This window comes from Sphingobium chungangianum, from assembly GCF_977014255.1.
The window spans coordinates 1-54,483 of the sequence record NZ_CDRNIV010000005.1 but is presented as its reverse complement, the minus strand read 5'-3'; the positions used below and the strand labels follow the sequence as shown (position 1 = coordinate 54,483).

Genomic DNA, 54,483 nt, shown 5'->3' with positions numbered 1-54,483 from the left:
AATACATTGGATTACCTCACCGCCGAAGTCCGATGGACGAACGGCAGCCAGTGCGGTTTGCTGATGGAGGAGCCGCTGCTTTGGCTTGGCGGGCATGAAACTCTGATCGATCAACTGGCGCCCGCCGATCAACCAAGAGAGTCTCGTGTCTCGGTGGACATGTCCGCTACGCTTGTTACGTCAGCGCCGGCGATGGTCGGGACGATCCGAAATCTGTCGATTGAAGGGATGATGATAGAGGCCGGTGGCCTCAGGGAAGGTATCAGGCTGCTGGTTAGAGCGGTTTTCGATCAGTTTGGATCATAGCCGCACGAGCTGAAGTAGTTGGCACATTCGGCGGGCTGGAAGATGTCCACGAGCCTGCCGATGAGGCCCCACAGGCCGCTGACGGTGCGCTCACCTGCTTTTCGGAGCATGGCCTTGAGGCGAGAGAAGGCCTTCTCGATCGGGTTGAAGTCGGGGCTGTAGGGCGGCAGGAAGCGCAGCGCTGCCCCTGCCGCCTCGATCCGGTCGCGGACAGCGGGGCGCTTATGGCTCGACAGATTGTCCATGATGACGACGTCGCCAGGCCGCAGCTCCGGTACGAGAACCTGCGCGACATAGGCTTCGAACCAGTCACCGTTGATCGGACCGTCCAGCACCATCGGCGCGACCATGCCACTCATGCGGAGGCCCGCGACGAGCGTGGTGGTCTTGCGATGGCCATGCGGGTATCCCATCCGCAACCGCTCGCCTCTGGCACAACGGCCGTGACTGCGGGCCATGTTGGTGGCGGTCCACGTCTCGTCGATAAACACCAAGCGTTCCGGCTCCAGATCGACCTGGTTCTCGAACCAGTCGTGGCGCTGCCTCAGGACGTCGGGGCGGTCTTGCTCGATGGCATGCCCAGTCTTTTTTTGCGCGTCATGCCTCGTCGGGCGAAGAAGCGGTGCAGCCCGGCAACCGACACCGTCAGGCCCGCTTCGGCCAAGGCAATGCGCAGTTCTTCGAGCGAGATGTCCTTGCGCGCCTCCCACAAGGCCAGGATATCGGCGGCTCGCTCCTCCACTCGGCGGGATCGCATGTCGCCGCCTTGCGGCTTGGGAGCGAAGGCGCCGGTTTCCAGACGCTGCGCCTGCCAGCGAATGGCTGTCGATGGCGCAACCCCAAAGCGCGCCGCCGCTCCTCGGCAACTCAGCCCGCCATCAATCGCCGCCAGAAGCCGCGTGCGCAAATCCATCGACAGAGGGTGACCCAGCCATGCCGGCCTCCTTCACCAGCACAGATTCTGAATCACAAATCAGACCGGAGGGAAATCCCTCATCGATTCAAAACGGTCGAAAACCGCTCTAAAAGCCGCGGTCGGGGCATTCGCATGGGCCGGGTGCAATGGTCGAGCGGCGGCATGGCGGGAATATTCTTTGAAAGCGGGATTTAGAGAATAGGGCTCAATTTTCCCGCAACCAAATCTGCAAAACGGCGTTTAGCGCAAAGGGGGGAGATCAGTCGTTCACAATGAGCGCAAAATGTTCTGTTTTCATCGTCGTGGGCGACGCTGGCATACGCCGTAATCTGGTCGCAATGCTTCGTGCCGAGCAGTATGACGCGACGCCATTTGCGGCCGGTAGCGACTTCCTCGAAGCTCTGACCCACCTTCCTCCTGGCGTCGCAATCGTGGAACTTTTTCTCCCGGACAAAACGGGCATCGAAATCCTCACGCAGCTGGTGTTTGAACGGAAAGATATCGCTGTGATAGCCACATCGGCCCATGCGAATATTCAAATAGCAGTGCAAGTCATCAAGCAGGGCGCGGATGATTTTCTTGAACAGCCTTTTTCTAAGACGCTTCTTCTGGAGACGGTCGAGCAAGCTTCGACCCTTTTGCTCTCTCGATCAGCACTACAGAAGGAGAAAGACCGTGCCGAAGCTTGCCTTCAAAAACTGACCAAGCGAGAACTCGACATTCTTCGCTCCCTTGAACTGAACAAGAGCAATGAAGCCGCAGCCGTTGAACTCAATCTTAGTATCAGAACAATAGAGACATACCGGACACGTATCATGAAAAAATGCGGCGTGACCAGATTTGCTGACGCAATTTCTCTTTTCTCCATGTCTCATCGAGGAAGATCTCTCTGAGCCTAAGCCGCGATCCGTTTTCGCCATTCACAATAGATTTCGTCTGGGTCGAAAGCGGACTGAATTTGATGGGCGGACACCCTTCATATTGCTCTTTGATATCCGGCCATTTTTTGTTCGCCCGAACCACAAGATCAGGCGATTGGGCTGTCTCGATAGCGATCGCCAGAGCTTCCCGCGCATGGCGCAGATCGGCTTCCGTCGGCTGCCGCGACACGCTCCGCGGGATCTGTCCCTTATCCGGACAAATAGTGGACGTGTGGCGACTTGGCCCTATGCTGCACCATGAAGTGCCGGGGCACGAGCTGCTCCTCCAACTAAAAGCCGTCCTGCACCCGTTATCTCACGATGCGGCGCGCTCATCACTTAATGCACCATCCAGGTTGCACAACACGATAGCAGGATGCTCGCAACCATGTTTCCGCTGATTATGATTGATGGCGTCGGCTTCCGCCTCGGCGAATGTAAGCCGATCGGGTCCGGCCCAGAAGAAATGACCCGCTTCACATGCCGCATACCAGGAAGAGGAGTTGATGTAAGCGCGATAGATTGCGGCCTTTTCCGGTGTCGCGAACGACCGATTTGAGATAGGCATCCATACCTCCACGCCCGGCAATTTGTATATTGCCATGGCGAAAGCATGACCGTCGCCACGCATCGAAGTATTGCCTTCGAATCAACTGCTCAGGTAGCCAAACTATACTCACCATCCTTTTCGGCGTGCAAGTCGTCAGTCGAAAATTGATTGAGGAAATTCGGGTGTGCTAACCGAGTCTGCGGTTTTACCCCTTCGGGATAATTGATCCGCTCGTGGTTGATGCACACTTCATATCCGGCGACCCAAACTTGCTTCGTCTCCAACCGGAGAGAGAGGCTTTTGGAGCCGTACTCGCGGTGCCCCAACTTTCCCCGCTGGAGCACCGCGAGATCCGGTGTTGTTATCCGGCCTTGCCTTAAGCGGCCTCCACCCTCATCCCATGCTGTGCTTCAGCGCGCTGGCGCGGTCATGTCCCGCTTTCACCGACTGGTAGGCCCGCTCCACCACTGAGCGGGATAATGGATCAAGATCAGTTTCCTTCAGCGCGGCTTCGAACTTGCCCTTGATGTAATCTTCGCCGCGTTGGACCTCCTGAATGATTGCCTTGTCGTCCTTACCAGTGAAGGCCTGCTTCAAGTCCATGAATGTCCGGTGGGCTGCAGCGAGGAAACTACTGTCGTCTTCCGGGTTGCCGCCGAGCCGCCTCACCTCCGCCTGGAGAGCGGTTGCCACTTCACTGCGCTCGCGCGCGAAGTCCGCAAACATGGCGGAGAATTGGGTGCTTTCAGCGTCCTGCGCCGCGTCCTTGAACCCTTTCATGCTATCCAGCGTCGTCTTGATGAGATTGTTCAACGTGCTGATCGTGCTTTCAGTGCTCATGGCAATCTCCTTGCGTTGGACCCTTCCAACGGCCGCCGCAACGGAAAGGTCCGAAACAGGTTCAGTGCCGGAGAAGTAAGAAGCCCTGATCGCTGAATTTCCCTGTGCGGCGGCAGTCCTGTCACCATCAACTTGGGATCAGATGGGTTATTTCCAGGTCAGCAACGATGGGACGCTGGTCGTGTTCGCTGACGGCCGACAGCTGGAACTTTTAGGAAAGCTATGTGGCGGTGGCCGAGGTGGTGAACACCGAACGGCAGGCCGGTCGCTGATCATAAAGGCGTTGTTTCACGGCCTCGCCACAGGTTGCGCGCGCTTTTCAATACGGCCGCCCAGGGTTGAGGCTGCTAATCGGTATTGGTGTTTAGGTAGTCAGAGACCTGATCAACGCCGTTGCCGACCTTCTTGACCGCCGCTTCCAGTGCGCGCGCGAGACGCTGAATCGGTTGGTCCAATATTGCACTTCGTAATCTTCGCTAAGCGAGATGCGGTTGGCATCCTGCGGACCTTTGCGTGTTTTGTCGTCAGCCATGGTACACCTCCGCTGGTACAACGCCCGATCGTTCGGCGGTTTCCCGCTAGAGCAATGGAAGGGCTGCCGTGTCGCTGCCTGGCCTCCGGAGCCACGGCGTGCTTCTATGCTCAATCGTGGGTCGATCGGCAGGATAAGGCCGGTCGAAGCGATACAGATCCTCTAATGGTGCTGCCACAATCCCGCCACCCATGCCGCAATGGGGGCGCTGCGATCCCGCAACATGCTCGGCTCCGCCAATAGGGTTAGCAGCTGTCGCGGCACTGGAGATGCGCGCCGACCCTATCAGAACGCCAGACTTGTTTGCACGGGTTTGGTGAATATCTCCTCGATCGTGAAGAAATGCGCAGGGGGCGTCAGCAGCATATCAGTTTCAGACACCCTGTCATCCAGCCACCGCATGACCTGCCGGCGCTGGATGATTGCGCCGTGCCGCTCCTGATAGCGCATGACCTCCGGATTCGCGTCCACCGTGATGATGCGGTAGCTGACCGGCCAGTCGCCCATCGCAGGTTCCCAAATGGCCGCGAGATAGAAGAAGTTGCCATCCTCCAGGCGCACGCGAAATTTCTTCTCGCCATTGCGAATATGAAATTCCGACGCCGGCACCAGGCAGCGGTTGGTGGGGAATGTGCGCCCTTCCGAGCGGATGAACTCATAGCGGATGCCATCGCTGAAGCGCGGGTTGGAACCCCAGGCCGCCTCGATCATCTCAATTTCTTGGACGTCATCTGGATTGCGCCGGATGATGGCGCGGCGGCTTCCGAGCGCGTCGGAGTCAAAAGGGGTGGCATTCGAGTCCATAATGAGAACATACAAGGAACATGAGAAAGGGGCAAGCGCTGGCGGGAAGGACGAGCGATGTGCAACGACTATAGACTGGAGGTCGATATCGCCTCGATCGCCGAGGACTTCGAGGATCTGAAGATCAAGATCACAATGCCCGAGGGCAAGCCCAACGTGCCCGCGCGGCAGGACATCAAGATTACCGATGTTGCGCCGATCGTCCGATCCATCGAGGGGGATCGCGGATCAGGCGAGCTGGTCAACCGGCGTTGGAGCTGGCCAGGTCCCAAGGGCAAGCCGGTCTATAATTTCCGCTCGGAAGGACGCGAGTTTACCTCCAACCGCTGCCTCATCCTCGCCGACGGCTTTTACGAGTTCACTGATCCCGTCGAGCCCAGGCAGAAGCGACTCGACAAATGGCTGTTCACCATGGCCAATCACCGCTGGTTCTGCATCGCGGGCATTTGGCGGGAGAGCCCCAAAGGCGAAGCCTTCACCATGCTCACCATGGAGGCAGGCCCTGATGTCGCGCCCTACCATCACCGGCAGATCATCCCCTTGACGCGCGATCGATGGGCCGACTGGCTCGATCCGGCAGTCCCTGCTGCTGACATGCTGCGCTGGCTGCCGCAAGGCAGCCTGCCGGTTACCCAGGTGTACGGCACTCCGCCAGCCCAGGGAGCACTGATCTGATGACCAACGATGCCACCCTCGCCCGCTTCGTCGAGGCCCAGGCGAACAGCTACGCAACCGCTCTGGCCGAGATCCGCGCTGGAGCGAAGCGCTCGCACTGGATGTGGTTTGTCTTCCCGCAGCTGCGTGGTTTAGGGCAAAGCCCGACCGCACATTATTACGGGATTGCTTCGCTTGACGAAGCGCGTGCCTATCTCGATCACGACCTGCTCGGCCCTCGCTATCGCGAATGTGTCGAAGCACTGCAGCAGCTGGCAGGCCAAGGATCCGGTTGCCGTGTTCGGCGGCATCGATGCGATGAAGCTGCGCTCATCCCTCACCCTGTTCGAAGGGGCGGCGCCCGATCCGCTGTTTGCTGACGCGCTTGATCGCTGGTTCAACGGAGAGCGGGATACTGCAACCCAGCACATGCTGGCGCGCTGAGCGGTGCAAGAACAAGGCCCGTAAAAACAGGATTCAACCCGCTTGACGAATCTTGTCGCGCTGGAACATAAAGGGAACATCTGAGTCGATATGATCCCATGGCCTGCCTTGCTTCCTCCTCTGAACCGCGCCGGACCGCGCCACTTGCTGCCCTGCTGGCTGAGCTGGCGCAGGCGCGCGGCGAACGCGGGCCTGCCCTGCCCTTCGGCATAGCCGCGCTTGATGAGCGGCTTGCCGAGGGCGGGCTGGATGGCGCGGCATTGCACGAGGTCGCGGCAGCTTGCCCGACGCTCAATGATGATGCGGCGTCCACGCTGTTCGTCGCTGGCATAGCGGCGCGCTTCGCGTCCAAACAGGGTTTCACCGTCTTCTGGGCCGTCACCAGGTTCGACCTCTATGCACCGGGGCTTCAACAGGTGGGACTTGGTCCAGACAAGCTCCTCTACGCCCAAGGCACAAGCGACAGCGCGGTGCTCGCCATGGCGGAGGATGCGCTGCGCGATGGGTCGCTCGCCTGCGTTGTCGCCGAGGTGAAGTCGGCTGACCAGACAGCGACCCGTCGGCTTCAGCTGGCCGCTTCCGACGGAAAGACGCCGATGCTGCTGTACCGCCGCCACCGCGCCCGCGACCACTGCCCGTTGAGCGGGCTGTCGGCCGCCATGACCCGCTGGCGGATTGGCTGTGTGCCTTCGCCCCCCCTTCCCCACCCCGGAGTCGGACGCGGGCGCTGGTCGGTCGAGCTGGTCCGCCAGCGGAACGGCAATCCCTTTTCCCTCGAACTGGATGCGTGCGATGCCCAGGGTCGCCTCGCTCTACCTGCCCCAGCTCGCGATCGAACGGCTCCGCCGGGTCGAGCGCCTGGCGCAGCTGGAGCGGCCAGTCAGGCGGCCTGAGGCCGCGACGTCGCTGGCTCCTCGCTTTGCCGCGCCCATCGACGACAGTCCTGGAGCCTGCTCGGTGCCCCGCGGCGGCGGGTGGCGGCCGGGTGCGCGCTGGGCACGGGAGGACGGGCAACGGCCAAGCCAAAGCGAGATAGACGCACTGCCTGCCCACCAGCGCCCGACCATGCGCGAGATGGGGCGCCGCAGCGAGGCGGCCGAACATCCATTCAGGGCCATGCCGGCCGATGAAGGCGGCGCCAGCGTTTGCTTGGCGCCAGCGCTCAGCTGGAAGAGCTTGTGGGGTAAGCCGACGATCTTGGCTTCCCGGACGGGACAGCGCGATGTGGTAACCGCCGCCTGCCCGGTGGCGCTAGGATTATGCCTGCGTCCCGGCATGGCGGCCGCTCATGCCCGGGCGCTGGTGACCGACCTCGATGTGCGAGACGCCGATCCCGACGCCGATCGCGCCTGGCTCGACCGGCTCGCGCTCCATGCGGTCAGCCATTGGACGCCAACCGCCTGCCTATCGGGGAGCGATGGCGTTTGGCTGGACCTTACCGGCACCACCCACTTGTTCGGCGGCGAGGCGCGTTTCTGCAAACGTCTGCTGCGCTTCCTTGAGCGGCTGGGCTTTACCGCCAGCATCGCTGTCGCGGGCACGCCGGGCGCTGCCCATGCACTGGCGCGCTATAGCGGCCAAGCCATCACGCGGCTGCCGCCCGGCGCTGAAGCCGAGGCGATTGCGGACCTGCCGCTCGCAGCGCTGCGGCTTGAGCCTGAGGCGTTGGCGTCCGCCGCCCGTTTTGGGCTGGAGCGGATCGCGGATCTCTACCCGATGCCGCGCGCGCCTCTGGCCAAGCGCCTCGGGCTGGCCACCGTCCGCCGCCTCGATCAGGCGCGCGGGTTGGTTGCTGAGCCGATCGTCCCGGTCGTGCCGTTCGAAGCACCGCGGGTGGAGCGGCAGCTGCTTGAACCGATCGGCACGGCTGAAGCCATCACCCAGGTCATCGGCGATCTGGTCGATGATCTTGTAGTCCAGCTTCAGGAGAGAGGTCTCGGGCTGCGAGCCGCCCATCTCACCTGCCAAATCGTTGATGGCAGCGAGCAGCATGTGGCGATCGGTACGTCGCGCGCGACGCGAGAGCCCAAGCATTTAAAGCGCATGCTTGGTATGCGGGTCGAGCGGATTGATCCACGGCTTGGCATAGAAGCGATGAGCCTGACCGCGCCGCGCGTCGAGGCACTTAAAGCGCAGACGCTGGAGGCTGGTCTTGGCACCAGCGACAGGCCGCCGGACATTGCACCTCTGATTGATCAGCTCGCCGGAAGGATTGAGCCCGACGCGCCGTTCCGCCTGTCGTCCCAAGAGAGCGATGTCCCCGAGCGCGCCGTTCAGCGGGTCGAGGCGCTGGCAAAACCTTCAGGCTGGCCGGCATGGAAGCGGCCGGTGCGCATGCTGAAACGGCCGGAACTGCTCTCCCATGTGGTGGCGCTGCTCCCCGATCATCCGCCGCGCCGCTTCACCTGGCGCGGCACCGCCTACCGCGTGGTCGCGGGCGATGGCCCGGAGCGGATCCACGGCGAGTGGTGGCGCAATGACAAGGAGCTCTGGGCCGTGCGGGACTATTTCCGGGTGGAGACGCAAGGTGGTGAGCGCTTCTGGCTGTTTCGCCGCGGCGATGGCGTAAATGAGCAGACCGGCGACTTGAGCTGGTACATGCACGGGATGTTCGGCTGATGGCCCGCTATGTCGAGCTGCAGGTGACCAGCCACTTCTCCTTCCTGCGCGGCGCTTCCTCGCCCGAGCAGCTGTTCTCGGCCGCTGCCTTGCTTGGCCACAAGGCACTTGGCCTTGCTGACTGCGGCAGCGTGGCGGGCGTAGTGCGCGGATGGGAGGCGCAGAAGGCGACCCAGGTCCGGATGATAGCGGGCACGCGCGTAGATCTCACCGACGGCCGCGCCTTGCTGCTCTATCCGACCGACCGGCCCGCCTGGTCGCGCCTGACCCGCCTGCTCTCGCTCGGCAAGGCACGCGGCGGCAAAGGCTGCTGCCTGCTCGACTGGGCTGATGTTGTGAACCATGCCGAGGGTCTGATCGCCATCCTGGTGCTGGACCTGCCTGACAGCCAGACGCTCGCCAACCTCTCCGATTTGGGAAATGTCTTTGGCCGCCGCGCCTATATGGCGCTGTCCTTCCGTCGCCGCCCGGACGATCTTGCCCGTCTCCACGGGCTTGATGCCATGGCGCGTCAGGCGGGCGTGCGCAGTGTCGCTACGGGGGAAATCCTCTATCACACGCCCGAAGCGCGGCCACTGCAGGACGTCATGACTGCGATCCGCGCGGGGACCACGATCGATGAGCTCGGCTTCAGGCGCGAGCGTTACATGGACCGCAACTTGAAATCGCCGGAGGAGATGGAACGGCGCTTCGCCGCCTTTCCTGACGCGATCCAGGCCAGCGCTGACATCGCCGCTGCGTGCCGGTTTGATCTGGGCGAAATCCGGTATCAATATCCCTATGAACAGGTGATGGAAGGCCGCACCGCGCAGGAGGCGCTGGCGGCGCTAACGAGCGAAGCTGCCGCCAAGATGTTTCCCGATGGTCTGCCCGAGGCCTATCGCAAGCAAATCGCGCACGAGCTGCGGCTGATCGATCAGCTGGGCTATGCGCCCTATTTCCTGACCGTCCATGCGATCGTCGCGGAGAGCCGACGGCGCGGCATTCTCTGCCAAGGGCGCGGCTCGGCGGCGAACAGCTGTGTCTGCTTCATGCTCGGCATCACCTCGATCGATCCCATCAAGCATGAGTTGCTGTTCGAGCGTTTCGTCTCAGGCGAACGCAAGGAGCCGCCGGACATCGATGTAGATTTCGAACATGAGCGGCGTGAGGAAATCATCCAGTGGATCTATGAGACCTATGGCCGCACCCGCTCGGCGCTGACCGCGGTGGTCACCCGCTACCGTACGCGGGGCGCGGTGGCCGAGGTCGGCAAGGCACTGGGCCTGCCGCGAGATCTCACCAAGATGCTGACCGGCCTTGTCTGGGGCTGGTCGATGGACGGAATATCCCGGGAGCAGATTGAGAGCCTCAATTTGAATGCCGATGATCATCGGCTGAAGCTCACGCTGGAGCTGTCGCGCCAGCTGATCGGCACGCCGCGCCATCTCTCGCAGCATCCCGGCGGGTTCGTGCTGACCCAGGACCGGCTGGATGACCTGGTGCCGATCGAGCCCGCGCGGATGGAAGACCGGCAGATCATCGAATGGGACAAGGATGATATCGATGCCCTCAAGTTCATGAAGGTCGATGTGCTGGGCCTCGGCATGCTCGGCTGCATGAACCGCGCCTTCAATCTGCTCGACGAGCATAAGGGCATCGGGATCGGCTTGGCCGATCTCCAGGAGGATGATCCCGCCGTCTATGCGATGATCCAGCGTGCTGACACGCTGGGCGTCTTCCAGATCGAGAGCCGCGCGCAGATGTCGATGCTGCCGCGGATCAAACCGAAAGAGTTTTACGATCTGGTCATCGAAGTGGCGATCGTTCGGCCGGGTCCAATTCAGGGTGACATGGTCCATCCCTATCTACGCCGCCGGGAAGGCAAGGAAGTACCGGAATATCCCAAGGAGGAACTGAAAGCCGTGCTCAAGAAGACGCTGGGCGTGCCGCTCTTCCAGGAGCAGGCGATGAAGGTGGCGATCGTCGGCGCGGGGTTCACGCCCGCCGAGGCCGACCAGCTGCGCCGCGCGATGGCGACGTTCAAGCTGACGGGCGGGGTCAGCCATTTTTACGACAAGCTGGTCAATGGCATGGTCTCGCGCGGCTACCCGAAGGACTTTGCCGAACGCACCTTCAAGCAGATTGAGGGTTTTGGCAGCTATGGTTTCCCCGAGAGCCATGCGGCGAGCTTTGCCAAGATCGCCTATGCCTCCTCCTGGATGAAGCATCATCATCCCGATGTCTTCTGCGCCGCGTTGTTGAACGCCCAGCCCATGGGTTTTTACGCCCCGGCGCAGATCGTGCGCGATGCCCGCCAACATAGCGTGGAGGTACGGCCGGTCTCGATCAACCACAGCCACTGGGACTGCACGCTGGAACCAGCGCGTGGCCGCTACAAGGCGGTGCGGCTTGGCTTCCGGCAGGTGCGCGGCCTTGCTAATCTTCATGGCGCGGCGATCGTCGCCGCGCGTGGTCCAGCGCCATTCCAAAGCGTTGAAGAGGTCTGGCGCCGCGCACGTGTGCCGCGCGTCGCGATCGAACGCCTTGCCGAAGCAGATGCCTTTGCCTGCATCGCGCAGGACCGGCGGCAAGGTCTGTGGAAGGTCAAGGGCCTTGGCGAAGCCCCCCTCCCCCTCTTTGCGGCGGCTGACGAGCGGGAGGGGAAATTCTCGGCCGAAGGTTTTGAGGCTCACGTAGCGCTGCGGCCGATGACCGAAGGGCGCGAGGTGGTGGAGGATTATCGCTCGCTCCAGCTATCGCTGCGCGCGCACCCACTGAGCTGTCTACGGTCGCAGCTTCACGCCATGAACATCGTGCGGTGCGCTGATCTTCGGTCGATCCGCGACGGGCGCAATGTCGAGGTTGCGGGTGTCATCCTGGTGCGGCAACGTCCAGGGTCGGCCAAGGGCGTGCTCTTTGTCACGATCGAAGATGAAAGCGGTGTGGCGCAGGGCATTCTCTGGCCGAGCAAGTTCGACATCTACCGGCGGCAGGTGATGTCAGCGTCGATGATCGCCATGCGGGGCAAGCTGCAAAAAGAGGGTGAGGTCGTCCACATCATCTGCGACCGGATCACCGATCATGACGCGATGCTCCGCTCGGTCGGGCGCACGGACTTCAGCGTAGTCCCAGGGCGCGGCGATGGCGCCAGCCATGGCGGCGGACCTGATCCTCGCGATCCTGAATTTCCCAGCGGTCGCACTTTGTCGTCACCGCCGTTCATGGCTGCTGTCGAGCCAGAGCAAATCCTCCCCATCCGCAGCCATGATTTTCACTGACTCTCGATGAAACAATTACCGTCAAGACACAGATGTTTATCGTGAGGAATAGATGTTTGATATTACAAATTCAGCCCACCAACCGCTGAATCTTTCAATCGTTTTCCGAAGGGCAGTCCGGATCAACCAATAGGAGAAACGGCTTTATGTTGAGCCCTTCTGCTATTCTCTCAAGGTTGTCGATCGAGACATTCCGCTCGCCGCGCTCAACCGCGCCGAAATAGGACCTGTCCATTTCGATGTCGTAGGCAAAATCCTGCTGGCTCGTACCGATATCCTTTCGGAACCGGCGAACATTGGCCGCGACAATGTCACGGAGCCGTCCAGGGTGGTTGCGTTTCACACTTCACAATTCACCTGATAGATGATTATAAGGCGACGGGTTTTAAGCATCAATTCACCCGGCCCGGCTATTAAGAGTCTACCAAGCGAAGTGAGATTTGCGCATGAACAGCCACCTGCCTGTCGGCCGACTGGCCGCATATCTCGAAGCCCTGTCACGAGAGCAGGTGTGGTTTGCGATTCTGGCTGCGACCTCACTTGTTGCATGGCTTGATTTCAGGTTGCCATCCGCTGGTTTCGCAACCGCCTACATCCCGGTGATCTGTGGCGCCTGCTGGGGTCTTGGCGTTCGAGAAGGCTATTTGGTTGCCGCGACCTCTGCGCTCCTCAGCGTCAGCTCATCGCTCATTCCTCCGACAGAATTAAGCGCTCTCGCCCTGGCGGTTGTTATCCGGGTTGCGGCATTCCTATTCCTTGCCGCCACCATCAATAGCTTCCGACGCTCCTACGACCGAGAACTGTTTCACGCCCATCATGATCCGATGACGCGAACACTCAATAAGGAGGTCTTCCACAGCCGCGCGCGCAAAGTAATCCGGGATGCGGCGCACACTCGCCAAATTCTGCTCCTCATCGTCCTCGACCTGGACGATTTCCGGTCCGTTAATAGCATGGGTGGACACCGAGCGGGCGATGAGGTGATACGGAATTTTGCCGAAGGCATTTCGGCTCTTATGCGCCGCGAAGATCTTGTAGGGCGCATCGGAGGGGATGAATTTTCTCTGTTGGTGCGAGTGCCAACGATCGCCGAAGGATCGCATTTCGCCTACAGCGTTCACGATCGCCTCTCTGCAGTGCTTTGCCGCGGGCGATACTCGGTGACCTGTACTATGGGAGCGTTGCTGATCCCTTCAAATGTCCCGCGGAACTGCAGCGAATTGATGCATGCTGCCGACCAGGCGCTGTATCGGGCTAAGGCAGCTGGCAAAAATGCTGTCGAAATCGTCACGGCCGGGGATCAGCCAACCGACGCCATAGCGACGCAGCGCGCGATCTCTGCTCTGACGGGTGATCTATGACGGACACACAGGCCCTCGCCCAGCGCGCGATTAAGCTTATGAACGAAGCAATCATTCTCTTGGATGCAGCTGGAGAGGACATTGCCGCCGCCCGATTGCAGGCGGCAATTGACACGATCAGGCATCCGCCAACGAGCCCTACGGATCCAATGCCGGAAACTTAGGCTAAGAGCATTACCGATTTTCGGTTCAACCTGCGCCGCTACCAATCTCCGCCGGTGCGCAGGTCGTGCCTGATCCTGCTACGGCCACCTCTACATCCCAAGCCCCTGCGAGCGGCCGGATCAGTTGCCCGACTTGTCAGTAGGTCGATCGACAAGCGCCACCTGAACGGGAGCTAAATCGGCCATTCAGGAAACGGCCAAGGTGAACAGGCCAAAGCCCCATAACAATCAGGGAGACTGTCATGGGGTTCAAAAAATTCACGCTGGCCCTTTCCTTCGCGGCGACGCTGTTTGGGGCGATCCCATCAGTCGCGATGGCGGATAACGGACGGCATCGCGGGTGGCACAAGCACCATGACCGCGACGGCTATTACGATCGCCGCTACTATCGCGATGACCGGCCGCGCTATGTGCGCCGCGATTGCAAGACCAGCGGCACCACTGGCCTGCTGGTTGGGGCGGCCGCCGGCGCGTTACTTGGCCGGGCGGTAGCTACGCGCGGCGACCGCTTACCCGGCACCATCATCGGTGGTGGCGCGGGCGCGCTGATCGGCAAGGAGATTGACAGCAAGCGCCGCTGCTGACCCGTTTACTGGACACAGCCACAGCGGGCAGAGCGTGCATAAGCGCTAAGGTCAGCACGCCTGCCCGCGTCGGCGTCTAAATATTGGTCAATGATCGCGGCGACGGCCGACGGATAGGCAGAGGCCCAATGTCCGAGCCCGTGCAGCGCTGCTTCCTGACAAGCAATGTTGGCCTGGCTAAGGATGCGTTTCCTTGAGCGGTAGTCGCCTGCGGAATGACAAATCTTCCGAGACAATTGGTCAACCTTCTCAGATTGTCAGCCCGCGTCGCCTCGGATAAGGCCTCTGGCCAAGAAATTAGCCATGCCGCAAGCCAGTCGTATCCCCTCCCTCCAGGACCTAACGGTCCATTCGCCCCTATCTAAAGCGGGAGGGACGGCCACGTCTGTCGCAGTGGCGCCCAACTTCCCGAGGCGCCTCTCTGTCTGCCTAGTTAAAGCTGCGTTGATGCCAGCCTGCTGGTCCCTTGTCGTGGCTGGGGTGTAGTGGCACCCTCCGAACCGGAGGGCATCGCCTTCCTCCCTCCGCGCGACCCCCCGACCGGTCAGCGTTACCGCCTGTCCCTCAACAAGGTTGGTCAGGAACTGGAAAATTATCTGCCTTCGGCTCGCGCGGAGGCGGCAGGCCGAATCGACAAGCTCATGAAGCAAGGCGCTCCAGAGAGCCAGATAACATATGCACGGGCGGAACTGACTTACCTGGAACACAGCCGCGGCCCGGTCTATCAGACGCAGTTGCTCAGGCAGCTGGGGCAACGCGACGTCGACGCCGTTATTACAGCGCAGCAGACGCCGCTCGAGCGCGTGCGCGAAATTGGAGCCGCCTTGAGCACGCGTCTTAAAAGCCAGCAACCTGCGCTGGTTCAGCGCGGCATTCGGGCGTTGGAACAGGGCATGTCCGAGAGCTCAGGCCCTGAAACCGGCTCTCCAATCGGCAAAGGGGTGGAAAGCGGTGCCGTTTCGCGCAAGACGCAGAACCCTGCGCCTGCACCACGGGATAAAGGTCGCAGTCGGTAACGGTGGGGCTGTTGTTCGCCGACGTCATCTATACTCGACCCGAACAGCCGTCGCGCGGAAGCTGCGCTCGCGTGACGGCCAATTGGCGCATGGCATCAAAGTCCTGAGCCCATAGACCCCGCCGTTGGCGCGCTGCTTCCTGCATCAGCTTGACATAGGCTCCCCCTGAATAGCGGCGATAATCCACCGCATAACCCTGCGCCACCATGGTCGCCGCGACGCTCGCCTTGTTCGCCCTGAAACGGCAGGAGAGATTCAGTCTTCCGAAACTGGTCGCCCGACCGCCGCAACTTCCCCCCTGCACCACGGTGAAATCATAGAGGCTGCGGGCACATTCCAAACCACTATCTCGCGCAACCAGGGCTTTGAGGGCGAGCGTTGATACGGCTTTGAGCGCGGGTCGATCTTCATCCGGGGCATCGACCCCGACTATCCTCACCCGGGATCCGCTCACATCGAGCGTATCGCCGTCAACCACTCTGGGCTTTGGGTCGATGAGCCGCAATGACGCGATCTGTTCAACCCGGTCCTTCTGCGCTGCCAGCGCATAGACCGAGACGGCTCCGAACATGATGGCGATCATCACACGCTGATGCTGCGGAAATGTGGCCAGCAATTTCATCGCTCCCTAATCTCCCGAAGAAGATCGTTCCAGTCGCCGTCATGGGGCGGCAGCTTGACGAGCAACTCACGGCCATTGGCCGTCAAATGTGGCGTGGCGCGTGCAACGGCCCGTTCCGCCTCTGCCCCGTGCTGGCTGTAGATGATGATTTGGTGGACGCTCTCGGCTATGGACAGAGTCTGGTAACGCTCGATGCCGAGCACTGGCCAAACGAACGTGCCTGGCTCCAGCATGTTCATCACGCTCGCGGCATCTTCGACCCCTTCCGCTAACCGCAGCACACCATCGCTAGGGATGCCACCCCACCGCACGGCGCCGCCACCAGGATGCCCGAGCAAGCGTTTAGGCTTCGAGATCGCGGCTTTACCGCTTCCATCTGCCGTCAAAAATGTCCGATGGATCGCCACAACACCGGCATCCTCCTCGACAGGAACCAGCAGCGCCGGCGCGAAGCGCTTTTCCTTGCCGGCTCCATATTGGCATTGCGGATCGTAGCGCGCCGTAATTCCATCAGGTAAAATGGACCGCCCGCGCAGATAGTGCTCGGCAAGACTGCCGGCAAAAGGATCGGCATATCGCCACAGGGACATGGCGAGCTTGTTGAAGTCGCCCTTCCCTTGGCTGCTCCGGCGCCCTGGATCGTGATGGCGGCCAGCGAAGGCGGGGATCGTGCGCAAAGCGTCGATAATCGCGTCGGACGTGCAGCCTGCAAAGCAATGGAACAGCACCGCTCTTGTCCCCACGCGGACCGAAAGACTGGGATCGCCATCAGCATGCGCGGGACAGCGGCACATGGCATAATCGCCCTGCCACTTGCCTCCAAGCTGCCGAACAACGCGGTCGGCATCGCGCGTGAGAGCGTCAGATTTGAGTCCGCTCACTGGACCTCCTTCCAGTTGCCCCCTACCCTACACCAACGACGAAGATACAAAAGCAGCGAAATAAGTATAAATCACTTCAGGGAAGAAATGGAACTTGAACTCATCCTCGAACGAGAACTGACCTCCCTGCGCCCCGTGGCAGGTGTGCTTACCGACGTTCAGCTGCATCAAAGGGACAGCGACGGCAAGTGGTACATCAACGTTCGGGCGAGCTGGCGCGGCGCAGCCGCTTACCATGTCGGTCACTATGATAAAAAGAAATTGCGTTTATATTCAAAGGTTTCATCTGCCATTAGGCATATCATTCTTTCCTATGACCATCATGCCCTAATCTCGGTCAACCCATCGCCGCTGTGGAACGATCCGTCGCGTTTTTGAGAGCGAATCTCAATAAACCCATGACTTTGGTCCAAACTGGTCCGGAAACTGGGCTAGGCAGCCAAGTGATTGCGATCTAAGCTCATTTTCACTTTATAGGTGAAATCATGCGAAATCGCTTGTTCGATTCCGTAGCTGCGCTGATGATGGTTGCAGCTATCGGCCACGTCACGCCTGCAAAAGCTGCCGATAGCAGTTGGGCCTGCCAGGTACTTCTATGCGCCAGCAATCCCAGCGGCTTGATGCAATATTCTGAATGCGTGCCGCCAATCCGCAAGCTGGTACGCTCGCTTGCTTTCGGCGGCGGGTTCCCGACCTGTAGTGCCGCAGGGGTGAAGGCCGCCAGATACATCAAGCCAGATAATGGTCGGCCGGGCAGGGTCATCATGACCATGACCAATGGCAGCCGCACAACCTACGCCATTCCCAGCGAGGCTGAAGTCGCGCAGGCTGAGGCCGCAGCGCCCTTGGGGCATGCGCAGTGATGCAATTTACGACCGCTGCCATTTTGGGGATTGCTGCACAATGCGCCCCCGGCGTTGCTCCCTCCACGATCGCCGCGGTGGTTCACACCGAGAGCAAGGGTTATCAGTTCGCGCTCAATGTGAATGGCGTGGCGCGCCAGCCTGTGCGCCCAACCAGCGCGGAAGCGGCCGCCAAAGTCGCTCGCGCTTATATTGCCCGCGGCTATTCGGTCGATCTTGGTCTTGGCCAAATCAATTCGCGGAACATGGCAGCGCTCGGCCTTTCCTGGGCAAGCGTTTTCGATCCATGCACCAACATCAATGCGGCCGGCAAAGTCTTGGCAGGTAACTACCACCGCGTGAGCAGCGGAAGATTGCCGCAAGAGGCCCTGCGCGTAGCGCTCTCGATGTACAATACTGGGTCGCAGACCCGTGGATTTCGCAATGGCTATGTCGGCCGCGTGCTGAACAACGCTGGCATATCCAGCGGTGTGGCCGCTGTGAGCTATAGTCCTGAACCGCCATTGTCCGCCAGGCCTGAAGCGGCTGTGCTGCCGCGGAAGATGCTGGCCGATCTCGCCGCCGAGAATATCGGCAAGACTGAGGAGGCGGCAGCAACCCATGCGCCGCCCCCCACATGGGATATCTTTGCGCGCGCCGCTTATGAAAGCCGGCCCGCTTTTTAGAAACAGGAGGAGTTAATGCACCTTGTGGCAACCTTGCGCTCATCATCGCAGTCCCTGCGCGCGAGCGTCCAGCATCGTCTCGCAGCGATGTCGCCTGAACACCAGAAGATAGCGGCGATCGCGGCGGGTTTGGCGGTCGCGGGCGTTGTGGCATTGGTCACCCCTGATCCCGCCTTTGCCCAATCCGCCAATCTGGAGGGCTTCGCTAACAATGTCCTAGGGCTGCTCAGCAGCGGTCTGCTGCGGGCGCTTGCCATTATCGCAGTGATCATTGCTGGCGCGGGTTGGCTTATGGGACGGGTGAACACGGGCGGCTTGGTTACCGTGATCATCGGCATCGCCATCATCTTTTCGGCGCCCTGGATCGTCGACCAGATTGCAGGTTCTGCCTGACACTGAGCCCGCCCGGCCAGTCGCCGGCTGGTCATGACATGCAAGATGGAGGATTCGTTGGTAGAGGAACGGGAAGAGATCGCACGCGACACGCTGTTCCTCGGCCTCACTCGGCCCGCCCTCTGGGCAGGCATCCCGATCGAGGCAGCCGTGCCCATCCTCCTTATGTCAGCGATCGTCCTGATCGGGACCAACAATCCCGTTTATGCGCTGGTGATGGCGACCGTCAGCTATGGGCTCGCCCGATTGGTCGTCCGGCAGGACGTCAATGCCTTTCGGCTGATGTTCCTGTTTTTCCGAACCAAGGCTGCCAATCGCAATCGCGTCTTCTGGGGCGGGTCGAGCTACACGCCCCTGCCGCTGAAGGGCATCGCTCGAAAGGGCTTTGGTCGTCATGAATAAGCCGGTCCGCCTTTCTGCACAGGTACCGATGAAGGTGGCCCTCAAAGAGGTGCTGCCCACAAAATTTTTGCCTTATGCCCGGCATGTCAATGACGAGATGGTCATGCTCGATTCCGGCGCCATGATGCTGAGCTTCGAGCTTCAAGGCCGCGCCTTCGAAACCGCTGACGTCCGCGACCTGAATGACTGGCATGGCAAGCTCAATGGCATGCTGCGCAACCTGGCGGATGACCGGCTTTCGATCTGGACCCATTTGGTGCGCGCGCGGGTGGAGCAATATCCCGGCGGCAATTTTCGCTCGAAATTCGCGCAGGATCTCGATGCTGCCTATTTCGCGCGGATCAATCGCGAGCGGATGTTCATCAACCGCTTCTTCGTGACCCTGCTGGTCCGGCCCGCAGCGCACGGCGCGGACAAGCTGATCCAGCTTTTCCGGTCGAAGGCGGCAGCAAATGCGGATGCCGATGCGATGGATCAGGATCTTGTCGAGTTCCTGGAGGACAAGGCCCATGATTTTGAGAAGCTGATGGCCCGATGTGAGCCGCGCAGGCTTGCAATTTATGGGCATCGTGGCCTCAAATTCTCCGAACCGCTGGAGGTTGCCGAGATGGTAATGACTGGCCGCCATCGCCGCGTGCCTATCATTCGCGGCCATCTGGGGAGTGCGCTCTATCGCCAGCGTGTCATCTTCGGCGGCGAGACCGTTGAAGTGCGTGATGCCGATCGCAGTTCCTTCGGCGGCATTTTCGGTATCCGAGAATATCCCGCCTACACGACGCCCCGCCAGTTCGAGGCACTACTCGCGGTTGATTTCGGCTTTGTCCTCACCCAGTCCTTCACCTTCCTGGGGCGCGCGACTGCGGCCGAGCGGTTCCGCCTGCGCCAGCGGCAGATGGAGAATGCCGACGATCGAGCGATCAGCCAGATGCACGATCTGGTCGATGCGGCAGACGATCTCATGTCCAATCGCTTCGTGCTGGGCGACCATCATTTCACGCTGGCCGTTTATGGCGATAGCCTCAAGGCGCTGCGCGACCATATGTCGATCGCCCGCGCCGCTCTTGCTGACACCGGCATGGTCGCCGCCCGCGAAGGCGCGGCGCTGGAAGCGGCCTATTGGAGCCAGCTCGTCGGCAATTTCGCCTGGCGCGCGCGGCCAGCGCCAATCACCTCACTCAATTTCGCTGCCTTCGCCCCCTTCCACACCTATCCGGCGGGGCGCGCGGAGAATAACCACTGGGGCGACGCGATTGCGCTGCTCAAGACCAGCGCGCGCAGCCCCTATTTCTTCAGCTTCCACAAGCGCGATGTCGGTCACACGATGGTGATTGGGCCGACCGGCGGCGGCAAGACCGTGCTGGTCAATTTCCTCATGGCACAGGCCGAGAAAACGGGCGCACGCCAGATCTTCATCGACAAGGATCGGGGTGCGCAGATTTTCGTGGCGGCGAGCGGCGGCACCTATCTGACGCTCGCCAACGGCATGCCGACCGGCTTTTCCCCCTTGAAGGCGCTTGCCGACACGTCAGAGGATCGCGCCTGGCTGTCGCTATGGATCCGGCAACTGGTGCGCGTTGATGGGCGCCCAATCTCTGTCGCCGAGGAACGGCGGATCGACGAGGGCATCGCCGCCGTCATGAAGCTTCCGCCCGCCGCGCGTTCGCTCGATGCGCTGCGAACAATGCTAGGCATGGCCGACGATAGCGGCGTCGGAGCCCGGCTGGAGAAATGGACCTCACGCGGTTCCCTGGGCTGGGTCTTCGACAATGACGAGGATGAAATGCGGCTCGACGCCCGATTCATCGGCTTCGACATGACCGATTTCCTCGAAAACGGCGACATTCGCACGCCACTGATGCTCTATCTCTTCCATCGCATCGACAAGATGCTGACCGGCGATCGCACGATCATCGTGATCGATGAATTCTGGAAGGCGCTGGGCGACGGTGCCTTCCGCAGCTTCGCACAGGACGGGCTTAAAACATACCGTAAGCGCAACGCACTCATGGTGTTTGCCACCCAGTCGCCAGCCGACGCGCTCAAAAGCGACATCAGCCATTCCATATTGGAACAGGTGGCCACCAAAATCATGCTGCCCAACCCCAACGGACAGCGCCGTGACTATATTGATGGCTTCTCCATGACGGAGGCGGAGTTTGCCCTGATCCGTGAGGAACTGTCGCCTGAATCGCGCAAATTCCTGGTGAAGCAGGGCCATGACTCGGTTGTCGTCGAGCTGGACCTTTCTGGCCTGGATAATGAGCTGGCGGTGCTGTCTGGCCGGGCGGAGACCACCGCTCTCGCATGCGAGGTCATTGCCGAACATGGTCCTCAGCCATCTGCATGGCTTCCGATCTTCCACCAGCGCCGGCGCGCAAGCTGAAGGAGAGTTTTATGGCGTCTTACAGGTTGAGGCATCTATTGGCTGGGGCATCGCTCCTCGCCTTTGCAGGCACTGCGCAGGCGCAGGGCATTCCAGTCACGGACACGCGCAGCCTCTTCCAGCAACTGGAGCAGGTTCGGCAAGGCGTCTCGATGTTGAAGCAGGGCGCAGCCCAGCTTCGCCAAGCGCAAGACCTGTATCGCGACATCAACAAGGCAACCGACATCGGGAGCGTTGCAGGTAGCCTTAGGACCGACGCAATGCGCGAACTCAACGTGTCGTCATCGAGCCTCGACGGATATGCCAGCGGCGACCTCAATGTGATCGGGCGGCTGCGCGGTCGGTCCGACAGCGTGTTTCAGGGATTGATGGACCAGCTATCGCCGGACGCGTCATCTGACATACGGGCAAACTATGAAACGGGTGCGCGGCGAGCGGCCGTAACCGCAGGCCTGGCAGGGTCGGTCGGGGACTCAGTTACGAGCCGGCGCGAGGGGCTGGAAGAACTCCGTTCCCGGCTCGGCAGCGCCACTTCCGCCGCAGAGCGCGCGGACATGAGCGCAAGGCTTCAGCTGGAACAGGCGCAAATGACCAACGACATGATGGCCCTTCAAGCTGTGGACCTGCAACGTCGTGCCAAGGCTGAAGCTGACTACCAAAGCTATACAGCACAACGGCAAAAGCAACTTGCGAACCTCAAATCCCAGGCAGGCATAGACTGATGCGATACACCAATGCTTTGACAGTTTTATCGGTGACGACGTTGCTGGCTTGTACGCCGTCTGAAAAGCAGCAGACTGGAGACGATCTCAGGTCAGACCTGCCACTTCGCTCAATTAAATACCTTGCCGAAAATCCCAAGGAAGCTGGGGAGGTGGAAGCAATGTGCGAAAAATGGAAATCTTCCCAACGGCCAGTTTCGAGCTGGCCTCCCGTTGTCGCAGAAAACTGTAACAATGCCAACGCAGCGCGATACCGCAATCTTCAGACAAAGCAGCGGGAAAACATGAAGAAGCAGATCGGCATTTAACGCAAACGGATTTTGAGAGATGAATTTCCCAATCTTTGAAAACATGATGGACGCAGTAAACGGAGCCCTGACTGGGATCATCGGACTGTATTCGTCTGTGATTGGGATAATTTCCGGTCCTCTCAGGGTTGGCATTACCATCTACATCATTCTGCTGGGTGGCGCGATCCTTCGCGGAGCTGTGCAATATCCAGCCCGTGAGTTCGTCTACCGTGCGCTGAAATTGGCGGCTCTCAGCTGGGCTGTAAGTTCTCTTTACGGAGCCTCGATCGGTCTGTTCACTATGAACGGCCTTCCAGGACAATTTGCCAATGCTCTCGGCGGCGCTGACGTAAATGGGTTGGGGGGATATTTCGACACACTTCTGCAAGGAGCATTCCGAGCGATTACAAAAATAGAAGAAATCGTTCAGGCCCACACTGACGCAGCAGGTGTCAATCTGGTCGGGTTACCCAACAACTTCGTTGAGATCATCTTAGCCGCTTTCGCAAATTTGACGATCCTCCTCGTTGCTCTCCTGTCATGTGCGCTCGGCTTCACGATCTGCGCGTTCGCTCTTTTTGCCCTTGCCCTCCTCGCAGTTGTGGGGCCGCTCTTTGTTGCTGCACTGCTATTCGATTCCACGCGCGGTTGGTTCTTCTCGTGGCTCGGCTCCGCGATCAGCTACGTCATGCTGGTGGTTTTCGCCCTGCTGGTGACCCTCTTCATCTCGCAGACGACCGATACGTTCATAAATTCGATATCCGACGGAGACGAAGTTCTGATTGCAGCAATGAAGGCCCTGTCCTTCTACGTGCTCGGCTTTTTCTTCTTCCTGCAAATCCCAGGCCTGGCGTCCGGCTTGGGCGGCGGCGGACCGGCATTGGCAGCGCAGTTTGCCAACGCGGTCACCGCTAACTTCGTCCCCGCCGCTGGTCGCACCATGGCGAGCATTCCCATGCAGGGTATGCGCATGACCGGCGACAGTGCCCGCCGGCTTGGCGGCAGCGGCAATGGTGGCCGGGGCGGAACGCTCACCCGGACGCGATAGGAGAACCACGCCATGCACATCAGAAAAACTATCGCCCTTGCCGCGCTATTCTCCCTCTCTTGCCCGACGGTCGCTTTCGCGGCGAAGGAAGCCAAGGTTCCGCGCTGCAACGGACAGGCAAAGCGCCCTGCCAATCCCTATGGAACTGTCCTCCCTACCCTCCCATCGCGCGCAGCGGGAGGCGCTGCATCCACGGCCAAGCCGACACAACTGTTCCCGTCATCGTTATCGCCGAGCGCCAGCGGATCGACGACCGACGACAGCAATGTCCCGCCGATCAGCGCCGCGTCCCCCACCCCTGTTCACGATGGGCGGCCACAGCCCGTCTATGCGAGTTGCTGACCATGGCCATCGGAGTCAAAGATAGCGCCGAGGATCTCAAATCCTATTTCGCTGAAGCGCAAAGCTGGGACCGTGAGCGGTTCGTTGCCGCAAACCGGTCCAGGCGCTTGGCATGGATCGTCGCCGGTGCCGCAAGCGTGATCGCGCTGGTGGGGATCGGTTCGGTCGCAATGCTATCACCCCTCAAAACGGTCGTGCCTTATGTGGTCACGGTCGATCGCTCGACGGGGGCGACCGAGGTGACACAGCAGCTTCGCGGCGACAAGTCGATCACCTATGATGAAGCGGTCCGCAAATATTTCCTCGCAAACTATGTGCGAGCACGCGAAGGCTGGATACCGCAGGCTCGGCAGGAATATTTCAATCAGGTTCTGGCGCTATCCGCGCCTGAAGAACAGCATCGCTGGATCGCCTTCTACAAGAAAGACAATCCGGATTCACCGCAAAACCAGCTGACGGCCGGCGACACCGTCTTCGTGTCGGTGAGGGCGGTATCCTTCATTTCGCCCAGCGTCGCGCAGGTCCGTTTCACCAAGCGCCTCGAAGGTGATGCACAGGCGACCGAAACGCCTGCGATAGCAACCATCACCTTCGATGTGATGTCCAAGCCGGAATCCGAGGCTGGCCGTTATGCCAATCCGCTGGGTTTCCAGGTCAAATCCTATCGCGCAGATGTGGAGGTGAGCGGAAAATGAAACCCAGCATCCTGCTCGCCGCAGCCATTCTGGTCACGCCCTGCACGGCCAGCGCGGAAAGCACGCCGCGCCCAGTTCTCGCCGACCATCGCGTGCGCGAGGTCAATTATAGCGATCAGAACGTGATCGCCATTCGCAGTGCCTTCCGCATCGCGACCCAGATCGAGTTTGCGCAAGGCGAAACCATCAAGTTCGTCGCTATGGGCGATACTGTGTCCTGGGAGGTTGCTCCGGCCGAAAACTCGCTCTTCATCAAGCCGCGTGAGAGGGCTGGTGGCACCAACCTCATCGTCGTCACTGATTATGCCGGACAGAAGCGCAACTATACTTTTGCGCTCTCGGCGGTCGCGAACGCACGGGGCGCGCAAACCTTTTTCAAGGTCCGCATGCGCTATCCAGAACAGGAAGCCGCAGCCCGCCGCGAAGCCGTGGCACGCCAAAAATTGGCGCAGGTACTGGCCCAGCAAAATGGTGCGATCAAGACCGCTCTTGATCTTGGTGTGCTAGAGGGCAAGCGGAACCTTGCCTACACCGTGCAAGGATCATCTGAGATTCAACCGTCGGAAGTGACGGACAATGGTCAGTTCACCGTGCTGCGCTTTCCCAACCAGCGCGAGATCCCCGCGATCTTCACAATCAACCCCGACGGCAGCGAAGCGACCGCCTCCTTCGATGTGCGCGACGAGTTCGTCGTCATCCATGGGGTGTTCCGTCAGTTGCGGCTGCGCCGGGGTAAGGTGGTGCTCTGCATCTATAACGACAATCCCAGCTTCTACGGCCGCGATCCCAAGACGGACACCGCGTCTGAAGTGATCCAGCGCAGGACGGAGGACGAGAAGTGAACGACAAGCGGTTCGACGTCGATGCGACGCCCGACATCAATGAGATCGATCGAGAGGCCCCTGCGGTCGACCGCCCCAATCGTATCCCGTCCCTCAAAAGCGTGCAGTGGGACACGAAGAAGATGATCGTCGTAGGTGCCTTGGGGGGATCGCTCCTTTTCGCTGCCCTCACCGTCGCAGCGGGCATCGGCGGCAATGACAAGATGCCGCAGATCAAGGCCAAACCGCCTGCTCCCGACGTGGCTTATGATCCAGAAACGGTGATCGCCCCTACCCTTCAGAACGCTCCCAATGATCCCAACGCGCCCGTACACCTCACCGGCGAGCAGGTGCCTGCCATCGCCGGCGCCGGAATGGGCGGCAGCAACCCGCAAGGCTCAACGATGACCGCGGCCCAGCGCCGCGCAGCAGAAGCCCAGGAACTGCGGGACTCTGCCCGCCGTTCAACGCTAATCGCCTATAATGGCACTTCGGGTCAGCAGCTTGGCCGCAGTTTCGGCATGCCTCCCGATGAGATGCCCCAGCAAGGCGAATTACAAAGCGCAGCCAACAGCGCGACGCCGCTCGATGCCCTAAAGCGCACCTCGGCAGTGGGGCGAACCAGCGCCCGCATGATCGGCGATCGCAATTATCTTGTCACCGCCGGCAGCATCATCCCCTGCACGCTGCAGACCGCCATGGATAGCAGTGTTCCAGGCTATGCCACCTGCATCGTTCCCCGCGACATTTACTCGGATAATGGCCGCGTCGTGCTGATGGAGAAAGGCACGCGCGTGTTGGGCGAATATCAGGGCGGCCTCAATCGCGGGCAATATCGTCTGTTTGCCATGTGGAGCCGTGCCGTCACGCCGCGCGGCGTCTCCATCGACATCGCCTCGCCTGCCTCCGACAGTCTTGGCCGGGCCGGCGTCGGCGGCAAGGTCGATCGCTTCTTCTGGGACCGGTTCGGCTCGGCCTTGCTGTTCAGCATCTTGGATGATGCGTCCACGGTTGCATCGACCGCAGTAGGTCGTTCGGGTAGCAATGTGACCCAGCTACCCTCGGATTCCGCCTCGACGATCCTTCAGGACACGCAGCAGATCAAGCCGGTGCTGCGGGTTCCTCAGGGTACGGACCTGTCCATCACCGTGGCGCAGGATTTCGACTTCTCGCAAGTCTATGGACTAGCGCTGCGATGAGCATCGCCCCCTTCCGAAACACCGCCATCCTTGATGATGCGATCGCGCCCTTACGCAAATATCTCGACGATGACGAGGTGACAGAGGTCGTCATCAACCAGCCGCTGGAGGTGGCGGTTGAGCGCCGGGGTGGATGGACTTGGGGCTTTGAGGAGGAACTCACCCTTCCCCGCCTCAACATATTGGCGACAGCCGCTGCCGCCTTCACCTCGCAGGATGTGACTCGCGAGACCCCGATCTGCTCGACTGTCTTTCCGACCGGTGAGCGTGTTCAGATCGTCGCTCCGCCGGTCGCCCCGGACGGAACGGTGTCGATCACCATCCGCAAACCCTCCACCAAGACGCTGAGCTTGGCCGACTTCGAGGCCGACGGCCTTTTCACCGACACCAAAGTCGCGGCGAAAGGCAGGAGCGAAACGGAGGATCGCCTGCTCGCGCTGCTGCAAGACGAACAGCACAGCGCATTTTTCGAACTGGCCGTGCGCAGTCGGCTCAACATCCTCATTTCCGGGGCAACCGGTTCGGGCAAAACCACCTTTGCCAAAGGGCTGATCCAGCTCATTCCCGAAGAGGAGCGGCTGCTGACAATCGAGGACACCCGCGAGTTGGTCGTGCCTCACCGCAATGTGGTCCATATGACCTATAGCAAGGATGGCCAGGGCACGGCCAAGGTCACCGCCAAGGAGCTGCTGGAAAGCGCCTTGCGAATGCGGCCCGATCGCATTCTTCTGCAGGAACTGCGGGACGGGACCGCTTTCTTCTACCTGCGCAATGTGAACAGCGGCCATCCTGGATCCATCACGACCATCCACGCCGCCTCTGCCGAACTGGCGTTCGATCAGCTGACCCTGTTGGTGAAAGAGAGCGAAGGCGGCGCCGATCTCGCGCGCGACGATATTCGCTCGCTGCTGAAGATCCTGGTCGATGTGGTGGTTCAGATGAAGAAGGTACAAGGCACGTTTCGTGTGACGGAGATCTATTATGACCCCGCCGGGCGGCACGCAGCCTAATCGCGGCTTGGCGCTGGCGATCGGCACGCCGATCGCTCTGCTCCTGCTGCTGCTCACTGGGTCCATCGTCGCCTGGTTCATATTGGGCCTGCCGGCAACAGCCTATGATCCGCTGCAGATGCCACGCTTCTTCTGGTATTATCGCGGCGATCCCGTCGTTCGGCAAGCTTTGCTCGGCGGGCTGGCGGCCGGGTCACTGCTGGCCGGCCTGCTCCTCACCTGGTTCGTCACCCGCAAGCCGCCGCTGCATGGCGCAGCACGTTTTGCCAGGGAAAGCGAAATCCGCCGTCATGGCTTCCGCGGCGATGAGGGTATTGTGCTGGGCAAGAAGGCCGGCCGCTATCTGATCTTTAAGGGCAATGAGCATTGCATCGTGGAGGCACCGACCCGGTCGGGCAAAGGCGTCGGCATCGTCATCCCCAATCTGTTGAGCTGGCCCGGCTCGGTCGTCGTCCTCGACGTGAAGCGTGAGAATTTCGAGGCGACGGCCGGTTTCCGCACGAAACATGGGCAGACGGTCTACCTCTTCAACCCGACCGACCCGGAAGGTCGGACCGCACGCTATAATCCGCTATCCTATATCGACAGGGTCGATCCCGACCAGGTGATCATCGAGCTGCAGAAGATTGCCACAATGCTGTTTGTTCCGCCCGAGCGCGGCGAGCCCTTCTGGACCGATTCCGCGCGCACGGCCTTTGTCGGGGTCGGTGCCTATCTGGCGCAGTCCGACAAGCCCTTTACCATCGGGGCCATTTATCGCCTGATGACGACCGGGGATACGCGCGGTTATTTCCGTAGCGCGCTTGAGGATCCCGCGCTGCGGCTATCGACCGGATGCCGCAATGCGCTTGCCGATTTCACCTCAGGCGCCGAAAACACCTTCGCCGGCATCGTCCAGACCGTAACGTCCAAGCTCAGTCTTTGGCTCAACCCTCGCGTCGATGCCGCCACTGAAACAAGCGAATTTGACCTTCGCGCACTGCGGATGGACCCCATGTCGATCTATCTTGGTGTCTCCCCTGACGAGCTGGACAGGGTGGCGCCGCTTTACAACCTGCTGTTCCAGCAGCTGATCGATCTTAACGTGCGCGACCTTCCCGACGCGCAAACCCCAATCCAGGTGCTGGTGCTGCTCGACGAATTTGCCCGCCTTGGCCGGGCGCAAGTGATCGCGAACGCCTTTTCCTATGTTGCCGGCTATGGAATCCGCTTGTTGCCGGTGATTCAGTCGCGCTCGCAGCTTCGTGCTGTGTACGGCGAGCATGTGGCCGACGAGATTGTGGCGAACTGCGGCGTGGAGGTCGCTTTCACGCCCAAGGAGCTCAGGGTCGCCAATGAGCTGTCAGAGCGCATCGGCTATGTTGGTCAGGAATCCGTTACCCGATCGCTGACCATCCATGGCATTCTTGCCAATCGGTCCAAATCCATGTCGGACCATCGTCGTGCGCTCCTGCTGCCCCAGGAGCTGATGCAATTCCCTGCCGACGAACTGCTTTTGCTCCGCGGAGGTATGCCGCCCATTCGCGGGGACAAGATCCGCTACTTTTCTGACGCGCGCTTCACGCGGCGTCTCGTGCCGGCACCCTTGGTCGAGCCGCTCGTCAGGCCTGTTCAGGATGACGAGGAGCTGCCGCCCTGCGTTCTGCCCGACACCGGTCAGCTGGCCAACCCCGACCCTCACACCTTCGCAATGGACTGCGTCATCATATCGGATTTCCCCGACATGCTGATCGACGTCGAAACAGACCAACGCGGCCACGGTACCGTGGGCATAATTGAACAGGAGCGATGAAATGGCTGATGACCCAACGACCGCCCAGAACCAAAAGCCCGTTTCCGTCAAACGCCGGGAAATGGAGATGCCGCAGGAACTGGAGAGTCGGTTTCTGCGGGTGGGCGACAAGCTCTACCGGAGCGCGCATGACCGAAATCCGATCGCAACCGTGACGCCGGATCGGATAAAGGCCCGCGATTCCTCGGCCCTCCCCGATCTGGTCCGTCTTGCCAAGGCCAATGGATGGACCTCCATCAAGATCAATGGCGACGCGGATTTCAAGCGGGCGGCCTATCTGGCCGCCGCGGCGCAGGGGCTGGAGATCGAGGGCTACAAGCCGGACGCCAAAACGCGGGCGGCCGCCGCGCGGGATATTGCGCGGCAGGCTGGAACGGTGGTCATCAGCCCTCAGGCGGCTGATGCGCGGAAGCCGCCGTCGCAGCGAACCGGAAGCCAGGTGCGGGATAGCAAAGAAAAGCCGGATCAGCGGCTCGACCTGGCCGAACGGTTTCGTCGGCAATCGCACGCGGAAAACGCCAAGGATCCCGCGCTTCGACGCGCGCAAAGCCATGTTGCCCATGCCCTGGTCATCGCGGCAGGCAGATTTCCGCAAGATGAGGGCCGGCAACGCGGGTTCGTTGACCGGCGCAAGGAAGAGGTTGCGGCACGGATCGAACGCGGGGAGCGGATTGCTGGGGTGCAGGTGCTGCAGCAACAGAATGAGCGCCTTCGCTCGATGGAGCAGAACCATATCCTTCAGCGCAATCGTTCGCCGAGCCGTTGATTGAGCGAACAAAGGTGAACCACCAGTCTCACATGAGGATGGGGCGTAGGGGGCAGGTGGTGCAACAGCTTGTTGCACAATTGCTTCCGAGGCCCCGTCATCAAGTTTGTAGAACGGGTAAAACCTACCGATCCGCGTTCCGGTATGTCCGACAGAGCATCGAGGGTGGCCTGATCCGCAACATCCTTACAAAACGTATCCAGGACAATTTGTACGCACGCCAAGGCAGGATACTCAAAAATTTCGCCCGTGCCCTCCCCGCTCCGCAATGGGATCTCGCGCAAGCCCTCAGGGGCGCGATATGTTCGATTTTTTCCTGCCCTCGGGCCTCGAAAATCGTTATTCCCAGCCCTAGCCTAAGCGCAGGCAGTTCGCTATCTTAGCGGGGTCTGCTGTAAGAGGTTTGGATTGATAGGGTCATGACAACGACGACGGTTAAAGTCCGGCGCCAAGCGCGCGCACGCAGGGTGAAGTTTGGTGACGTTGTCATCACTGCGCCCGCACCGCAGCGCGATCTGATCAAGGCTAACATCGCTCAAAGCACTGCAGCACTGGCCCGTGCCGCGCGGCGTCTTTCTAAACCAGGTGTTGTCATTCGCGCCAAAAAGGGCGTGCCGCTATTTTCGCTTGATAGTGAGAATCCCGATGTCGTTATCAGGACTCTCGATGGCAAGACTGAACGTGGTCAATTGGTAGACGGCATATTCCACGCGATCGCTTAACTTCCCCTGTTGAGGCGCTCCAGGAAATTCGGGAAGCGCAGGAAGCCACTCAGAAGCCCCTTGCGATCGTGCTTGCTGGCCATAATGGGTCCGGCAAGTCGACGCTTTGGCGGCGCAGCCTTGCAGACGTGCTACGAATTCCGCTCGTTAATGCCGACCGGATGATGCTTTCCATCCTGCCGGAAGCCAACTCCGACGGCATACTGCCTGAATGGGCAATCTCGCTCCGCGATTCGGAGAAAGCTGGATGCGTGTCGCCCAGCAAGGCGTCCAAGCCTTTGTCGGTCATGCAATGAATGCGAATGTACCGTTCGCTATGGAAACGGTCTTTTCACATTGGCATGTCGCCGCAGATGGAACCGTCGATTCCAAAATATCACTTATCAAGGATATGCAAGCAGCCGGCTATTTCGTCCTTCTCATCTTTGTCGGCCTGACCAGCGAAAATCTCTCAATTCTTCGCGTTCAAACTCGCGTCGCCGAGCATGGTCACGCCGTCGATGAAGCCAAGCTGAGAAGCCGTTTTCCCCGCACGCAAAAGGCAATCGCTGAAGCGCTGAAACATGCCGATGCCTCACTTCTCACCGACAACAGCCGAACCGCAGATTTGGCGTTCACGGTCTGCCGCGTAGAGATAGCTGGTGAGGTCACTTTTGATTGTCGCCGCGGTGAGGGGCACGCGCCCCCAAAAGCGATTACGGGTTGGCTGGATGTGATTAGCCCACGGTTATTAGATACATAGAAATAGATTGCGACGCATCGCAGTTCGTGGGTGAGATAGCAGTACCTTCTTGCGTCGCCGTTTATCCTCCGGTGGTCCTTCCAAGATAACCGCCGGGACATTTTTTTGTTCGCCTTAGATTTTGCCGACGTACATGGGCCGCCGATCGCAAACTTTTCGCTTTTTCCGACCCTTTGTCGCCGTTCAGGCGCCAATTTTCGATCCCCGGGTCCGGAAGGGCAGCTATCCGATCCACGCACCTCCAACCTGGGCCAATTGCAGACTGATTGGTTTCAGATGAAGGACGGGAAGAGCAGCCATTGTACTGTGTTTCGGGACATCGTTCAGGACGCAGTGGGTGTCGATTGCGTCCGCCCCCCTTCAGGGCAGTCTCGCCAGCGTCACCATGCGAACGAGTTGCGATAGGGTCTTCGCCTGCATCTTCATCATCACATTGGCCCGATAGACCTCGACCGTCCTGGCGCTGATCTCGAGCTCGAAGGCGATCGCCTTGTTGGCGTGCCCCGCAACCAGGCCGTCCATCACCTCCAGCTCGCGGGGGCTGAGGCTGGCGATGCGGTCGAGAATCGACCGCTTCTCCGCCTGCGCCTGATCGTCCCCGGCCTGCCGGGCAAGCGCCTTGCGGATCGACGACAGCATGACTTCATCATCGAAAGGCTTTTCTATGAAGTCAGCCACTCCTGCGTGCATCGCCTGTATGGCGAGCGGTACATCGGCATGGCCGGTGATGACGATGACCGGCACATTTGCGCCCCGCCGCCTTAGCTCCTCCACCAGTTCGATGCCGTTGCGGCCGGGCATCCGGACGTCCGTGACGATGCAGGCGCCCGACAGCGGCGGTGACGAGGCGAGGAAGGCGTCGGCGGACGAAAAGGAGCGCACCCGTATCCCCGCGCAGTCGAGCAGGAACTCCAGCGAATGACGCGCCCCGTCATCATCGTCGATGACGTAAACGATCGCTTCACTCACCGTCATACAGATCCTCCTCACTCACGCGCGGCAGGGTGACGCAAAACAGCGCGCCGCCGCCCTCCCGCGGTTCCGCCCAGATCCGCCCGCCATGTGCCTCGACAATGGTGCGCGAAATGGAAAGGCCGACGCCCATGCCGGTTCGCTTGGTCGTTATGAAAGGCTGAAACAGGCGGTCGGCTACCTCGGGATCGATCCCGGGGCCTGTGTCCGCCACCGTAACCTGCGCCATATTGTCGCCTGCGGGCTCAATCCCGATCAGCAATTCGCGACGGGGCAGGGTAATATCGGTCATCGCATCGACCGCATTGCGGATGAGGTTCAGCACCACCTGCTGAATCTGGACCTTGTCCGCCAGGACCAGATCGACCTCGGGACTGAACGCATACTGCACCCGGATGCCATGTTCCTTGGCTCCCACCAGGGCGAGGGCGCTGGCTTCCTCAACCATCTTGGGCAGGCTTTCGACCGACCGCTCTGTCTCCCCGCGCGCGACAAAGTCCCGCAGGCGGCGGATGATGTCGCCCGCCCGCAGCGCTTCCGCCCCTGCCCGTTCCAGCGCTTCGCCCACGCGATCCAGCGGCACCTCTTCGCGCGTCAGCAGCATGCGGCTGCCTTTAAGGTAATTAGCGATCGCAGAAAGGGGCTGGTTCAATTCATGCGCCAATGCAGACGCCATTTCGCCAAGCGCGGTCAGCCGGGACACATGAACCAGCTCGTTCTGCAATTCCTGAAGCCGGGCCTCAGCCTGCTGCCGCTCGGTAAGATCGCGGATGAAGCCGGTGAAATGCCGGTGGCCGCCCACCCGCATCTCTCCGACAGCCAGTTCGAGGGGAAAGGTCGACCCGTCCCTGCGCTGCCCCACCACCACCCGGCCTTTGCCGATGATCCGCTTCTCGTCCGTCTTGTAATAGCGGGCCAGATAGTCGTCGTGGGCAGACCGATAGGGGTCAGGCATCAGAATGCTGACGTTGCGTCCGCGTACCTCCTCCATGCTCCACCCGAACATCCGTTCCGCTGCCGGGCTGAAATCCCGTATCAACCCGCCTTCGTCGATCACGATGATGGCGTCCGGCACGGTGTCGAGCAACGAACGCAGATGCGCCTCCCGCCGCGCCAGCGCCGCCGTCCCACGTTCGGCCTCTGCCCGCGCCCGCTGGAACCATTCGCCGCCAAGCGCCACGGCAAGGCCGATGATCACGAACGCCGCCGCCGCGATGAGGCTTCCGGCTTCTAGAGGAGCAATCGCCCGGTCGCACAGCAGCCCCGCTGCGGCACCGGCGATACAGGCGACGATCCCGCCGCGCAGACCTGACAAGGCGCTCGCCACCACCACGGCCGGAACGAAGAAGATATAGGTGGCACGCTGGCCAAGCTCCGCGGCGAAGGCAATGCGCACCCCCGCGCCGATCGCCACAGCGATGGCGGCAAGCGTCAGCGTCACCAGGAATGGCGGGGCGGGCAGGCTCATGTGCCGGAAAGGAAATGCCGCTTTGTTCACATCCTCCTCATCGGTCGGTGCCTTCGCTTCCACCTCCGGTAAAGCCCTTAGGGGACTTGCGGTAGGGACAACATCCGAATTTCTCCTCGTCGTTCAGCGGCATAGATGAGCGTCATAGCAAACAGGCTCGCATCTGGAGATAATTTCATGACCGCACCGTTCATCGATCTTGCCGTCCATCACAAGCCCGAAGGGCTGTCGGACCGGGTCGCCTTTGGCTTTACCAAGACGCTGCGCTGGTGCGCGGACACCTTCTTCGCCGCCCGCTACGGCCATCGCGCCGTGGTTCTGGAAACGGTGGCGGCGGTCCCCGGCATGGTCGGTGCGACTATCACCCATCTCGCATGCCTGCGGCGCATCTGCGATGACAAGGGGTGGATCAAGACGCTCATGGACGAAGCGGAAAATGAGCGCATGCACCTCATGACCTTCATCGAAATTTCGAAGCCGACCTGGTTCGAGCGCGCAGTGATCATGGGCGTGCAGTGGGTCTTCTACCTGTTCTTCTTCGCCCTCTATCTGGTGAGCGCCAAGACGGCCCACCGTGTCGTGGGCTATTTCGAAGAAGAGGCGGTGATCAGCTACACCCACTATCTGGCCGAAATCGACGAAGGCCGCAGCCCCAATGTGCCCGCGCCGGAAATCGCCAAGCGCTATTGGAATTTGCCGGACGGCGCGACGCTCCGCGACGTGGTGCTGGTTGTCCGGGCGGACGAGGCGCATCACCGCGACGTCAACCATGGCTTTGCCAATGAGCTTGGCGGCCTGCCCGTCGGCGCGATCGCCCAATGCCCGCCCCACGTCCCACTGGAGCCCATCTGGAAGAAGGCGGCCTGATCCAGCCTGAACGGGAGAGGAGAGCGAAAATGACCAGCGACAATCCGGTCCTGCTGTTCATCGATGATGCGGCGCTCCTCTCCTCGATTGAATTCGGCCTGTCAGTGGTGGGGATCAAGGCGGCGGCGGGGTCGGAACTATCCGATCCGGCCGCTGCCGCTGCGCTTGTGGTGGACCGGGATTGCACGCAGGCGCTCGAACGACTTGCCGACCTCCGGCGGAAATGCGCCACCCCGGCCATCCTGCTGGCGACAAATCCGACCCGTGCGCTTCGCGCTTCGACGGCAGAGCTGAACGCCATTCTCATTGAAAAGCCACTGCTGGAGGACGAACTCATGCGAACCCTGAACCTGATCCTGCAAAGCCAGAAGGCAGCGTCATGACGACTGAAATCACGGAAGAAGATATCGCGCGCCTCGTCCCGGCCTTTTATGATCGGGTCCGGCAAGATCCTGTCCAGGGACCGATTTTCAATGGCGCGATAGATGATTGGCCCCATCATCTCGGCAAGCTTCAGGACTTCTGGTCCTCGGTCATGCTGACGACGGGGCGATACAAGGGGCAACCGATGGTCGCGCATGTTCGGCACGCCCAGCACATGACCGCCGACAACTTCGCCCGATGGCTGGCGCTGTGGCGGGAGGTCAGCGGCGAGCTGCTCTCACCCGCCGCTGCAACGGCTTTCCAGCAGAAGGCGGATCGGATCGCGGAAAGCCTGCAACTTGGCGTCCAATTCTACCGCGAAAGGAATGAAGCATGATCGATCACCTTCCTGAGGGGGTCACGTCTTATAAGCGCACGCCGACCTTTACCGAGGAAACCATACCGGCAGGTTTGCTGAACGATCATCAGACAAAGGAAGGCACCTGGGGTCTGATCCGTGTGGAGGAAGGCGAGCTGCGCTATAGCGTGACTGATCCACGCAGGACCCCGTCGGAACTTATATTGTCCAGCGGGACGCCTCCTGGCGTGGTGGAACCCACCATCTTACACCACGTCGAACCGATGGGGGCCGTGCACTTCCATGTCGAATTTTACAGACCGAATTCCTGATTTAAACGCAGCCAATCTTTCTCTGGTTCGACGAGGCCGCAGGCTTATATGAGGCATGCCCTTCAGGCGGGTTCGAAATCCTGAACTAGGCCTCGGCTGATTTGCCCTATTGGGGCACGCTGGGGAACGACTGCAAAAGTCCCAACCCGGACCTTGAATTGAATGACCGCTTCCGCGCGAAGGGAAATGGCAATTGGACGGCATAAAGTGCCGCGTGGCGGACACGCCGTTGGTTCTGGCTCCTCGCCGACGCGAGGAGCCAGCCGAATTCAGATTTCCGTGCCTTCCGCCAGGGTCAGGGCGTCCTCTACATCGACTCCGAGATATCTGACGGTGCTTTCGATCTTCGTATGCCCAAGCAGGATCTGGACCGCGCGCAGATTCCCGGTGGCTTTGTAGATGATCGACGCCTTCGTCCTCCTTAGCGAGTGCGTGCCATAATCCTCGCTTGGCAAGCCGATGCCTGTGACCCACTCATCCACTAGGCGGGCATACTGGCGGGTGCTCATATGGGTCGCGTGATCGGTGCGACTCGGGAAGGCATAGTCCTCCAGGGAGCCGCCCCGCAGCTCCAACCACCGGAGCAGGCTGGCGCGAGCATCGTCCATCAGCTCGAACTGAACGGGCCGCCCGGTTTTTTGCTGGACGACGATCGCTCGTGTCCGGATTTTCCGGTCACAAACAATATCGCTGATCTTGATCTTCACCAGGTCACAGCCGCGAAGTTTGCTGTCGATCGCGAGATCAAAGAGCGCACGATCCCGGGTCCGTCCATGCTGATCAAGAAAGAAGCGGATCGCCCAGATCTGGCGGGGCTTGAGCGCGCGCTTTGCGCCGACTTTGCGTCCCGCGTTCCATGACACCCGCTCGCGAGCGGCGGGATCAAATTCTGATAATCCCATGACACATCTCCAGTGGCCATGATGGCCAAGGAGATGAACGTCCAACCAAGCAGGATGCGGCATATCCAGGGTCCGCCGCAATGTGCATCAAAGTTAGGGAAATCCGATGAACTCACCTAACTTCCTTATAGATCGCCTCTGACGGCGACCCTTTGTCGCCGATCAGTCACCGGTTTCTGAAGCCCGGGTCCGGTCGGTCCGCTTCCTCATTTTCAAAGTCGGAGCTGGCCGATCGCGAAACGTCCAGTTACGAGCAAGAAAGTCAGTAAAGATGCCGCCCGATCCGCCGCCTTGAGGTCGATCTAAGCTCACTCGGCCCATGCGGGAATGCCGCTCCCGGCAGCCGAGCCGACAATCCCAAACGCTAAACGAACAATCAACCGAAACGGCCCGTCACATAATCGCGGGTCTGCGCCAACTGCGGATTCATGAAAAGACCATTGGTTGGGCCGAACTCCACCATTCGGCCAAGATACATAAAACCTGTATAGTCGGCGATACGCGCCGCCTGCTGAAGATTGTGGGTCACGATGACGATCGTGAATTCCTTCTTCAGTTCCAGCAGCGTCGCTTCCAGCTTGGCAGTCGACACTGGATCGAGCGCCGATGCGGGTTCGTCCAGCAGCAGGATCTCCGGCTCGACCGCAATGCCGCGCGCGACGCAAAGCCGCTGCTGCTGACCGCCCGACAGGCCAAGGCCGGGGCTGTGCAGCTTGTCCTTCACCTCGTCCCACAGGGCGGCGCGGCGGAGCGCCTTCTCCACGATAACGTCCATCTCCGCCTTGGTCTTACGGTGATAGATACGCACGCCAAAAGCGATATTGTCATAGATCGACATCGGGAAGGGCGTCGGTTTCTGGAACACCATGCCCACCCGTGCGCGCAGCCGGGCAAGGTCGGTGCCGGCCCGCAAAGCCTGGTCGTGCTCGATAGGATCGGGGCCGGTCTGCGTCTCCACCGCCAGCGACACGCGTTTGCGCAACCAGCGCAGGCGCTTCTGTTCGTGCAGCACATCCTCGCCATTGAGAACCACGCGCCCGGTGCAATGCTGGCCCGGATAAAGGGCATAAATACGGTTGAGCACGCGCAGCAGGGTCGACTTGCCGCAACCTGAAGGGCCGATCAGCGCGGTGATCGCGTTGCGCTGGACGGGCAGGTTGACCGAGAAGAGCGTCTGATGCTTCCCGTAGAAGAAGTTGAGGTTGCGCGCCTCCATGACCAGCGAGGTCGAAGGCGGTTCCTGCATGATGCATTCAAGGGCGTCGGCATCGACGGAGGCGGTGGTCATGGCTTGAACTTCTCCCGGGTCATGAAGCGCCCGATGATGCTGATGGACAGAACGACGACGGCAATGATGAGCGACCCTGCCCAGGCGAGCCTGCGCCAGTCATCATAGGCGCTGAGCGCATACTGGAATATGACGGCGGGCAGACTGGCGGTGGGATGCCCCATGCTGAGGCTGAAGAACTGGTTGTTGAGGGCGGTGAACAGCAGCGGCGCCGTCTCACCACTGATCCGGGCAAAACCCAGCAGGCCACCTGTCACCAGGCCCGCTGTCGCTGTCCGCCACAGGATATGGCGGATGACCCGCCATTGCGGCGTGCCGAGCGCAATGCCCGCCTCGCGCAAGGCATGGGGCTGGAGGTTCAATATGTCCTCTGTCGTGCGTGTCACGATGGGCGTCGCCAGAAAGGCAAGCGCAACCGCTCCCGCATAGCCCGAAAAGCCATGAAAGGGCCGTACCAGCAATTCGTAGATGAAGAGGCCCACCAGGATCGACGGCGCGGACAGAAGCACATCGTTCATGAAGCGGACCACCGCGCCATAAGGCGTATGGCCGCCATATTCGGCGAGCCATGTGCCCGCCAATATGCCGACGACGAGCGCGATAATCATCGCCAACGTGCACATCATCAGCGATCCGACGATGGCGTTGAGCAGACCACCCTGCGATCCTGGCGCGGGTGTGCTTTGGGTAAAAACATGAAGGTCGAGAGCGCCGAACCCCTGGATCACCAGCGACCAGAGAATGAAAACCAGCGCCATCAGCGCGAGCGCAGTTGCGCCGAAGCACGCAACAGTGAACAGCCGGTTGGCCATCTTGCGGCGCAGGTCGTGGAATTGCATCGCGGACCTCAGACTTTCTTCGTGCTGAGCAGCGCGCGTGCGAGCGCCAGCACCGAAAAGGTTATCATGAACAGGACGAGACCCAGCGCAATCAACGCGGACGTGTGCAATTCCCCCGTCGCTTCGGTGAATTCATTGGCGATGGTGGAGGCGAGTGTCGATCCGGATGCGAACAGCGATTTCGGGAAACCATGGGCATTGCCGATCACGAACGTGACGGCCATGGTTTCGCCCAGTGCGCGGCCCAGACCCAGCATCACGACGCCCACCAGCTCGCGCCGGACATAGGGCACGATGACGGAAGTCACCACTTCGAAGGGGGTGCAACCCAGGCCATAGGCGGCTTCACGCACTTGCGGCGGCACGGTCAGCAGCAATTCGCGCAGCACGGTCGCCATATAGGGCAGGATCATGATCGCCAGTATGATCGAGGCGGTCACGATATTGGCGCCGTTGGGGATGCCCGCGAACAGCTTTTCCGCCAGCGATCCCGGCGCCGCGTGCATGACGAGCGGCATCTGGACATATTTGGCGAACAGCGGCGCGAAGACGAACAGGCCCCACATGCCGTAGACGATGGAGGGGATGCCCGCGAGCAACTCGACCGCGATGGCCACCGGCCGGGCCAGGATGCGAGGGCAGAATTCGACGAGATAGACGGCAATGCCGATGGCGAGCGGCAGGGCGATGGCCAGCGCCACGAAGGCGGTCAGGATCGTGCCGACGATCGGCCCTGCCGCGCCATAGACGTCCTCCACCGGATTCCAGGTGGTCGATGTGAAGAAATTCAGGCCGAAATGCGACAGCGCCGGCCAGCCGCCGATGGCGAGCGAAATCACCAGGCCGCCAAGGCTGGCGAGCAGCAATGTCGCCGCCCCGAAGCACAGTCCCTCGAAGACCGGATCGAACCAGGCGCCCTTCGCATGCGGAATGGCGACCGGTCCTCCCTGATGAACAGTGGGCGGAGGCATGATGCCCCCGCCCGTCGTTTCGCTCACATCGAGCATTATTACTGGCTCACATAGATGGGCTTGCCGCCCGAGGTGATGTTGGCGGCCCACTGCTTGCGCACCAGCGCCTTGACGCCCGCCGGCAGCGGCACATAGTCCAGCGCGTTGGCGGCGGCGTCGCCATTCTTATAGGCCCAGTCGAAGAAGCTCAGCACGCTTTTGCCGGTTTGGGCATTCTGCTGATCTTTGTAGAGCAGGATGAAGGTCGCGCCGCTGATCGGCCAGGTCTTAGCGCCCGGCTGGTCGAGCAACAGGACATAGTTGCCCGGCGCCTTCGCCCAGGGCGCGCTGGCCGCAGCCGAACCAAAGGCGGCTGCGTTCGGGGCCGGATACTGGCCGCCCTTATTCTGGATCAGGACGTAGGGCATCTTGTTCTGCTTGGCATAGGCATATTCGACATAGCCGATGGCGCCCACGGTCTGCTTCACGAAAGCCGATACGCCGTCATTGCCCTTGCCGCCCAGACCGGTCGGCCATTCGACCGAATCGCTGCCGCCGACCTGCTTGGCCCAGGTCGGGTTCTTCATCGACAGATAAGTGGTGAAGAGGAAGGAAGTGCCCGAACCGTCCGAACGATGAACGACCGTGATCGGCAGGTTGGGCAGCCTCACGCGCGGATTGGCGGCGTGGATGCGCTGATCGTTCCAATTCTTGATGTTGCCCAGGAAAATGTCGCCCAGCAGCGCACCGGTCAGGCGCAACTGGCCGGAATGCAGCCCCGGAATGTTGGTGACGGGCACGACGCCGCCGATGACGGTGGGGAACTGGTAGAGGCCCGCGCTGTTCAGCTCTTCTGGCTTCAGCGGCTTGTCCGACGCGCCGAAATCGACGGTCTTGGCCTTGATCTGCTTGATGCCGCCGCCCGATCCGATGGCCTGATAGTTCAGCTGGTTGTTCGTGGCGGCCTTATAGGCTTCCGCCCATTTGGCGTAGACCGGCGCCGGAAAAGTAGCGCCTGCCCCCGCCAGATCCGCTGCAGCGGCCAGTCCCGTCGCCAGGACTGCCGCACCCATCGCGATTGTAAGTTTTTTGAACATGGGAATCTCCGATCGCCGGCATGAACGCCTGGCAGGAGCCCGCTAGTAATATTCTGTTACACTCTTGTGACCGCCTCACATTGACCGATATCACCTCCCTCTTTCACCCCTTCGCGACTAGCAGCTTTATGGAAGACGTCGGCACAACCCATTACTTAAAATTGCTTTTTCTCTGTGGCGATGGCAAGGACGGTCAAGACTTTGCATTTAAATGCCGTTTTTTCAAATACTTATCTGAAACGTTCCGATGGCGGCAATGCGCCTGAAATACATCAAAGTGTCATAAACATTTTCTAACAGCCGCGCCGGGCCGCATGTGCGGCTGCGAAAAGGGGTTAGACATGAAATATTCAAGCATTCTGGCAGCCACTGTGGCGGCAGGTGCACTGGTCGGCGTCGCCATGCCCGCGCAGGCGCGCACCGTAAAGCACCACGCCGCAAAAGCCGCCTCTTCGGAATCTGAAGAAATCCGGGAACTGAGGGCGGAAGTCCAGGCACTCAAGTCGCGTCTGGATGCACAGGAAGCCGCACAAACCCAGACCGCGGCTACCGTCCAGCAGGCGCAGACCGAAAACAGCGCCGCGATCACTGCGGTTAAGACGAGCGCCGAACAGGCCCAGGCCTCCGCCGCCGCCGCGCAGGAAGCCGCGCAGAAGAGCAGCAAGGACGAAGGCGATCTTAGCAAGGTACTCGCTTGGGCGAAGGATACGCAGGTCAGCGGCCGGATGTATTTCAACGCCAGCCACATCACCCATAAAGCCAATGGCGTGAAGGACGGCAATGCCGACAATGGCGGCGGCTTCGCGATCAAGCGCTTTTATCTGGGTGTCGATCACAAGTTCAACGACACTTTCTCGGCCAACCTGACCACCGATGTCAGCGCGATCAGCGGCGTGGGCATGTCGCTCTATATCAAGAAAGCCTATCTGCAGGCGAAGGTCAGCCCTGCCCTCGTCATCCGCGCCGGTTCGGCTGACATGCCCTGGATCCCCTATGCGGAGGGCGTTTACGGCTATCGCCATATCGAACAGACGGTCAGCGACCGCACCAAATTCGGCACCTCGGCCGACTGGGGCGTCCATGTGATGGGCGATCTTGCCGGCGGCCTCATCAGCTATCAGATCTCGGCTGTCGACGGCGGCGGCTACCGCAACCCGCAGTTTACCAAGACCGTGGACCTTGAAGGCCGCATTTCGGCCAAATATAAGGGCTTTGAGGCAGCGGTGGGCGGTTATACCGGCGAACTGGGCGTGGATGTACAGCAGCCTGTGGGCACCCCGGCGCCGTCGCTGCGTAACTACAACCGCTTCAATGCGCTTCTCGCTTACAAGGGCAAGATCGACAAGATGCCCTTCACCGTCGGCGGTGAATATTTCTATGCCGAAGGGAAGGTGTTCAATTCGACAAAGCCCCAGCTGGATTCGGCGCCCAAGGACAAGTCGGACGGCTATTCGGCCTTTGCCTCGCTGGGCTTCATGCCCAAATGGAGCGTCTTTGGCCGCTATGACTCAGTCAAGCCCGCCGAGGTCAGCGATTACGGTCTGAAGGACGACTATTACAATCTCGGCCTTCAGTGGAGCCCGGCAAAGATCGTCGATCTGGCGCTTGTGTACAAGCATGAGCAGGCGCGCAACGGCGCGTTCCAGACCGGCAGCCTGCAGAGCGGCTTCATCGGGTGCGCGCTGGCAGCGTCCGAGACGTGCGTCGGCAAGGGAACTTACGACGAAATCGGCATCTTCGGCCAGTTCCGTTTCTAAGCGAAAGGATACCGGCAGCCGGGAAAACGGTTGCCGGTACCAACCCGCAGCAGGAGAGGAGAACCCCTGTCGGTGCAAGACAAGGTCCTGGTAATCGATACCGTCGAACATCGGCTTCGCGAGACGGTGACCGTAATGCAGTCGCGCGGCTTTCTCGCCAACGGCACGGCATCGGCGGACGAAGCGGTCGGCGTCATCGCCCACGACCAGCCCAATTGCATCGTGCTGGGCAATTTGCCTGCACAATGGAGCAGGCGCAGCTATTGCGAATTGCTGCGCCGCCTCTTGTCAGATCCCCACGCCCTGATTTTCACGGTCGACGAGGCCGATAGCGAAAATGCGGGCGAACGATGGTTTCAACCGCTGTTCGACGATGTGCTGCCCTGCACGTCCAGCGGCTACTGCCTCGGCGAGATTGCCGTCACCTTGCTAATCGCGTGCAAACGGCACGAGGCGCTTCTGTCCCATGGCGGCTTTTCGCTGAACGTCGAAACCATGCGGCTCAGCGGCTTTGGCGGGTCGATCAATATCAATCCGCAAATCGCCGCGATCATGACATTGCTGATCCGGGCGCCCGACATCATCCACAGCCGGGAGGAAATCCGGCAGACGATCGCAAAAAAGCGACCGGTCCAGGTGCGATCCGTCGATGTTTATATCAAGCGGCTACGCAACAACGCGAAGTTGGGCGGCCTGCCTAACCCTGTCGAAACGATACATGGTCGCGGCTACCGGTTGCCCTATTATGGCATGGCCCTGGGCTAGACCCGGTTGGGGAATTCAAATAGGTGCTGGTGGCGTCATGTCGGAACCGCCCGCCCCTCCCTCTCTTGCGCGCCACCCGCCCTTCACTTCCCTGCGGGCGGTGGAAGCGGCCGTACGGAATGGCAGTTACAGCGCGGCGGCCAGGGAATTGCAGATATCCCATGCGGCTATCAGCCAATCGATCAAGCGGCTGGAAACGGAATTCGGCCTGAAGCTGTTCGAACGCAATGGCCAGGCAATGGAACCGTCCGAAGTCGCGATCCGCATGGCGGAGGCCTATTCGGAAGCCCGCAGTACCATTTACCGGTCCTTGGGCGACATCATCGAACGTCCGGCGCCGTCGCGGGCAGTCGTTGCGATGCCGTCCGATTTGGGCCGCTTCTGGTTTGCGCCGCGCATCAATGCACTTTCCAGGGATATTGCGGGTCTGACCATCGAGATTCAGACTGCGCCCGCTGACCATGCGGACACCAGCGGTTCCGACATCTGCCTTGGCCGCGAACCCGTTGCGCTGCCCGGATGGCAATCGGAACTGGTCGCCGACATCATTCTGTTTCCGGTGTGCAGCCCCGACTTCCATAAGCGGCAGGGTATCCAAACCGCGCGGGACCTGACCGAACTGCCTCTGCTGGCGGAGAAGCGCTGGCCCTGGTCCCTGTGGTTTGAGGCGGCCGGGCAAAAGCGGGCGCGAATACACCATCATCTCATGTTCGACGATGCCAATGTCACGCTGGATGCCGCAGTGCGGGGCCATGGTGTCGCGTTAGGGCATATTTTCAATGTCGAGGAGCATTTGCGCAAAGGGTTGCTTGTGGCGCCCCTGCGCGACACCGTCACGACCGCCGATCGACTGTATCTCAGCTGGTGCGGCGCGAACAATTCCCGCATCGAAAAGCTGACCGCCTGGCTCAGCCGAGCGCTCAAGACCAGCGCCGAAATGACCATGCGCGTCCTGCCCCGGCGCTGAATAAGCTAGGGCCGATCGACATTCAGGAGATGGCGAGCCGAAAATGGTGGTTTTCCGTGACCCTTGAAGCGAGTCACGCGCCTCGCTTCAACGCAGCGTACTCAAAGTACGTGAGCACCGGCAGCGCGGAGAGCCGCCATTTGCAGGCCGCCAGAACTGAATGTCGATCGGCCCTAATTGACCGTCATCGTCGGCGCTACCGCTACGATATGCGTAGACGGACCCGCCACGGCCGCGGACGGTAGCGCCTGCATCGGCGCAATCAGTTCATAGGACAAGTCGTCGCCCAAAAAGGAGACGTAGCACCTCCCACCCAGATGACCGGCGATGGCATCCACGATCTTCATCGTTGGAATGGTGCGCGGAAGGGCTGCGGCGCCATCCCGACATTCCTTGATCCGCAGACCCAGGTGCAATTTTCCATCCCATAGTCGGAAATTGAGGTCGAATTCGGCATGGGCCGCGCCTTGGAAACTGGGCAGCGCATGATGCACCCATTCCGCCATGATGATTGCCATAAGCGCGGCACGATCGGACGGAATGGGCAGATTATCCCCCGCCGTCCGGATGGTGGCCCCGGACGCACCGGCAGCCCGCGCCATGTTTTCCAGCAGCTGCTTTGCAAAATGCAGGAAATCGCTTTCCACGCCCTCGGCATCCAACTGACTGCGATGCAGTGACGACAGGGTGAAGGCATGGCGCGACGCCTCGTCGATCAGCGTCATGTCGGGACTGGCTGTCCCTTTGGTGCTGCTTTCAAGGATGACGGACAACAGATTCAGATAATTTGCGGTTCGTTCATTATAATCATGAAAGAGCGCCGCATGGCCTTCTGCCAATATCTCGAACCTCTGGCGCTCGGCCTTGTACATTACGACCGCACGTTTCATCGCCGTGATGACATAAATGTCGACTGCCGAAGTCAGGAAGAAGAAGGCCATACTGATCAGCTCTACCAAGCCGCCATTTCCGGAAAAGACCGGGGGAACGAAGGCCCAATAGGCGATTCCTGCGGACAGAATGCAGGCGAAAATGGCTTCAGCAACGCCCAGAAAATAGCTGGAGATTACGACGGCCATGTAAAAGCTGGAAAAGGTGAACCGATTGGGCGGATCCCATTGCCCGAGCCACAGCCGGAAACCAAAGCTGGCGAGAACCAGCAGAAGAGCAATGAGAAAGCGGGAAAACGGGAATCCCCGCATCAGCCGAGGCATAAGGTCGACCTTATCTTATTTTCCCTTGCGCCATCGCCATGCTCCAGCTCCTGCCAGAATGCAAGACGGTGAGGACCGGGTTGGCTGAAGCCGTGATTGGTCAGCTCCACCGCGCCAAATGGACCACATGCCGCAACGGGAACGTAATTGAGTGACTGCCTACACATCATGTTTCTGCCCAACCGATCCGGCGGGCTGTGGGCTGCTGTCAGCGCCATGCGTCGCGACAAGCTGCAATCTCCCGCTTTCCAGCCTTGCGCCAAGGAACGCTTGCGCGCAGTTCCTTCATCGTCTTGAATGACAACTGCTGTAGGGCGTTTTGGGAACAATGCGGCGAAACTGGAAAGCGCTTATCAAGTCATTCGTGATCAGGCAGAGGCTGCGCCTTCGTGAAAGCGAGGCAGCTTTCATCCTGCTCGCCGCCGCAGCCGGGGCCGCGGCGGGACTGATGACCAATGTGCAGCAAGGGCTGGCGCACGCTTTACAGCACATATTTTACGGAGTGAGGATCAACCGGTTGAGCGCGCTGGAAACGATTCATCATCCCTTGCGCTTGCTGGCGCTTCCGCTGGGCGGAATGATGTTGATGTCTTTCGCGCTCCTGCTGAAGGGACGCAAGCGGGAGCCGATTGACGTCGTCGAGGCGAATGCCCTCCATGGAGGACGTATTCCAGCGACCGACAATCTTGTTATCGCAACACAAACCGTGATCTCCAACGGAATGGGCGCTTCAGTGGGGCTGGAGGCGGCCTTCGCCCAGATGGGCGGCGGCGTCGCTTCGCTGCTGGGGCAGTGGCTGAAACTGCGGCGTAACGATCTGCGTACGTTAGTCGGGGCAGGTGCTGGCGCAGCGATCGGGGCGGCTTTCGGCGCTCCGCTGACTGGTGCCTTCTACGCTTTCGAGATCGTGATCGGCCATTATACTCCCTCGGCAATTGCGCCCGTCATCGCGGCCGCTCTGGCGGGTGCTTCTGTGTCGCGAGCGCTGGGCGTGGAACCTTGGCTGATCGCAACGACTGCCAACAGGGTTATTACTACAGAGGATTATCTGCTGTTTGCCCTGCTGGGCATATTATGCGCCTTGTTGGGCATCATGATCATGCGGCTCGTCACTTTCGCAGAGGTGCGGGTCCAAGGCTGGGTTAGGCTGGGGCGATGGAAGCCGCTGATCGGCGGACTGCTGCTGATGCCTCTCGCTCTGGCGTCTCCTCAAACCCTGTCGGCGGGGCATGGGGCATTGCACCTCGACCTCATCCTAAAGCCTGCCGTCGGACTCCTGCTGCTTATATTGAGCCTCAAAATCGCCGCATCTGTGATTTCCCTGAGCTTCGGCTTCCGGGGCGGTCTGTTCTTCGCCTCGCTGTTCCTGGGGGCTTTGGCGGGGCAGATTTTCGCTGGCATTGTCAACGCGTCAGGAACCGGACTCTCGCTCAACCCTGTAGATGCGGCCCTTGTCGGCATGGCGGGTCTGAGCGTATCGATCGTCGGCGGACCGATGACCTTGGCCCTGCTGATGCTGGAAACAACCCATGATTTCGGACTGATGGCTGTCGTGCTGACCGCTTCCTTGCTGTCGAGCGCCGTGACAAGAGAGATGTTTGGCTATTCCTTCTCGACGTGGCGGCTTCATCTCCGTGGATCAAGCATTCGCAGTCCGCGCGACATCGGCTGGGTGCTAAATCTGACGGCCGCGCGCATGATGCGCCGGGACTGGGTATCGCTGGACGAGAATTGCACCGTGGCCGAGTTTCGAAAAAGAGTGCCGCTAGGGTCGACGAGTAAGGCTGTCATCACCGATGCGATCGGCCATTATCGCGGGATTGTATCGACGCCGGCAGTATATGCGCCAGAGCTCGAGAGGGATGCGCTAGTGGCCGAGCTTGCGACGCTGCGCGACGCGACGCTCCGTTCAGATGCCAATATCCAGACCATCCTGCCACTGTTCGACCGATGGGAGGCCGACGAACTGGCGATAGTTGATGATTCTGGCCGAATGTTAGGTCTACTAACCGAAAAGCACGCCAGACGCAGATATTTTGAGGAAATCGAGTCGTCGCAACGGGCGCTGTTTGGTGAGGGCTGAGATTGAGATTTCGGCCGATCGGTCGGAATGGCGGCAATTTGGGTGGTCGACATGATGCGCTTCACAGTCATACATCTCTTGGGGAACGCGCCTGCCGACATCGCCACTTGCTCCGGCGACACGTTGTTCATGCCGGATTATGGCATGTCGCGAGCCTATTTCCCTAGCGGCGATGCTCGCCTTCTAACGCTCCCTCCGACGGCTGCTGAGCCTAGTTGATGAAACCCGCTTGTTTCTGTGTCACGACTATAAGGCTCCGGGCTGCGATGACTATCGTTGGGAAACGACCGTAGGCGGAGAGCGGCGGACAAGCATCCATATCCGTGATGGCGTGGATGAAGACAGTTTTATCGCGATGCGCGAAGCCCGTGATGCGACACTGCCAGTGCTTCGGCTGCTGTTGCCCTCGATCCAGGTCAATATACGCGCGGGTCATTTTCATGAAGCCTAAAGCAATGGCGTTCGCTATCTCAAAATCCCGGTGAAGGCGAAGACGGTTTGACTGCGGCTTATACTTATCGCGATCCGGTACGATGGGATTAGAGTGTCCGGTTTCGGGGAAGCGCTCAGCCGCTCGAATGACCAATTTTGGCGCGTTGGAGAAATTGAGCGTCAGCCTGGGAATGACAGTTATTGCCAGTTGGCTGCTCCGAAGCGGACCGAGCAGAAGGTCCCCCTGCCTGCCGAAAACCTGACCGGCATGAAAAGATCGCAGCCTCGGAACCGCCCGATGTCATCGGCTTCGGTCAGGGGGTAAGTTAGTTGCAGGCCGAGATGGCATTTCCTCGTCACGCTTTCGATCAGCAGCAATGCGCACTCGCTCGACCGCATCCTTCAACGCACGATCAGGCACGGTTTCAATGGATGGTCGATCTTTCAGGAACGATCGAAGCTCCCGCGCAAGATCCTTGTCGCGGCGATCTTCCGAACCATCCAGGCGGGCGGCAGCCCCTTCATATTGTTCTCTGATGCTGGCCCAACGCTGCTTTGCCTGAGCAACAAATGGCGGCGGTGTTGCCTTGCCGGTAGCGATAGCCAGGGCTTCCCGAGCCTGTCGCAAGTCGGCTTCGGTCGGCTGCCTCGACACACCACGCCGGATTTTCTCCCGCATTTGCGCAAGCGCCATGCTGGTGCCAGCCCTCCCCTGCCCTCGTGTCCACCGTGGCGTCGCTTCACATTCAACACCGCGGCTGCGCAGGGCTTCGGCAAACGCCTCCCGAAATTTGAATAGATCCTCCCGGCGGGGATCGAACCGCTTGCCGTCCATCCCCTCGGCCTCAACCGTCATATGCACGTGCGGACGCGGCGTGTCGGTGTGGAGCGCCATCAGATAATCATGGTTGTCGCCCAACATCCGCTCCGCGGTTTCGCGCACCGACTGCTTGACCGTCTCGGGATCGGTGCCCTCCGGCATCGAAAAAACCATGGACACCGCGGACACCGTCGCGCGCTGGCGCCAATATATGGGTTCGGACCATTCCTCTGCGAGCTGCTGGACATCCGCTTTATCCGTGAGCACTTCGCCGTCGCGGGTTTCCAGCGCGATCTCACCCTTACGTCCAATATAGGCGAGGTGAGCACCAAGATGGTCCGCTCCCTTTTGCGGCCCGTCACCTTCACCAGCACCTCGGGCGCTTTTCGAACGACGCGGGCCAGCACGGAACGGGCGTCTGTACGGGGCACCACCACCTGTCCTACATCCTTGCCGAACCCCTTCTGGTTCAGCAGGCGCTCGGCATATTTGAGATTGGGATCGCCAAACACACGCGGCTTGAAGACCGGCTTCAGCACGCCCCACAGTTCGTCCTCGCGCTCGCCGAACAACATCAGTCAGCCACCTTCCAATAGCTGAGGTCGCCGCGCAGGGCTTCACCCAGGGCGGCGATCTGGTCGTTGACCTCCTGACGCATCTCGATGATGCGTCGAAGCTCGCCCTCAATCTGCAGCCCATTATCGGCCAGCGCTACCGCATTGCCAGCGCGCGTGGCCTGATTGAGATTGCGGCCGATCCGCTGCAACTGCTTGCGCACCAGGCCGAGGTTCTCACGAAAACCCGCGTCGATACTGCCCTTCAGGCCTAGATGGCGGCGGGTCAGGGCCTTGACCCACCCTGCGCGATCCGTTCCGCGATCCGCCGCCCGTGTTTCCAACACCGCCATCTCTGCATCAGTCAGGCTGATGGTGACCCGGTTGGTGCTGCGCTCCGCTTGGGGTTGCACAAGTGGCGCATAGCCTGCCTGCCGAAGAACCTGCGACAGGACAGATCGAAGCAGGGCGCTGCGCCCTCCCCTGCCCGCGGCCAGCGCGTCGAATGCGTCGAGCGTGGCCCGGTCCAGCCGAATGGTGAGGTGCGCTTTGCCATCCTGAGATGTGTTTGCAGTTGTCATCCTCGTCCCTTGCGGTGATGCCACTGTGTTACAACTGCGACTCTAACCCCTATCCTGCCATCAAAGCAACCCCTTATAAAATCATGCGAATCTGTGGCGCGGGCCACAGTCCTCTACCATGGCCGGAACGCTTAAGGACGCGGAAAAGAAGGGGAGCTGGGATTTAACGATCGAAGCGGACGAGGCGCGGCTGGTCTTCGCCCTCGAAGTGGATCAGCGCCTCAACCAGGCGGCCACTCTTGCCGCCGACCACAATAGCGCGTGCTCCATCGGGGCACTCCGCTCCCGGGCCGGACCGCTTCGGCTCGGTCTGCATTTGCGGTGTTGCGAGCTCGGGGCGGGCGTCCTGGGAGATTTGCTGTACCGGTGCGACGGTGCCAGCTTCAAGATCACCAGGCGGCACGAGCGCAGGGCGTGACAGGCTTTCGCAGCCAGCTACCGTGACAAAGCCTGGAGGCGTGGCATCGAGAAACGCCATCACGGTTTCGGGATCGTTGGCGGCGGCTTTCATCAATGCGATGGCGCCGCGGACCGGAATATCATCCAGGCGGGCAGCTATGTAATCAGGTGCCGATGCCAGGCTATGCAGACGGGAGAGCCGCGCCCGGTCCCGACCTGTGGCGCGGGCGAGATCAACGACGCTCGTGCCCGACGCTACCTGATCGGCAACGAAGGCGATCATGTCCTGTACGGACAGCTGTTCGCGCTGGTCGTTCTCGATGAACTGATCGATCCTGATCTGGCCAGCATCCAGAACTTCGCGGATGATGGCGCGGACGGGTTGGCAGAGCTGGAGGCACGCACGCCAGCGCCGCTCGCCAAACTGAATCATGTAGCGCCCATCATCATCCGCCGGCGCGACGATGATGGGCTGCAACTGCCCTCTGGCTCGGATGGTTTCGGCAAGTGCGTCAATGTCTTCCGATCGGATCGCGCGCCGCACATTATGGGGATCGGGATAGACCTGCCGCGGTTCGAGCAGCAGCACCCTCTGCTGTTGGGCAACTTCGTCCTTGGCAGCGAATATGTCGAAGTTGCCGAAATCCATCAGGCGCCAATCCTCTGCAATGCCTCGTCCAGGAACGCCTGCATCGGCGGCAGGGACGATCGTACATCCTTATCGAACCGCCAGACCGGGACACCGGCCTGTACGGCCTGGCTGTAATGGGCGCGGTCGGGAAGATGCGTGGAAAACAGGTTACGACCGATCTTCGCCTTCAGTTCAGCCAGCATCGCCTGCTGATTGCGATCATTGGCCTTGACCCGGTTCGCGACCAATCCCGCGATCCGGATCGGCGTTTGGCGACCGCGCTGATTGACGGTCTGAATGGAATTAGAAAGCTGCTTGGTGGAATCGGGTCCAAACGGTCCCAGCTCAACCGGCACGATCAAATCGTCACAGACCATCAGTGCTGCAAAATTGATCCAGCTCCACGCTGGCGGCGTATCGATCACGCAATAATCATAGGCCGCCCTCAGCGCCGGGAAATTTGCGCGGAAGCAAGCCAGCGCCTTGCTGTAGTCGGCATCATATTCTCCAGCCATCCGGTTGGAGAATATGGCCCGCTGCAATCCCTCTGGCGCGACATAACCCGGCTCAAACAACGGCTTGCACGAGCCAAGCTGCTCGAAATCGCGCAGAGCGGTCGAGGCGTTGCACTGCCGGTCAAGGTCCAGCACCAGAACACGGTGCCCAGCATCGGCAAGGTGCCAGGCGAGATGGCAGGCGATCGTGGTCTTGCCCGCGCCGCCCTTCTCGATGTTAACCGCGATCGTTTTCATCGGCGGTCATTCCACCATGACTGGCGGGCATGCCACCAGGTCTCGGCATCCTCATCGCGGATCCGAGGGCCTCTGCTCTTGCTACCCGCACCAAGAAACATGACGACGTACAGCAAGAAAAAGAAAAGGCCAGCTTGCGCTACACCGCTCATGTCCTTCGACCTCCTCAAGATTGCCCGGCGGCGGCGCGGCCTCGTCGCGCCGCCGCCCATGGACGAGCAATCAGCCGACGATGAGCCGCACTGGCGCATAGAATAAGCTCATGGCGAAGATAACTCAACGAATGCGGCATAGGATTCAAAGGCTTAAAGGATGGCCTCGTTTGTCCGGGCAAGCCGTTGGGGGCCGCCAAAGCGGCCCCGATCCTTTACCGGTCGTGATTTTCGCTGGCCTTTGCGAGGACCGCCAGACCGTCAGCGATCAGTTCAACCGTGTAGCGTTTGCCGTCGGTCGTGTCGTAGGAGTTCTGCCGAACTCGCCCGGTGACGTGGATCAGGTCTCCCTTGTCGATCTTGGTCGCGCGCTCGATCAGTCGGCCGAAGATCGTCACTTCATTCCAGTGGGTGTCGGTGACCCACTCGCCATCTTCCTGGCGGTTGTAATTGGCGGCGACCGAAATCTTCGCCACCTTGTTATGCTCTGTAACCTTGTTGACGCGGCCAATGATGCGAAATTCAGCGATGTTCTGCATGGGACATTCCTCTTGCTCGATCAGGCCAATTCCTGATGGGGTCTTGAAGGGAGCAAGGCTGACGCGATCCAGAAAATAAACGGAGGCTCCGCCCCGCGGAAACCGTAGCCCTATAGGGCGGTTATTTTCTTGATCGTAGAAGGCGGCCTGCGACCATGTCCCCATCGCAAACAGGAATTGTGCGGTTGAGCAAGGGCGATCGACACAGAATATCGTTCAAAAGCATCAGTGTAGCTCAAGGCTGGGGCGGAAGCGGACCAAGGTGTTGTCCGGCGGCGCCTGACCACCATCTGGAACACTGGGTGCGCGTCACGACCAATGTGAATGTGGCAGTCATGCGAAATGAGCGCTTACGCAATCCGACCGGGCACAGATCCGGCTCTGGCATAATGCCAGCATCTCGAGCGCAGGCTGGAACAAAGAGAACGGACAAATTGCCGTGTGGCGCCTGCCAGTCAAAGGCCATGGACTTGCCGGGCTCGATGCCCGGCCGGTCCAATCGGCGCGAAAAACGGAAACGAGAGAGCGTCGCCGCCGTCCCGCTGCATCAGTAGCTGTCGGCCAGTTTGCGCAGGTACGGAATGAACGATCCGGCCTCTGATGCAGGACATCCGCTCTCCATAATCGCCTTCGCCGATCGCCGTGAAACCGCCGTCCTCATCACGGATGATATGTTGCGGATAAAAACTGCTGAGCGCCCTGGTCGCGGCGTGGACGAAAGCCGCGATAAGGTGGGCTGTGCGGTGAAAATGGCGGGATGGTTGATGGTCATATGTGCCTCCTCATCTCGACCCTTTTTGAGGAGCGCCGCGCATGCGGCTCGTGTCTGGGTCAACGACGGCACTGCCGCCGAAGCGGGGAGCGCAGGAGCCGATTTTTTCGCGGCCGGAACGAAGCAAGGCGGAGTGGAGGCCGCGAAAAAATGGGAGGTGCCGCTCATCGTTTGCCCAATCCCGGTGCGCATGACATAATGGGCAGTCTGCAAGACACTTCTTTGCTGATCGGTCCTGCGAGGCGTAGCGGCGTGCGGACCGAAGGGTCTGCGCGGCACGCGAGCGAGCCGGCCAGGGCGATCAGATTTCAGCGCGAACACCGGAGGGGAGCCGCCCCGCCAGGGACGGCTCCAGTGCTGGTTCACTCGGCGGCTAGGGCGATGTCCGGCAAGGCATCGGCGGCATTGAGGCTTTCCTCGGCATACTCTTCGCCGTCACGAGTTTCGTCTTGGCTTTCGCCCCCCTCGATCTCGACAGCAGCATCTACTGCCTCGATTTCGGGTTCGTCCGGCGTAATAAGGACCGGCGGCAGCCATCCGCGACCGGGGATGCGCTCCGCACAGCTTTGGGCCAGAGTGTCACGCTTCATCTTCGCGCAATTTTCCGCTGTGTCCGCACCACATGCCTCGGTCAGCGCCGACAGCAGCGCCTTCTTGCTGATCCGGCCGAAAAATTCGACGCCGCCTTCCCAATGTTTGCGCATGTCGAGCTTCGCCGCGCGTGCGATCCGGTTGGCGCTTTCGAGCCGTTCACGGGAGCTATATTTACTCTGAGTGGCGTTGAGCAGCGCCCCGGAGCATGCCGCGAGCATGCGCTGCACGTCCTTTTCGCTGAGCGACATGATCCACGCGAAACGATGGGCAGGATGCTTGGGGGCCGCTCCGATCAAATCCGCCACGCCGTCAAAGGCCGACGCCATTTCCATGCTGTTATAATCGAAATGCTGGCATGGCTCCTGAAGGTCCGTCCCAACTCGAAGCTCCACCGCATGTTCGGCAGCAAAGCGTTCCGTCACGATCGGCAGAAGCGCGTCGAGCAGCACGGCAAAGGCGAGCGGCTGATTGCTGGCAACCTCGCTTTGGAGAGCCATGGTTCGCATCCGGGTCAGTTCTTCCGTCATACGGGCATCATAGAGCGGACGAGGCGCAGGCAAGCCGTTGGTGTCATGTGCCACGGCGCGCTGCGCCTTGATGCTATAGTGGCTGATGTTGATCTGCCCCTGATGGCCCAGCACCATGAGGATCCGACCCGATGCTTTCGCCTCGTCAGAGAAATGATGCTCGACGGTACCGATCTGCTC

60 protein-coding genes and 1 pseudogene (1 of these 61 only partly in view) are annotated in these 54,483 nt (G+C 60.6%); 39 read left to right on the top strand and 22 right to left on the bottom strand.

The features are described from left to right. Positions 1-306 carry the 3' portion of a PilZ domain-containing protein gene (locus ACWNC0_RS06220; protein ID WP_449470367.1) on the top strand. Its footprint begins 207 nt before the window's first position, so only the last 306 of its 513 coding nucleotides appear in the window; its start codon lies beyond the left edge, outside the window; its stop codon occupies positions 304-306. On the opposite strand, the gene ACWNC0_RS06215 is transcribed toward ACWNC0_RS06220, so the two are convergent. Beyond that, a protein-coding gene (locus ACWNC0_RS06215) for an IS630 family transposase (protein ID WP_449470523.1) occupies positions 291-1,237 on the bottom strand; the annotation gives its coding sequence in 2 pieces (ribosomal slippage) (positions 291-901 and positions 901-1,237; 948 coding nt in all). The two genes, ACWNC0_RS06220 and ACWNC0_RS06215, sit on opposite strands and share 16 nt — an antisense overlap. 257 nt (positions 1,238-1,494) lie before the next feature. On the opposite strand from ACWNC0_RS06215, the gene ACWNC0_RS06210 reads away from it, so the two are divergent. Then, positions 1,495-2,115 carry a response regulator transcription factor gene (locus ACWNC0_RS06210; RefSeq protein WP_449470365.1) on the top strand — a complete coding sequence of 207 codons (621 nt, stop codon included), beginning with the start codon at positions 1,495-1,497 and terminating at the stop codon, positions 2,113-2,115. A gap of 343 nt (positions 2,116-2,458) precedes the next feature. Here ACWNC0_RS06210 and ACWNC0_RS06205 read toward each other — a convergent pair whose 3' ends face one another. From ACWNC0_RS06205 to ACWNC0_RS06190, 4 genes are all read right to left on the bottom strand, one after another. Next, on the bottom strand, positions 2,459-2,773 hold the full coding sequence (locus ACWNC0_RS06205; RefSeq protein ID WP_449470363.1) for a hypothetical protein: 315 nt from the start codon (positions 2,771-2,773) through the stop codon (positions 2,459-2,461). Between the two features lie 312 nt (positions 2,774-3,085). Beyond that, entirely contained in the window at positions 3,086-3,532 is a 447-nt protein-coding gene (locus ACWNC0_RS06200) for a ferritin-like domain-containing protein (RefSeq protein ID WP_449470361.1), read from the bottom strand. 364 nt (positions 3,533-3,896) lie between these two features. Continuing rightward, on the bottom strand, positions 3,897-4,064 hold the full coding sequence (locus ACWNC0_RS06195; protein WP_449470360.1) for a DUF3606 domain-containing protein: 168 nt from the start codon (positions 4,062-4,064) through the stop codon (positions 3,897-3,899). Positions 4,065-4,349: 285 nt separating this feature from the next. After that, positions 4,350-4,775 (bottom strand): SOS response-associated peptidase family protein, encoded by a 426-nt coding sequence (locus ACWNC0_RS06190; protein ID WP_449470359.1) that lies wholly within the window; start codon positions 4,773-4,775, stop codon positions 4,350-4,352. Positions 4,776-4,925: 150 nt separating this feature from the next. Here ACWNC0_RS06190 and ACWNC0_RS06185 point away from each other — a divergent pair, with 150 nt between their 5' ends. The 6 genes from ACWNC0_RS06185 to ACWNC0_RS06160 all read left to right on the top strand — a co-directional run bounded on the left by ACWNC0_RS06185 (position 4,926) and on the right by ACWNC0_RS06160 (position 11,845). Continuing rightward, positions 4,926-5,543: an SOS response-associated peptidase family protein gene (locus ACWNC0_RS06185; protein ID WP_449470357.1), complete on the top strand. Its 618-nt coding sequence runs from the start codon at positions 4,926-4,928 to the stop codon at positions 5,541-5,543. Beyond that, on the top strand, positions 5,543-5,902 hold the full coding sequence (locus ACWNC0_RS06180; protein WP_449470355.1) for a DUF1810 domain-containing protein: 360 nt from the start codon (positions 5,543-5,545) through the stop codon (positions 5,900-5,902). The genes ACWNC0_RS06185 and ACWNC0_RS06180 overlap by 1 nt, the downstream gene beginning before the upstream one ends. Then, complete coding sequence (locus ACWNC0_RS06175; RefSeq protein ID WP_449470521.1) at positions 5,847-5,966, top strand: DUF1810 family protein; 120 nt, start codon at positions 5,847-5,849, stop codon at positions 5,964-5,966. The genes ACWNC0_RS06180 and ACWNC0_RS06175 overlap by 56 nt, the downstream gene beginning before the upstream one ends. 98 nt (positions 5,967-6,064) lie before the next feature. Continuing rightward, complete coding sequence (locus ACWNC0_RS06170; RefSeq protein ID WP_449470353.1) at positions 6,065-6,859, top strand: ImuA family protein; 795 nt, start codon at positions 6,065-6,067, stop codon at positions 6,857-6,859. After that, positions 6,759-8,585: a DUF6504 family protein gene (locus ACWNC0_RS06165; protein WP_449470352.1), complete on the top strand. Its 1,827-nt coding sequence runs from the start codon at positions 6,759-6,761 to the stop codon at positions 8,583-8,585. The genes ACWNC0_RS06170 and ACWNC0_RS06165 overlap by 101 nt, the downstream gene beginning before the upstream one ends. Beyond that, positions 8,585-11,845: an error-prone DNA polymerase gene (locus tag ACWNC0_RS06160; RefSeq protein WP_449470351.1), complete on the top strand. Its 3,261-nt coding sequence runs from the start codon at positions 8,585-8,587 to the stop codon at positions 11,843-11,845. Before ACWNC0_RS06165 ends, ACWNC0_RS06160 begins: the two co-directional genes overlap by 1 nt. Positions 11,846-11,939: 94 nt before the next feature. On the opposite strand, the gene ACWNC0_RS06155 is transcribed toward ACWNC0_RS06160, so the two are convergent. After that, entirely contained in the window at positions 11,940-12,188 is a 249-nt protein-coding gene (locus ACWNC0_RS06155) for a helix-turn-helix domain-containing protein (RefSeq protein ID WP_449470349.1), read from the bottom strand. 103 nt (positions 12,189-12,291) lie between these two features. Here ACWNC0_RS06155 and ACWNC0_RS06150 point away from each other — a divergent pair, with 103 nt between their 5' ends. The 3 genes from ACWNC0_RS06150 to ACWNC0_RS06140 all read left to right on the top strand — a co-directional run bounded on the left by ACWNC0_RS06150 (position 12,292) and on the right by ACWNC0_RS06140 (position 14,970). After that, positions 12,292-13,206 (top strand): GGDEF domain-containing protein, encoded by a 915-nt coding sequence (locus ACWNC0_RS06150; RefSeq protein WP_449470347.1) that lies wholly within the window; start codon positions 12,292-12,294, stop codon positions 13,204-13,206. A 406-nt stretch (positions 13,207-13,612) separates the two neighbouring features. Next, the gene (locus ACWNC0_RS06145) at positions 13,613-13,954 is read left to right on the top strand and encodes a glycine zipper domain-containing protein (RefSeq protein WP_449470346.1); all 342 of its coding nucleotides are present in this window, start codon (positions 13,613-13,615) and stop codon (positions 13,952-13,954) included. 485 nt (positions 13,955-14,439) lie between these two features. Beyond that, positions 14,440-14,970, top strand: coding sequence for a hypothetical protein (locus ACWNC0_RS06140; protein ID WP_449470344.1), 531 nt, complete (start codon positions 14,440-14,442; stop codon positions 14,968-14,970). A gap of 28 nt (positions 14,971-14,998) precedes the next feature. Here the strand turns inward: ACWNC0_RS06140 and ACWNC0_RS06135 are convergent, their stop codons facing one another. After that, positions 14,999-15,592: a thermonuclease family protein gene (locus ACWNC0_RS06135; RefSeq protein WP_449470343.1), complete on the bottom strand. Its 594-nt coding sequence runs from the start codon at positions 15,590-15,592 to the stop codon at positions 14,999-15,001. Then, entirely contained in the window at positions 15,589-16,473 is an 885-nt protein-coding gene (locus tag ACWNC0_RS06130) for a DUF7146 domain-containing protein (protein WP_449470342.1), read from the bottom strand. The genes ACWNC0_RS06135 and ACWNC0_RS06130 overlap by 4 nt, the downstream gene beginning before the upstream one ends. A gap of 87 nt (positions 16,474-16,560) precedes the next feature. Between ACWNC0_RS06130 and ACWNC0_RS06125 the strand changes: the two genes are divergently transcribed. The 18 genes from ACWNC0_RS06125 (at position 16,561) to ACWNC0_RS06040 (ending at position 31,328) form a co-directional block, all read left to right on the top strand. Then, the gene (locus ACWNC0_RS06125; RefSeq protein ID WP_449470341.1) at positions 16,561-16,851 is read left to right on the top strand and encodes a hypothetical protein; all 291 of its coding nucleotides are present in this window, start codon (positions 16,561-16,563) and stop codon (positions 16,849-16,851) included. A gap of 107 nt (positions 16,852-16,958) precedes the next feature. After that, positions 16,959-17,336, top strand: coding sequence for a hypothetical protein (locus tag ACWNC0_RS06120; protein WP_449470340.1), 378 nt, complete (start codon positions 16,959-16,961; stop codon positions 17,334-17,336). Beyond that, positions 17,336-18,001: a lytic transglycosylase domain-containing protein gene (locus tag ACWNC0_RS06115; RefSeq protein ID WP_449470339.1), complete on the top strand. Its 666-nt coding sequence runs from the start codon at positions 17,336-17,338 to the stop codon at positions 17,999-18,001. The genes ACWNC0_RS06120 and ACWNC0_RS06115 overlap by 1 nt, the downstream gene beginning before the upstream one ends. Positions 18,002-18,016: 15 nt before the next feature. Next, on the top strand, positions 18,017-18,394 hold the full coding sequence (locus ACWNC0_RS06110; RefSeq protein WP_449470337.1) for a TrbC/VirB2 family protein: 378 nt from the start codon (positions 18,017-18,019) through the stop codon (positions 18,392-18,394). 45 nt (positions 18,395-18,439) lie between these two features. After that, the gene (locus tag ACWNC0_RS06105; RefSeq protein WP_449470335.1) at positions 18,440-18,796 is read left to right on the top strand and encodes a type IV secretion system protein VirB3; all 357 of its coding nucleotides are present in this window, start codon (positions 18,440-18,442) and stop codon (positions 18,794-18,796) included. Then, positions 18,789-21,179 (top strand): VirB4 family type IV secretion/conjugal transfer ATPase, encoded by a 2,391-nt coding sequence (locus ACWNC0_RS06100; protein WP_449470333.1) that lies wholly within the window; start codon positions 18,789-18,791, stop codon positions 21,177-21,179. The genes ACWNC0_RS06105 and ACWNC0_RS06100 overlap by 8 nt, the downstream gene beginning before the upstream one ends. An 11-nt stretch (positions 21,180-21,190) precedes the next feature. After that, entirely contained in the window at positions 21,191-21,901 is a 711-nt protein-coding gene (locus tag ACWNC0_RS06095) for a type IV secretion system protein (RefSeq protein ID WP_449470332.1), read from the top strand. Then, positions 21,901-22,209, top strand: coding sequence for a hypothetical protein (locus ACWNC0_RS06090; RefSeq protein WP_449470330.1), 309 nt, complete (start codon positions 21,901-21,903; stop codon positions 22,207-22,209). Before ACWNC0_RS06095 ends, ACWNC0_RS06090 begins: the two co-directional genes overlap by 1 nt. 19 nt (positions 22,210-22,228) lie before the next feature. Continuing rightward, complete coding sequence (locus ACWNC0_RS06085) at positions 22,229-23,239, top strand: type IV secretion system protein (protein ID WP_426387785.1); 1,011 nt, start codon at positions 22,229-22,231, stop codon at positions 23,237-23,239. A 12-nt stretch (positions 23,240-23,251) separates the two neighbouring features. Continuing rightward, positions 23,252-23,581 (top strand): hypothetical protein, encoded by a 330-nt coding sequence (locus tag ACWNC0_RS06080; RefSeq protein ID WP_449470328.1) that lies wholly within the window; start codon positions 23,252-23,254, stop codon positions 23,579-23,581. Between the two features lie 2 nt (positions 23,582-23,583). Next, the gene (locus ACWNC0_RS06075; protein ID WP_449470327.1) at positions 23,584-24,276 is read left to right on the top strand and encodes a virB8 family protein; all 693 of its coding nucleotides are present in this window, start codon (positions 23,584-23,586) and stop codon (positions 24,274-24,276) included. After that, positions 24,273-25,118 (top strand): P-type conjugative transfer protein VirB9, encoded by an 846-nt coding sequence (gene virB9, locus ACWNC0_RS06070; protein WP_449470326.1) that lies wholly within the window; start codon positions 24,273-24,275, stop codon positions 25,116-25,118. Before ACWNC0_RS06075 ends, virB9 begins: the two co-directional genes overlap by 4 nt. Continuing rightward, a complete protein-coding gene (gene virB10, locus ACWNC0_RS06065) occupies positions 25,115-26,296 on the top strand; it encodes a type IV secretion system protein VirB10 (protein ID WP_449470325.1) in 1,182 nt (393 codons plus the stop codon). The genes virB9 and virB10 overlap by 4 nt, the downstream gene beginning before the upstream one ends. Then, entirely contained in the window at positions 26,293-27,306 is a 1,014-nt protein-coding gene (virB11, locus tag ACWNC0_RS06060) for a P-type DNA transfer ATPase VirB11 (protein WP_449470324.1), read from the top strand. Before virB10 ends, virB11 begins: the two co-directional genes overlap by 4 nt. After that, positions 27,278-29,098 (top strand): type IV secretory system conjugative DNA transfer family protein, encoded by a 1,821-nt coding sequence (locus tag ACWNC0_RS06055; protein WP_449470322.1) that lies wholly within the window; start codon positions 27,278-27,280, stop codon positions 29,096-29,098. The genes virB11 and ACWNC0_RS06055 overlap by 29 nt, the downstream gene beginning before the upstream one ends. A 1-nt stretch (position 29,099) precedes the next feature. Beyond that, on the top strand, positions 29,100-29,864 hold the full coding sequence (locus ACWNC0_RS06050; RefSeq protein ID WP_449470321.1) for an LPD7 domain-containing protein: 765 nt from the start codon (positions 29,100-29,102) through the stop codon (positions 29,862-29,864). 419 nt (positions 29,865-30,283) lie between these two features. Then, positions 30,284-30,586, top strand: coding sequence for a hypothetical protein (locus ACWNC0_RS06045; RefSeq protein WP_449470319.1), 303 nt, complete (start codon positions 30,284-30,286; stop codon positions 30,584-30,586). A 247-nt stretch (positions 30,587-30,833) separates the two neighbouring features. Then, on the top strand, positions 30,834-31,328 hold the full coding sequence (locus tag ACWNC0_RS06040; protein ID WP_449470318.1) for a hypothetical protein: 495 nt from the start codon (positions 30,834-30,836) through the stop codon (positions 31,326-31,328). Positions 31,329-31,688: 360 nt separating this feature from the next. Here the strand turns inward: ACWNC0_RS06040 and fixJ are convergent, their stop codons facing one another. Together fixJ and ACWNC0_RS06030 are read right to left on the bottom strand one after the other, a co-directional pair. After that, positions 31,689-32,303 (bottom strand): response regulator FixJ, encoded by a 615-nt coding sequence (gene fixJ / locus ACWNC0_RS06035; protein WP_449470316.1) that lies wholly within the window; start codon positions 32,301-32,303, stop codon positions 31,689-31,691. Then, a complete protein-coding gene (locus ACWNC0_RS06030; RefSeq protein WP_449470315.1) occupies positions 32,290-33,831 on the bottom strand; it encodes a PAS domain S-box protein in 1,542 nt (513 codons plus the stop codon). The genes fixJ and ACWNC0_RS06030 overlap by 14 nt, the downstream gene beginning before the upstream one ends. A 114-nt stretch (positions 33,832-33,945) precedes the next feature. Here ACWNC0_RS06030 and ACWNC0_RS06025 point away from each other — a divergent pair, with 114 nt between their 5' ends. Genes ACWNC0_RS06025 through ACWNC0_RS06010 form a run of 4 tightly spaced genes read left to right on the top strand, consistent with a single transcriptional unit; the run spans position 33,946 to position 35,688 of the window. Beyond that, a complete protein-coding gene (locus ACWNC0_RS06025) occupies positions 33,946-34,635 on the top strand; it encodes an alternative oxidase (RefSeq protein ID WP_449470313.1) in 690 nt (229 codons plus the stop codon). Between the two features lie 29 nt (positions 34,636-34,664). Beyond that, positions 34,665-35,018 (top strand): histidine kinase, encoded by a 354-nt coding sequence (locus ACWNC0_RS06020; RefSeq protein ID WP_449470311.1) that lies wholly within the window; start codon positions 34,665-34,667, stop codon positions 35,016-35,018. After that, positions 35,015-35,395, top strand: coding sequence for a group III truncated hemoglobin (locus ACWNC0_RS06015; RefSeq protein WP_449470310.1), 381 nt, complete (start codon positions 35,015-35,017; stop codon positions 35,393-35,395). Before ACWNC0_RS06020 ends, ACWNC0_RS06015 begins: the two co-directional genes overlap by 4 nt. Continuing rightward, entirely contained in the window at positions 35,392-35,688 is a 297-nt protein-coding gene (locus tag ACWNC0_RS06010) for a DUF1971 domain-containing protein (RefSeq protein WP_449470309.1), read from the top strand. The genes ACWNC0_RS06015 and ACWNC0_RS06010 overlap by 4 nt, the downstream gene beginning before the upstream one ends. A gap of 269 nt (positions 35,689-35,957) precedes the next feature. Here ACWNC0_RS06010 and ACWNC0_RS06005 read toward each other — a convergent pair whose 3' ends face one another. From ACWNC0_RS06005 to pstS, 5 genes are all read right to left on the bottom strand, one after another. After that, positions 35,958-36,590: a tyrosine-type recombinase/integrase gene (locus ACWNC0_RS06005; RefSeq protein WP_449470308.1), complete on the bottom strand. Its 633-nt coding sequence runs from the start codon at positions 36,588-36,590 to the stop codon at positions 35,958-35,960. Between the two features lie 376 nt (positions 36,591-36,966). Next, positions 36,967-37,836, bottom strand: a complete 870-nt coding sequence (locus tag ACWNC0_RS06000; RefSeq protein ID WP_449470520.1) for a phosphate ABC transporter ATP-binding protein — start codon at positions 37,834-37,836, stop codon at positions 36,967-36,969. Between the two features lie 38 nt (positions 37,837-37,874). Continuing rightward, the gene (pstA, locus tag ACWNC0_RS05995) at positions 37,875-38,717 is read right to left on the bottom strand and encodes a phosphate ABC transporter permease PstA (RefSeq protein WP_449470307.1); all 843 of its coding nucleotides are present in this window, start codon (positions 38,715-38,717) and stop codon (positions 37,875-37,877) included. Between the two features lie 8 nt (positions 38,718-38,725). Then, the gene (pstC, locus tag ACWNC0_RS05990; RefSeq protein ID WP_449470306.1) at positions 38,726-39,724 is read right to left on the bottom strand and encodes a phosphate ABC transporter permease subunit PstC; all 999 of its coding nucleotides are present in this window, start codon (positions 39,722-39,724) and stop codon (positions 38,726-38,728) included. Positions 39,725-39,726: 2 nt separating this feature from the next. Continuing rightward, positions 39,727-40,764 (bottom strand): phosphate ABC transporter substrate-binding protein PstS, encoded by a 1,038-nt coding sequence (gene pstS, locus ACWNC0_RS05985; protein ID WP_449470305.1) that lies wholly within the window; start codon positions 40,762-40,764, stop codon positions 39,727-39,729. Positions 40,765-41,105: 341 nt separating this feature from the next. On the opposite strand from pstS, the gene ACWNC0_RS05980 reads away from it, so the two are divergent. The 3 genes from ACWNC0_RS05980 to ACWNC0_RS05970 all read left to right on the top strand — a co-directional run bounded on the left by ACWNC0_RS05980 (position 41,106) and on the right by ACWNC0_RS05970 (position 44,253). Next, the gene (locus ACWNC0_RS05980) at positions 41,106-42,521 is read left to right on the top strand and encodes a porin (RefSeq protein ID WP_449470303.1); all 1,416 of its coding nucleotides are present in this window, start codon (positions 41,106-41,108) and stop codon (positions 42,519-42,521) included. 72 nt (positions 42,522-42,593) lie between these two features. Continuing rightward, on the top strand, positions 42,594-43,286 hold the full coding sequence (locus tag ACWNC0_RS05975; protein ID WP_449470302.1) for a winged helix-turn-helix transcriptional regulator: 693 nt from the start codon (positions 42,594-42,596) through the stop codon (positions 43,284-43,286). 37 nt (positions 43,287-43,323) lie between these two features. Continuing rightward, a complete protein-coding gene (locus ACWNC0_RS05970) occupies positions 43,324-44,253 on the top strand; it encodes a LysR substrate-binding domain-containing protein (protein WP_449470301.1) in 930 nt (309 codons plus the stop codon). A gap of 173 nt (positions 44,254-44,426) precedes the next feature. Here the strand turns inward: ACWNC0_RS05970 and ACWNC0_RS05965 are convergent, their stop codons facing one another. Next, positions 44,427-45,455: a DUF4118 domain-containing protein gene (locus ACWNC0_RS05965; RefSeq protein ID WP_449470299.1), complete on the bottom strand. Its 1,029-nt coding sequence runs from the start codon at positions 45,453-45,455 to the stop codon at positions 44,427-44,429. A gap of 340 nt (positions 45,456-45,795) precedes the next feature. Here ACWNC0_RS05965 and ACWNC0_RS05960 point away from each other — a divergent pair, with 340 nt between their 5' ends. Both ACWNC0_RS05960 and ACWNC0_RS05955 read left to right on the top strand, forming a co-directional pair. Next, the gene (locus ACWNC0_RS05960; RefSeq protein ID WP_449470298.1) at positions 45,796-47,550 is read left to right on the top strand and encodes a chloride channel protein; all 1,755 of its coding nucleotides are present in this window, start codon (positions 45,796-45,798) and stop codon (positions 47,548-47,550) included. 69 nt (positions 47,551-47,619) lie between these two features. After that, positions 47,620-48,001, top strand: a pseudogene (locus ACWNC0_RS05955) (MBL fold metallo-hydrolase); the annotation flags it as partial. 282 nt (positions 48,002-48,283) lie between these two features. Here the strand turns inward: ACWNC0_RS05955 and ACWNC0_RS05950 are convergent. The 5 genes from ACWNC0_RS05950 to ACWNC0_RS05930 form a co-directional block, all read right to left on the bottom strand. After that, positions 48,284-49,348, bottom strand: a complete 1,065-nt coding sequence (locus ACWNC0_RS05950; protein WP_449470297.1) for a relaxase/mobilization nuclease domain-containing protein — start codon at positions 49,346-49,348, stop codon at positions 48,284-48,286. Positions 49,349-49,376: 28 nt separating this feature from the next. Then, complete coding sequence (locus ACWNC0_RS05945; RefSeq protein WP_449470296.1) at positions 49,377-49,937, bottom strand: hypothetical protein; 561 nt, start codon at positions 49,935-49,937, stop codon at positions 49,377-49,379. Between the two features lie 163 nt (positions 49,938-50,100). Then, positions 50,101-50,985 carry a ParB/RepB/Spo0J family partition protein gene (locus ACWNC0_RS05940; RefSeq protein ID WP_449470294.1) on the bottom strand — a complete coding sequence of 295 codons (885 nt, stop codon included), beginning with the start codon at positions 50,983-50,985 and terminating at the stop codon, positions 50,101-50,103. Next, the gene (locus ACWNC0_RS05935; protein ID WP_449470293.1) at positions 50,985-51,719 is read right to left on the bottom strand and encodes a ParA family protein; all 735 of its coding nucleotides are present in this window, start codon (positions 51,717-51,719) and stop codon (positions 50,985-50,987) included. The genes ACWNC0_RS05940 and ACWNC0_RS05935 overlap by 1 nt, the downstream gene beginning before the upstream one ends. Positions 51,720-52,086: 367 nt before the next feature. Next, on the bottom strand, positions 52,087-52,410 hold the full coding sequence (locus ACWNC0_RS05930) for a single-stranded DNA-binding protein (protein WP_449470292.1): 324 nt from the start codon (positions 52,408-52,410) through the stop codon (positions 52,087-52,089). A 581-nt stretch (positions 52,411-52,991) separates the two neighbouring features. Here ACWNC0_RS05930 and ACWNC0_RS05925 point away from each other — a divergent pair. Continuing rightward, positions 52,992-53,381: a hypothetical protein gene (locus tag ACWNC0_RS05925; protein ID WP_449470290.1), complete on the top strand. Its 390-nt coding sequence runs from the start codon at positions 52,992-52,994 to the stop codon at positions 53,379-53,381. 163 nt (positions 53,382-53,544) lie between these two features. On the opposite strand, the gene ACWNC0_RS05920 is transcribed toward ACWNC0_RS05925, so the two are convergent. Further along, the coding region (locus tag ACWNC0_RS05920; RefSeq protein WP_449470289.1) for a hypothetical protein at positions 53,545-54,483 on the bottom strand (939 nt) is incomplete at its 5' end.

Excerpts from the sequence above, each read along its gene's own strand:
- ACWNC0_RS06210 (WP_449470365.1), top strand. The coding sequence starts at position 1,495 with ATGAGCGCAAAATGTTCTGTTTTCATCGTCGTGGGCGACGCTGGCATA.
- ACWNC0_RS06205 (WP_449470363.1), bottom strand. The coding sequence starts at position 2,773 with ATGCGTGGCGACGGTCATGCTTTCGCCATGGCAATATACAAATTGCCG.
- ACWNC0_RS06200 (WP_449470361.1), bottom strand. The coding sequence starts at position 3,532 with ATGAGCACTGAAAGCACGATCAGCACGTTGAACAATCTCATCAAGACG.
- ACWNC0_RS06195 (WP_449470360.1), bottom strand. The coding sequence starts at position 4,064 with ATGGCTGACGACAAAACACGCAAAGGTCCGCAGGATGCCAACCGCATC.
- ACWNC0_RS06190 (WP_449470359.1), bottom strand. The coding sequence starts at position 4,775 with ATGATCGAGGCGGCCTGGGGTTCCAACCCGCGCTTCAGCGATGGCATC.
- ACWNC0_RS06185 (WP_449470357.1), top strand. The coding sequence starts at position 4,926 with ATGTGCAACGACTATAGACTGGAGGTCGATATCGCCTCGATCGCCGAG.
- ACWNC0_RS06180 (WP_449470355.1), top strand. The coding sequence starts at position 5,543 with ATGACCAACGATGCCACCCTCGCCCGCTTCGTCGAGGCCCAGGCGAAC.
- ACWNC0_RS06170 (WP_449470353.1), top strand. The coding sequence starts at position 6,065 with ATGGCCTGCCTTGCTTCCTCCTCTGAACCGCGCCGGACCGCGCCACTT.
- ACWNC0_RS06165 (WP_449470352.1), top strand. The coding sequence starts at position 6,759 with ATGCCCAGGGTCGCCTCGCTCTACCTGCCCCAGCTCGCGATCGAACGG.
- ACWNC0_RS06160 (WP_449470351.1), top strand. The coding sequence starts at position 8,585 with ATGGCCCGCTATGTCGAGCTGCAGGTGACCAGCCACTTCTCCTTCCTG.
- ACWNC0_RS06150 (WP_449470347.1), top strand. The coding sequence starts at position 12,292 with ATGAACAGCCACCTGCCTGTCGGCCGACTGGCCGCATATCTCGAAGCC.
- ACWNC0_RS06145 (WP_449470346.1), top strand. The coding sequence starts at position 13,613 with ATGGGGTTCAAAAAATTCACGCTGGCCCTTTCCTTCGCGGCGACGCTG.
- ACWNC0_RS06135 (WP_449470343.1), bottom strand. The coding sequence starts at position 15,592 with ATGAAATTGCTGGCCACATTTCCGCAGCATCAGCGTGTGATGATCGCC.
- ACWNC0_RS06125 (WP_449470341.1), top strand. The coding sequence starts at position 16,561 with ATGGAACTTGAACTCATCCTCGAACGAGAACTGACCTCCCTGCGCCCC.
- ACWNC0_RS06120 (WP_449470340.1), top strand. The coding sequence starts at position 16,959 with ATGCGAAATCGCTTGTTCGATTCCGTAGCTGCGCTGATGATGGTTGCA.
- ACWNC0_RS06115 (WP_449470339.1), top strand. The coding sequence starts at position 17,336 with ATGCAATTTACGACCGCTGCCATTTTGGGGATTGCTGCACAATGCGCC.
- ACWNC0_RS06110 (WP_449470337.1), top strand. The coding sequence starts at position 18,017 with ATGCACCTTGTGGCAACCTTGCGCTCATCATCGCAGTCCCTGCGCGCG.
- ACWNC0_RS06105 (WP_449470335.1), top strand. The coding sequence starts at position 18,440 with ATGGAGGATTCGTTGGTAGAGGAACGGGAAGAGATCGCACGCGACACG.
- ACWNC0_RS06100 (WP_449470333.1), top strand. The coding sequence starts at position 18,789 with ATGAATAAGCCGGTCCGCCTTTCTGCACAGGTACCGATGAAGGTGGCC.
- ACWNC0_RS06095 (WP_449470332.1), top strand. The coding sequence starts at position 21,191 with ATGGCGTCTTACAGGTTGAGGCATCTATTGGCTGGGGCATCGCTCCTC.
- ACWNC0_RS06090 (WP_449470330.1), top strand. The coding sequence starts at position 21,901 with ATGCGATACACCAATGCTTTGACAGTTTTATCGGTGACGACGTTGCTG.
- ACWNC0_RS06085 (WP_426387785.1), top strand. The coding sequence starts at position 22,229 with ATGAATTTCCCAATCTTTGAAAACATGATGGACGCAGTAAACGGAGCC.
- ACWNC0_RS06080 (WP_449470328.1), top strand. The coding sequence starts at position 23,252 with ATGCACATCAGAAAAACTATCGCCCTTGCCGCGCTATTCTCCCTCTCT.
- ACWNC0_RS06075 (WP_449470327.1), top strand. The coding sequence starts at position 23,584 with ATGGCCATCGGAGTCAAAGATAGCGCCGAGGATCTCAAATCCTATTTC.
- virB9 (WP_449470326.1), top strand. The coding sequence starts at position 24,273 with ATGAAACCCAGCATCCTGCTCGCCGCAGCCATTCTGGTCACGCCCTGC.
- virB11 (WP_449470324.1), top strand. The coding sequence starts at position 26,293 with ATGAGCATCGCCCCCTTCCGAAACACCGCCATCCTTGATGATGCGATC.
- ACWNC0_RS06055 (WP_449470322.1), top strand. The coding sequence starts at position 27,278 with ATGACCCCGCCGGGCGGCACGCAGCCTAATCGCGGCTTGGCGCTGGCG.
- ACWNC0_RS06050 (WP_449470321.1), top strand. The coding sequence starts at position 29,100 with ATGGCTGATGACCCAACGACCGCCCAGAACCAAAAGCCCGTTTCCGTC.
- ACWNC0_RS06045 (WP_449470319.1), top strand. The coding sequence starts at position 30,284 with ATGACAACGACGACGGTTAAAGTCCGGCGCCAAGCGCGCGCACGCAGG.
- ACWNC0_RS06040 (WP_449470318.1), top strand. The coding sequence starts at position 30,834 with ATGCGTGTCGCCCAGCAAGGCGTCCAAGCCTTTGTCGGTCATGCAATG.
- fixJ (WP_449470316.1), bottom strand. The coding sequence starts at position 32,303 with ATGACGGTGAGTGAAGCGATCGTTTACGTCATCGACGATGATGACGGG.
- ACWNC0_RS06025 (WP_449470313.1), top strand. The coding sequence starts at position 33,946 with ATGACCGCACCGTTCATCGATCTTGCCGTCCATCACAAGCCCGAAGGG.
- ACWNC0_RS06020 (WP_449470311.1), top strand. The coding sequence starts at position 34,665 with ATGACCAGCGACAATCCGGTCCTGCTGTTCATCGATGATGCGGCGCTC.
- ACWNC0_RS06015 (WP_449470310.1), top strand. The coding sequence starts at position 35,015 with ATGACGACTGAAATCACGGAAGAAGATATCGCGCGCCTCGTCCCGGCC.
- ACWNC0_RS06010 (WP_449470309.1), top strand. The coding sequence starts at position 35,392 with ATGATCGATCACCTTCCTGAGGGGGTCACGTCTTATAAGCGCACGCCG.
- ACWNC0_RS06005 (WP_449470308.1), bottom strand. The coding sequence starts at position 36,590 with ATGGGATTATCAGAATTTGATCCCGCCGCTCGCGAGCGGGTGTCATGG.
- ACWNC0_RS06000 (WP_449470520.1), bottom strand. The coding sequence starts at position 37,836 with ATGCAGGAACCGCCTTCGACCTCGCTGGTCATGGAGGCGCGCAACCTC.
- pstA (WP_449470307.1), bottom strand. The coding sequence starts at position 38,717 with ATGCAATTCCACGACCTGCGCCGCAAGATGGCCAACCGGCTGTTCACT.
- pstC (WP_449470306.1), bottom strand. The coding sequence starts at position 39,724 with ATGCTCGATGTGAGCGAAACGACGGGCGGGGGCATCATGCCTCCGCCC.
- pstS (WP_449470305.1), bottom strand. The coding sequence starts at position 40,764 with ATGTTCAAAAAACTTACAATCGCGATGGGTGCGGCAGTCCTGGCGACG.
- ACWNC0_RS05980 (WP_449470303.1), top strand. The coding sequence starts at position 41,106 with ATGAAATATTCAAGCATTCTGGCAGCCACTGTGGCGGCAGGTGCACTG.
- ACWNC0_RS05970 (WP_449470301.1), top strand. The coding sequence starts at position 43,324 with ATGTCGGAACCGCCCGCCCCTCCCTCTCTTGCGCGCCACCCGCCCTTC.
- ACWNC0_RS05965 (WP_449470299.1), bottom strand. The coding sequence starts at position 45,455 with ATGCGGGGATTCCCGTTTTCCCGCTTTCTCATTGCTCTTCTGCTGGTT.
- ACWNC0_RS05960 (WP_449470298.1), top strand. The coding sequence starts at position 45,796 with ATGCGGCGAAACTGGAAAGCGCTTATCAAGTCATTCGTGATCAGGCAG.
- ACWNC0_RS05945 (WP_449470296.1), bottom strand. The coding sequence starts at position 49,937 with ATGACAACTGCAAACACATCTCAGGATGGCAAAGCGCACCTCACCATT.
- ACWNC0_RS05940 (WP_449470294.1), bottom strand. The coding sequence starts at position 50,985 with ATGGATTTCGGCAACTTCGACATATTCGCTGCCAAGGACGAAGTTGCC.
- ACWNC0_RS05935 (WP_449470293.1), bottom strand. The coding sequence starts at position 51,719 with ATGAAAACGATCGCGGTTAACATCGAGAAGGGCGGCGCGGGCAAGACC.
- ACWNC0_RS05930 (WP_449470292.1), bottom strand. The coding sequence starts at position 52,410 with ATGCAGAACATCGCTGAATTTCGCATCATTGGCCGCGTCAACAAGGTT.
- ACWNC0_RS05925 (WP_449470290.1), top strand. The coding sequence starts at position 52,992 with ATGAACGATCCGGCCTCTGATGCAGGACATCCGCTCTCCATAATCGCC.